Annotated in this window: 50 protein-coding genes, 2 tRNA genes and 3 pseudogenes (2 of these 55 only partly in view); 31 read left to right on the top strand and 24 right to left on the bottom strand. The window is 60.8% G+C overall.

Translation table 11 applies throughout. The features are described from left to right. The 4 genes from OKW40_RS12685 to OKW40_RS12670 form a co-directional block, all read right to left on the bottom strand. Nucleotides 1-212, bottom strand: the 5' portion of a protein-coding gene (locus OKW40_RS12685) for a GYD domain-containing protein (protein ID WP_018421572.1). The gene continues 82 nt to the left of window position 1, outside the view; only the first 212 of its 294 coding nucleotides appear in the window; it begins with the start codon at nt 210-212; its stop codon lies beyond the left edge, outside the window. A gap of 263 nt (nt 213-475) precedes the next feature. Then, nucleotides 476-949 carry a GNAT family acetyltransferase gene (locus OKW40_RS12680; RefSeq protein WP_429490026.1) on the bottom strand — a complete coding sequence of 158 codons (474 nt, stop codon included), beginning with the start codon at nt 947-949 and terminating at the stop codon, nt 476-478. A gap of 19 nt (nt 950-968) precedes the next feature. Further along, the gene (locus tag OKW40_RS12675; RefSeq protein WP_429490024.1) at nt 969-2,153 is read right to left on the bottom strand and encodes an acetylornithine transaminase; all 1,185 of its coding nucleotides are present in this window, start codon (nt 2,151-2,153) and stop codon (nt 969-971) included. 313 nt (nt 2,154-2,466) lie between these two features. Next, complete coding sequence (locus OKW40_RS12670) at nt 2,467-3,498, bottom strand: CDP-6-deoxy-delta-3,4-glucoseen reductase (protein WP_090801550.1); 1,032 nt, start codon at nt 3,496-3,498, stop codon at nt 2,467-2,469. 94 nt (nt 3,499-3,592) lie between these two features. On the opposite strand from OKW40_RS12670, the gene OKW40_RS12665 reads away from it, so the two are divergent. After that, nucleotides 3,593-4,624, top strand: coding sequence for an SDR family NAD(P)-dependent oxidoreductase (locus OKW40_RS12665; protein ID WP_429490022.1), 1,032 nt, complete (start codon nt 3,593-3,595; stop codon nt 4,622-4,624). A gap of 111 nt (nt 4,625-4,735) precedes the next feature. Here OKW40_RS12665 and OKW40_RS12660 read toward each other — a convergent pair whose 3' ends face one another. Both OKW40_RS12660 and OKW40_RS12655 read right to left on the bottom strand, forming a co-directional pair. After that, nucleotides 4,736-4,924: a hypothetical protein gene (locus tag OKW40_RS12660; RefSeq protein ID WP_090801547.1), complete on the bottom strand. Its 189-nt coding sequence runs from the start codon at nt 4,922-4,924 to the stop codon at nt 4,736-4,738. Nucleotides 4,925-5,091: 167 nt separating this feature from the next. Next, complete coding sequence (locus tag OKW40_RS12655; RefSeq protein ID WP_429490020.1) at nt 5,092-5,802, bottom strand: pseudouridine synthase; 711 nt, start codon at nt 5,800-5,802, stop codon at nt 5,092-5,094. Between the two features lie 94 nt (nt 5,803-5,896). Between OKW40_RS12655 and OKW40_RS12650 the strand changes: the two genes are divergently transcribed. The 9 genes from OKW40_RS12650 to OKW40_RS12610 all read left to right on the top strand — a co-directional run bounded on the left by OKW40_RS12650 (nt 5,897) and on the right by OKW40_RS12610 (nt 17,031). Beyond that, the gene (locus tag OKW40_RS12650) at nt 5,897-7,165 is read left to right on the top strand and encodes an MFS transporter (protein WP_429490018.1); all 1,269 of its coding nucleotides are present in this window, start codon (nt 5,897-5,899) and stop codon (nt 7,163-7,165) included. A 217-nt stretch (nt 7,166-7,382) separates the two neighbouring features. Beyond that, nucleotides 7,383-8,474 (top strand): MurR/RpiR family transcriptional regulator, encoded by a 1,092-nt coding sequence (locus OKW40_RS12645; RefSeq protein ID WP_429490017.1) that lies wholly within the window; start codon nt 7,383-7,385, stop codon nt 8,472-8,474. Then, the gene (locus OKW40_RS12640) at nt 8,471-9,460 is read left to right on the top strand and encodes an isoaspartyl peptidase/L-asparaginase family protein (protein WP_429490015.1); all 990 of its coding nucleotides are present in this window, start codon (nt 8,471-8,473) and stop codon (nt 9,458-9,460) included. Before OKW40_RS12645 ends, OKW40_RS12640 begins: the two co-directional genes overlap by 4 nt. A gap of 70 nt (nt 9,461-9,530) precedes the next feature. Beyond that, a complete protein-coding gene (locus OKW40_RS12635) occupies nt 9,531-11,453 on the top strand; it encodes a dipeptide ABC transporter ATP-binding protein (protein ID WP_429490013.1) in 1,923 nt (640 codons plus the stop codon). A 123-nt stretch (nt 11,454-11,576) separates the two neighbouring features. Further along, nucleotides 11,577-13,139, top strand: coding sequence for a glutathione ABC transporter substrate-binding protein GsiB (gsiB, locus tag OKW40_RS12630; RefSeq protein WP_090801538.1), 1,563 nt, complete (start codon nt 11,577-11,579; stop codon nt 13,137-13,139). Between the two features lie 116 nt (nt 13,140-13,255). Beyond that, nucleotides 13,256-14,176 (top strand): glutathione ABC transporter permease GsiC, encoded by a 921-nt coding sequence (gsiC, locus tag OKW40_RS12625; protein WP_090801536.1) that lies wholly within the window; start codon nt 13,256-13,258, stop codon nt 14,174-14,176. A gap of 7 nt (nt 14,177-14,183) precedes the next feature. Then, on the top strand, nt 14,184-15,089 hold the full coding sequence (gene gsiD / locus OKW40_RS12620) for a glutathione ABC transporter permease GsiD (RefSeq protein ID WP_429490012.1): 906 nt from the start codon (nt 14,184-14,186) through the stop codon (nt 15,087-15,089). Further along, complete coding sequence (locus OKW40_RS12615; RefSeq protein ID WP_429490010.1) at nt 15,086-16,201, top strand: P1 family peptidase; 1,116 nt, start codon at nt 15,086-15,088, stop codon at nt 16,199-16,201. The genes gsiD and OKW40_RS12615 overlap by 4 nt, the downstream gene beginning before the upstream one ends. Further along, on the top strand, nt 16,198-17,031 hold the full coding sequence (locus OKW40_RS12610) for a M55 family metallopeptidase (protein WP_429490008.1): 834 nt from the start codon (nt 16,198-16,200) through the stop codon (nt 17,029-17,031). The genes OKW40_RS12615 and OKW40_RS12610 overlap by 4 nt, the downstream gene beginning before the upstream one ends. 24 nt (nt 17,032-17,055) lie before the next feature. On the opposite strand, the gene OKW40_RS12605 is transcribed toward OKW40_RS12610, so the two are convergent. Then, nucleotides 17,056-17,949: an alpha/beta fold hydrolase gene (locus OKW40_RS12605; RefSeq protein ID WP_429490006.1), complete on the bottom strand. Its 894-nt coding sequence runs from the start codon at nt 17,947-17,949 to the stop codon at nt 17,056-17,058. Between the two features lie 178 nt (nt 17,950-18,127). On the opposite strand from OKW40_RS12605, the gene OKW40_RS12600 reads away from it, so the two are divergent. Continuing rightward, on the top strand, nt 18,128-18,325 hold the full coding sequence (locus OKW40_RS12600) for a hypothetical protein (protein ID WP_429490004.1): 198 nt from the start codon (nt 18,128-18,130) through the stop codon (nt 18,323-18,325). 296 nt (nt 18,326-18,621) lie between these two features. Further along, a complete protein-coding gene (locus OKW40_RS12595) occupies nt 18,622-19,887 on the top strand; it encodes a glycosyltransferase family 87 protein (RefSeq protein ID WP_429490003.1) in 1,266 nt (421 codons plus the stop codon). A gap of 476 nt (nt 19,888-20,363) precedes the next feature. Here the strand turns inward: OKW40_RS12595 and OKW40_RS12590 are convergent, their stop codons facing one another. After that, the gene (locus tag OKW40_RS12590) at nt 20,364-22,982 is read right to left on the bottom strand and encodes an AAA family ATPase (protein WP_429490001.1); all 2,619 of its coding nucleotides are present in this window, start codon (nt 22,980-22,982) and stop codon (nt 20,364-20,366) included. 523 nt (nt 22,983-23,505) lie between these two features. Between OKW40_RS12590 and OKW40_RS12585 the strand changes: the two genes are divergently transcribed. Together OKW40_RS12585 and catB are read left to right on the top strand one after the other, a co-directional pair. Continuing rightward, entirely contained in the window at nt 23,506-24,057 is a 552-nt protein-coding gene (locus OKW40_RS12585) for a GNAT family N-acetyltransferase (RefSeq protein WP_429489999.1), read from the top strand. A gap of 226 nt (nt 24,058-24,283) precedes the next feature. Further along, nucleotides 24,284-24,925 (top strand): type B chloramphenicol O-acetyltransferase, encoded by a 642-nt coding sequence (gene catB, locus OKW40_RS12580; protein ID WP_090801522.1) that lies wholly within the window; start codon nt 24,284-24,286, stop codon nt 24,923-24,925. A gap of 97 nt (nt 24,926-25,022) precedes the next feature. On the opposite strand, the gene OKW40_RS12575 is transcribed toward catB, so the two are convergent. Then, complete coding sequence (locus tag OKW40_RS12575; protein WP_429489997.1) at nt 25,023-25,556, bottom strand: GNAT family N-acetyltransferase; 534 nt, start codon at nt 25,554-25,556, stop codon at nt 25,023-25,025. A gap of 115 nt (nt 25,557-25,671) precedes the next feature. Further along, a pseudogene (locus OKW40_RS12570) lies at nt 25,672-26,070 on the bottom strand (tyrosine-type recombinase/integrase); the annotation flags it as partial. Nucleotides 26,071-26,380: 310 nt separating this feature from the next. Between OKW40_RS12570 and OKW40_RS12565 the strand changes: the two are divergent. Together OKW40_RS12565 and OKW40_RS12560 are read left to right on the top strand one after the other, a co-directional pair. Next, complete coding sequence (locus OKW40_RS12565; RefSeq protein WP_429489996.1) at nt 26,381-28,144, top strand: serine hydrolase; 1,764 nt, start codon at nt 26,381-26,383, stop codon at nt 28,142-28,144. Nucleotides 28,145-28,553: 409 nt separating this feature from the next. Beyond that, nucleotides 28,554-29,399 carry a hypothetical protein gene (locus OKW40_RS12560; protein WP_429489994.1) on the top strand — a complete coding sequence of 282 codons (846 nt, stop codon included), beginning with the start codon at nt 28,554-28,556 and terminating at the stop codon, nt 29,397-29,399. Between the two features lie 197 nt (nt 29,400-29,596). Here OKW40_RS12560 and OKW40_RS12555 read toward each other — a convergent pair whose 3' ends face one another. Continuing rightward, nucleotides 29,597-30,454 (bottom strand): PA4780 family RIO1-like protein kinase, encoded by an 858-nt coding sequence (locus OKW40_RS12555; protein ID WP_429491963.1) that lies wholly within the window; start codon nt 30,452-30,454, stop codon nt 29,597-29,599. Between the two features lie 632 nt (nt 30,455-31,086). On the opposite strand from OKW40_RS12555, the gene OKW40_RS12550 reads away from it, so the two are divergent. Together OKW40_RS12550 and OKW40_RS12545 are read left to right on the top strand one after the other, a co-directional pair. Beyond that, a complete protein-coding gene (locus tag OKW40_RS12550) occupies nt 31,087-31,863 on the top strand; it encodes a hypothetical protein (protein ID WP_429489992.1) in 777 nt (258 codons plus the stop codon). A gap of 9 nt (nt 31,864-31,872) precedes the next feature. Next, nucleotides 31,873-32,292 (top strand): DUF4279 domain-containing protein, encoded by a 420-nt coding sequence (locus tag OKW40_RS12545; RefSeq protein WP_429356023.1) that lies wholly within the window; start codon nt 31,873-31,875, stop codon nt 32,290-32,292. Between the two features lie 125 nt (nt 32,293-32,417). Here OKW40_RS12545 and OKW40_RS12540 read toward each other — a convergent pair whose 3' ends face one another. Then, nucleotides 32,418-33,578, bottom strand: a complete 1,161-nt coding sequence (locus tag OKW40_RS12540) for an IS30 family transposase (RefSeq protein WP_429488392.1) — start codon at nt 33,576-33,578, stop codon at nt 32,418-32,420. 267 nt (nt 33,579-33,845) lie between these two features. On the opposite strand from OKW40_RS12540, the gene OKW40_RS12535 reads away from it, so the two are divergent. After that, a complete protein-coding gene (locus OKW40_RS12535; protein WP_429489990.1) occupies nt 33,846-34,622 on the top strand; it encodes a hypothetical protein in 777 nt (258 codons plus the stop codon). A 10-nt stretch (nt 34,623-34,632) separates the two neighbouring features. Then, entirely contained in the window at nt 34,633-35,049 is a 417-nt protein-coding gene (locus tag OKW40_RS12530; RefSeq protein ID WP_429489989.1) for a DUF4279 domain-containing protein, read from the top strand. Between the two features lie 294 nt (nt 35,050-35,343). On the opposite strand, the pseudogene OKW40_RS12525 reads toward OKW40_RS12530, so the two are convergent. Together OKW40_RS12525 and OKW40_RS12520 are read right to left on the bottom strand one after the other, a co-directional pair. Further along, nucleotides 35,344-35,664: pseudogene (locus OKW40_RS12525) on the bottom strand (Arm DNA-binding domain-containing protein); the annotation flags it as partial. A gap of 201 nt (nt 35,665-35,865) precedes the next feature. Then, nucleotides 35,866-35,950, bottom strand: a tRNA-Leu gene (locus OKW40_RS12520). A gap of 204 nt (nt 35,951-36,154) precedes the next feature. On the opposite strand from OKW40_RS12520, the gene OKW40_RS12515 reads away from it, so the two are divergent. Beyond that, a complete protein-coding gene (locus tag OKW40_RS12515) occupies nt 36,155-37,297 on the top strand; it encodes an ISNCY family transposase (RefSeq protein ID WP_429335789.1) in 1,143 nt (380 codons plus the stop codon). A 173-nt stretch (nt 37,298-37,470) separates the two neighbouring features. Here OKW40_RS12515 and hemN read toward each other — a convergent pair whose 3' ends face one another. Further along, nucleotides 37,471-38,856 carry an oxygen-independent coproporphyrinogen III oxidase gene (gene hemN, locus OKW40_RS12510; RefSeq protein ID WP_429489986.1) on the bottom strand — a complete coding sequence of 462 codons (1,386 nt, stop codon included), beginning with the start codon at nt 38,854-38,856 and terminating at the stop codon, nt 37,471-37,473. Between the two features lie 178 nt (nt 38,857-39,034). On the opposite strand from hemN, the gene OKW40_RS12505 reads away from it, so the two are divergent. From OKW40_RS12505 to OKW40_RS12495, 3 genes are all read left to right on the top strand, one after another. Then, nucleotides 39,035-39,337 (top strand): YkgJ family cysteine cluster protein, encoded by a 303-nt coding sequence (locus tag OKW40_RS12505; RefSeq protein ID WP_429293770.1) that lies wholly within the window; start codon nt 39,035-39,037, stop codon nt 39,335-39,337. A gap of 84 nt (nt 39,338-39,421) precedes the next feature. Then, on the top strand, nt 39,422-40,015 hold the full coding sequence (locus tag OKW40_RS12500) for a DUF1439 domain-containing protein (RefSeq protein ID WP_184058121.1): 594 nt from the start codon (nt 39,422-39,424) through the stop codon (nt 40,013-40,015). 90 nt (nt 40,016-40,105) lie between these two features. Beyond that, nucleotides 40,106-40,942 (top strand): undecaprenyl-diphosphate phosphatase, encoded by an 837-nt coding sequence (locus tag OKW40_RS12495; RefSeq protein ID WP_184058119.1) that lies wholly within the window; start codon nt 40,106-40,108, stop codon nt 40,940-40,942. Nucleotides 40,943-41,013: 71 nt separating this feature from the next. On the opposite strand, the gene trmB is transcribed toward OKW40_RS12495, so the two are convergent. The 4 genes from trmB to OKW40_RS12475 form a co-directional block, all read right to left on the bottom strand. Next, nucleotides 41,014-41,820 (bottom strand): tRNA (guanosine(46)-N7)-methyltransferase TrmB, encoded by an 807-nt coding sequence (gene trmB / locus OKW40_RS12490; RefSeq protein WP_429489984.1) that lies wholly within the window; start codon nt 41,818-41,820, stop codon nt 41,014-41,016. Between the two features lie 126 nt (nt 41,821-41,946). Beyond that, nucleotides 41,947-42,020 (bottom strand) — tRNA-Gly (locus tag OKW40_RS12485). Nucleotides 42,021-42,290: 270 nt separating this feature from the next. Continuing rightward, nucleotides 42,291-42,905, bottom strand: a complete 615-nt coding sequence (locus OKW40_RS12480; RefSeq protein WP_429489983.1) for a hypothetical protein — start codon at nt 42,903-42,905, stop codon at nt 42,291-42,293. A gap of 34 nt (nt 42,906-42,939) precedes the next feature. Then, nucleotides 42,940-43,440, bottom strand: a complete 501-nt coding sequence (locus OKW40_RS12475; RefSeq protein ID WP_429489981.1) for a hypothetical protein — start codon at nt 43,438-43,440, stop codon at nt 42,940-42,942. Between the two features lie 477 nt (nt 43,441-43,917). On the opposite strand from OKW40_RS12475, the gene OKW40_RS12470 reads away from it, so the two are divergent. Then, complete coding sequence (locus OKW40_RS12470) at nt 43,918-44,871, top strand: endonuclease domain-containing protein (RefSeq protein ID WP_429489979.1); 954 nt, start codon at nt 43,918-43,920, stop codon at nt 44,869-44,871. A gap of 463 nt (nt 44,872-45,334) precedes the next feature. On the opposite strand, the gene OKW40_RS12465 is transcribed toward OKW40_RS12470, so the two are convergent. Further along, nucleotides 45,335-45,733 (bottom strand): helix-turn-helix domain-containing protein, encoded by a 399-nt coding sequence (locus OKW40_RS12465; RefSeq protein WP_429489977.1) that lies wholly within the window; start codon nt 45,731-45,733, stop codon nt 45,335-45,337. A 197-nt stretch (nt 45,734-45,930) separates the two neighbouring features. Between OKW40_RS12465 and OKW40_RS12460 the strand changes: the two genes are divergently transcribed. Further along, on the top strand, nt 45,931-46,410 hold the full coding sequence (locus OKW40_RS12460) for a MarR family transcriptional regulator (protein WP_429489975.1): 480 nt from the start codon (nt 45,931-45,933) through the stop codon (nt 46,408-46,410). Nucleotides 46,411-46,468: 58 nt separating this feature from the next. Continuing rightward, nucleotides 46,469-46,795, top strand: a complete 327-nt coding sequence (locus tag OKW40_RS12455) for a hypothetical protein (RefSeq protein WP_429489973.1) — start codon at nt 46,469-46,471, stop codon at nt 46,793-46,795. A 150-nt stretch (nt 46,796-46,945) separates the two neighbouring features. On the opposite strand, the gene OKW40_RS12450 is transcribed toward OKW40_RS12455, so the two are convergent. Further along, on the bottom strand, nt 46,946-48,094 hold the full coding sequence (locus OKW40_RS12450) for a tyrosine-type recombinase/integrase (RefSeq protein ID WP_429489971.1): 1,149 nt from the start codon (nt 48,092-48,094) through the stop codon (nt 46,946-46,948). A gap of 144 nt (nt 48,095-48,238) precedes the next feature. Continuing rightward, complete coding sequence (locus OKW40_RS12445) at nt 48,239-50,503, bottom strand: phage/plasmid primase, P4 family (protein WP_429489969.1); 2,265 nt, start codon at nt 50,501-50,503, stop codon at nt 48,239-48,241. Between the two features lie 430 nt (nt 50,504-50,933). Between OKW40_RS12445 and OKW40_RS12440 the strand changes: the two genes are divergently transcribed. From OKW40_RS12440 to OKW40_RS12430, 3 genes are all read left to right on the top strand, one after another. Further along, nucleotides 50,934-51,278 carry a hypothetical protein gene (locus OKW40_RS12440; protein WP_429489968.1) on the top strand — a complete coding sequence of 115 codons (345 nt, stop codon included), beginning with the start codon at nt 50,934-50,936 and terminating at the stop codon, nt 51,276-51,278. A 970-nt stretch (nt 51,279-52,248) separates the two neighbouring features. Then, complete coding sequence (locus OKW40_RS12435) at nt 52,249-52,563, top strand: hypothetical protein (RefSeq protein WP_429489966.1); 315 nt, start codon at nt 52,249-52,251, stop codon at nt 52,561-52,563. Nucleotides 52,564-52,741: 178 nt separating this feature from the next. Continuing rightward, nucleotides 52,742-53,902, top strand: coding sequence for an IS30 family transposase (locus OKW40_RS12430; protein WP_429488392.1), 1,161 nt, complete (start codon nt 52,742-52,744; stop codon nt 53,900-53,902). Between the two features lie 41 nt (nt 53,903-53,943). Here OKW40_RS12430 and OKW40_RS12425 read toward each other — a convergent pair. Then, nucleotides 53,944-54,914 (bottom strand): annotated as a pseudogene (locus OKW40_RS12425) (MFS transporter). Between the two features lie 15 nt (nt 54,915-54,929). Beyond that, a complete protein-coding gene (locus tag OKW40_RS12420) occupies nt 54,930-55,772 on the bottom strand; it encodes an NAD(P)H-dependent oxidoreductase (RefSeq protein ID WP_121320607.1) in 843 nt (280 codons plus the stop codon). Between the two features lie 164 nt (nt 55,773-55,936). On the opposite strand from OKW40_RS12420, the gene OKW40_RS12415 reads away from it, so the two are divergent. Beyond that, nucleotides 55,937-56,395 carry the 5' portion of a LysR family transcriptional regulator gene (locus OKW40_RS12415; protein ID WP_121320605.1) on the top strand. It continues 447 nt past the right edge of the window, so 459 of the gene's 906 nt are visible here — the first part of the coding sequence; it begins with the start codon at nt 55,937-55,939; the stop codon falls past the right edge of the window.

The raw sequence follows: 56,395 nt of genomic DNA, 5'->3' as shown, positions 1-56,395 counted from the left end.
CCGAGTGCGAAGCCGAAGGCGAGGAAGCTCTGCTCGTCTGCCGCTTCGACGACCGAGACAACGTCGTATGCCCCTAACGTCCAGTAGATCTGCTTCATCTCGCAGCCAAAAGATTTCGCCATTTCCGCCGCCTGCCCGGCTCGCTCTGCACTGTTCTTGATCGTGCGGATACCCTGATCCGTAAATTGCAGGAGCACCACATAAGTCGCCATGAAGATTCCCCTTAGGATTCCAACGCGTTGGGACTCAGACGCATGAGCCGCCCCCGGGGGGAAAGGGTCGCGATTCGCCGCAAACCTGTCTTTCCAGCGCCGGCGTCGTCTCGTGCGTAAACGATTTTAGGCAATCCGACTGCTCGCCATCTGCTATTTGTCCGAATCCGCCGATATGTGCGCTGCTTGCGGGAGAACCATTGAAAAAGCCGCATGCGTCAAGCAACGCATGCGGCTTTCTTTAATCAGGCGTACGACGCGAATCAACTGGCCGGGGCCGCGTCGGCGTATTGGCCGAGCCGCTTGCCGAGGCTGATCACCGCATCGGTGCGATACCCGAGCGCATCGTAGAACGCCCGTATTTCAGCCGTTGCCGACGACAGTACCTGCAGGTTCAGCTTCGGACAACCAAGCTTCGTCAACTCGCTCTCGACGTGCGCGACGAGCCGCGTGCCGATGCCATGACGTCGCAGCGGTGCGTCGACCGCGAGCGAATACAGCCAGCCGCGGTGTCCATCATAGCCGCCCATTACGGTGCCGACGATGCGTCCATCGAGCACCGCGACGAAGAACAGCTCCGGTTGCGTCGCGAGCTTGTTGGCGATCGACAGACGCGGGTCGCGCTGCGGTCGCGTCACGTCGCGATGCTCGGGAAACACGTCCTGCCATAGCGCAATCACGGCTTCGGTATCGGTCGCGTCGAAGCGGCGGATCGACAGCGTCGTGTTCGTCGTCATTGGTGCGCTCCGTGGTTGATTACAGCGAGTCGAGAACCGAGCGCAGCATCGCCAGCATCTGGTCGATTTCTGCGGTCGTCACGTTAAGCGCCGGCATGAAGCGCAGCAGGTTCGGACGCGCGGCGTTCAGCAGCACGCCGTCGGGTTGCATGTCGCGCGCCTTCTCGACAATCTGGTTGCCGATGTCCTTGCCGAGCAGCAGCGCGCGCAGCAGACCCTCGCCGCGCTCGCCCTTGAAGCCGCGCTCCTCGGACAGTTCGAGCAGCTTCGTGCGCAGATATTCGCCGCGCGAGCGCACGCCTTCGAGGAAGCCCGGCGCCGTCAGCTGCGAGATCACCGAGTAGCCGACCGCGGTCATCAGCGGATTGCCGTTGTAGGTGCCGCCCTGATCGCCCGCTTCGAACACGGCGATTTCCGCCTTCGACAGCAGCGCCGCGAGCGGCACGCCGCCGCCGATGCCTTTGCCGAGCGTCATGATGTCCGGCTCGATGCCCGACAGCTGATACGCGAACAGCGTGCCGGCGCGACCACAGCCGCTTTGCACTTCGTCGACGATCAGCAAGATGTTGTGTTGTTTCGTCAGCTCGCGCAGTTGCTGCATGAATTCGCGGGTTGCGGGGATCACGCCGCCTTCGCCCTGGATCGGCTCGAGCATCACCGCGACGGTCTTTGCGTTGATCAGCTTTTCCACCGACGCGATGTCGTTCAGGTCCGCCTTCGGGAAGCCCGGCACCTGGGGCGCGTAGATCGTGTCCCAGCCCGGCTTGCCGCTGGCCGACATCGTCGCGAGCGTGCGGCCGTGGAAGCTGTGGTCGAACGTGATGATCTCGAACGCGCTGTCCTTGAACTTCCTGCCCCACTTGCGCGCGAGCTTGATCGCGCCTTCGTTCGCCTCGGCGCCGCTATTCGCGAAGAACACCTTGTCGAAGCAACTGTGCTGCGTGAGCAGGCTCGCGAGCTTCGCCATCGGCTCGTTGTAGAACGCCGGCGACGGGTTGATCAGCAGCTTGGCCTGCTGGTTCAGCGCTTCGATCATGCCGTCGTTGCAGTGGCCGAGGCTATTGACCGCCCAGCCCTGAATGAAATCCAGGTAGCGCTTGCCGTTGTTGTCGTAAATCCACGAGCCTTTGCCGTGCGTGAAAACGATTTCAGGTCGGTTCGTGATGTACATCAGCGAATCGATTGGATACTCATTGAAATTCATGACGGCAGGCTCCAGGCAAAAGGGTAAGAGCGGGGTGAAGAAACGGTGACGGTTTGGCCAATAAAAACGGCGGCCGGAAAAACAGAAAAGCCACGGCATGCCGTGGCTTTCATGATTCGAACAGCTTGCGCCCAGGTTTTGTGTGGCGCGAGTCCGTGACGAAGCCAGCGGCGTCCCTAAGGGAGCGGCGAGCGGCGACGTCGGAATTCGGACTGGATGCGGTTCATGCGCGAAAGAATACGATAAGAAAAGCGCTGGTGTAAACCATGAATTTGCACTGGCGCTGCATCGGGGGGAATTTGCCGCCGTGCAATCAGACCGCGTTCGCGAGATCGGCCGCGCTGGTGAACGAGTCCGCGTAGAACTCGTCTTCCGGCAACTGGTGATGCTGCGTGAAGTCGCGCAGCGCCGATTCGACCATCACCGGCGCGCCGCATGCATATACCTGGTAGGCCGACAGATCGGGCAGATCCTCGATCACCGCCCGATGCACGAAGCCCGTGCGGCCCGTCCATGCGTCGCCCGCATCGGGCTCGGAGAGCACCGGCACGAACTTGAAGTTCGGAATCTCGCGCGCCCATTGCTCGGCGAGTTCGAGCAGATACAGGTCTTTCTTGCGGCGCGCGCCCCAGTAAAGCGTCATGGGGCGCGTCATGTTCTTGAACACCGCATGCTCGACGATCGCCTTCAGCGGCGCGAAGCCGGTGCCCGACGCGAGCAGCACGATCGGCTTGTCCGAGTCTTCGCGCAGGAAGAACGTGCCGAGCGGCGCTTCGAAGCGCAGGATGTCGCGCTCCTTCATCGTGTTGAACACATGGTCGGTGAACGCACCACCGGGCATGTGGCGGATGTGCAGCTCGACCGGGCCTTCGACGTGCGGCGCGCTCGCCATCGAATAGCTGCGGCGCTTGCCGTCCTTCAGGATGAATTCGAGGTACTGGCCGGCCAGATATTGCAGACGTTCGTTGGCGGGCAGTTGCAGCTTCACGACGATCACGTCGTCGGCCTTGCGCTCGATCGCGTTCACGCGGCACGGCAGCTTCTTGACCTGCACATCGCCGACGCCGGCCACTTCGCGGATGTCGACTTCGAGATCGGAGCACGCGCTCGCGCAGCACAGAAGCGCCATGCCGCGCGTCTTTTCGTCGTTCGACAGCGCCGACGACGAGTGCGCGCGCTGTTCGACCTCGCCGCTCACGACCGTGCCTTTGCACGAACCGCACGCGCCGTTCTTGCAGCCGTACGGCAGGCCGATGCCTTGACGCAGCGCTGCGGAGAGCACCGGTTCGTCCTGTTCTACCTGAAACTGCCGGCCGGTTTGCCGGAGCGTGACGTTAAATGCCATAAAGTGTTCGGAATCGAAAATTCGGAATCGTAATCGGACCCGCCGGATCAACCGCGCGGTACCTGTTGCGTGTGACCGCTACAATGCGCCCACCATGAAAGCGACACGAAACTTCCGCCGGCCGCGCGTGCTGATCGTAGGATGCGGCGACGTCGGCATGCGCTGCGTGCCCCTGTTGCGGCCGCGCGCGCGTATCTTCGCGTTGACGAGCCATGCCGCGCGCTGCGATGAGTTGCGCGCCGCGGGCGTGATGCCGCTCGTCGGCGATCTCGACGAGCGCGGCAGCCTCAAACGGCTCGCGCGCCTCGCGCCGACGGTGCTGCATCTCGCGCCGCCGCAGAAGTCCGGCGACGACGATCGACGCACTCGCGCGCTGCTTGCGACGTTAGGTGCCGCGGGCCGCATGAACGCTTGCGCGGCGAGGTCGTCCGTCGCGCCGATCGCGCGGTTGCGCCGTGCGCGCGCTTCAGGTCTGGACGCTGAAACACCCGATATTCTACCCGATGGGGTGCGCCGGACCGGCGCTTCGCGCGCACCGGTGCGCATCGTTTACGCGAGCACGACGGGCGTCTACGGCGATTGCGGCGGCGCGTGGATCGACGAAACGCGCGCGCCGCGGCCCGCGAATGCGCGCGCCAAACGTCGCGTGTCGGCCGAGCGGCAGTTGCGGCGCGCGACGGCGCGCGGCAGCGTCGCCACGAGCATCGCGCGGATCCCGGGCATCTATGCGCGCAACCGTCTGCCGCTCGCGCGGCTCGAAAGAGGCACGCCGGCGCTCGTCGACGCCGACGACGTCTACACGAATCACATCCACGCCGACGACCTCGCCGCGATCCTCGTGCGTCTCGCCACGCATGGCCGGCCCGCGCGCGCACTGCACGCGTCCGACGATTCGTCGCTGAAAATGGGGGAGTATTTCGACGCGGTCGCCGATGCGTTCGGGCTCGCGCGCCCGCCGCGCATCACGAGAGAGCAGGCGGAGCAGCAGATCGATCCGCTGCTGCTGTCGTTCATGCGCGAGTCGCGCCGGCTCGTGAACCGGCGTCTGAAGGAGGAATTGCGGGTACGTCTGCGCTATCCGAGCGTCGAGGATTTTTTGCGCGAGGCGAACGGGAAACGCGGCTAGGCCGGCAGCAGAAACAAAATACCGCCCTGCGAGGGCGGAGTTCCCCGCAAAGCGTTTCCGCCGCACCGCATCAATGCGCCGCGCAAAACGAGCCGCGCGGTCCAATCGGCATCAGGTCAGCGCAGGCAGCACTTCCAGCAACAGGAAGCACAGCATGCCGCCGATCAATGCGCCGATCAGATTCGGATGGTACTTGTGCCGCAGCCGCATGATGACCAGCAATCCGCCGACCAGCAGCAGCGCAAGGCAGATAAACGAGATCATCGCGTGCGAAAACGCCATCGTGCCGTCGATTTGCATGGCGCCCCTCCTTGAAACCTTTGTAGTCGTTTGTTTAGACGAGTATAGGGCGACATGTAAGCAACGGCATGCTGCAACGCAACGGCCTATGTTCGGTGCACCGCAATGCGCGCGGGCTTTCTCCGGCGCATCAAGGGCTTAGGCGGGCCCTCGTTGCGGCTAGTCGTTTACCCGGCCCGCAGCGCGGCAAGACCCGTTTCGTCGAGCCATTGCCATGCGCCGGGCGCGAGCGCCGCGGGAAGCGCGAGCCCACCGATCCGTTCGCGATGCAGCGCCTCGCAGCGGTTGCCCGAGGCCGCGATCATCCGCTTGACCTGGTGGTATTTGCCTTCGAGCACGGTGAGCGCGAGCGTGTGAGTGTCGCGCGCCTGGGCGTCGAGTGCGGCGCTCGCTTTCGTTTCGCCGTGCAGCAGCACGCCGTCGCGCAGCACGGCGAGCTGCGCGTCGTCGAGCGGATGGCGCGTGGTCGCGACGTAGAGCTTCGGCACCTTGCGTTTCGGCGACGTGAACTGATGCACGAACTTGCCGTCGTCGGAGAGCAGCAGGAGGCCCGTGGTGTCCTGATCGAGACGGCCGACGCACTGCACGCCGCGCTCGGCGAACTGCGGCGGCAGCAGGCTGAACACGCTCAGATGATGCTGCGGATCGCGCGAGCATTCGTAGCCGATGGGCTTGTTCAGCAGCAGATACGCATGCTCGCGATACGGCCATTCGACGCCGTCGACGCTAAAACGCAACGCGCCGCCATCAACAGCGAAATCGGCGTCGGCATCGGTGCAAATCGCACCGTCGACGCTGACGCGGCCGTCGCCGATCAGCGCACGGCATTGGCGGCGCGAACCGAAACCTTGAGTAAAGAGAATGCTTTCGAGATTCATGGCGAGCGAAGAATAACACCGCAAGAAGCGGAGCGCCCCGCAAGTCCCAAGCGCCGACGATGAATGCCTCACGTCAAACCTCGGGAGTGCATCGATGTCCGCCACGTCTTCCCCTTCGTCGTCTTCGCCGTCCGATGCGCAACGTCTGCCCCGCGCATTCCAGCGCCTCGCGTGGTCGAACCTGTGCGCGCAATCGGCGGAGCAGATCAGCCTCGCCGCCGCACCGCTCGTCGCGGTGTTCGCGCTCGGCGCCGACGCGCGCGATACCGGTCTGCTGCAAACCGCGCAGACGCTGCCGTTCCTGTTGCTGTCGATGCCGCTCGGCGTCTGGGCCGACCGCCGCTCGCGCCGCGTGCTGATGACGCTCGCCGAGAGCGTGCGGGTCTGCGCGATGCTGTGCGTGCTGCTGCTGGTGCTCACGCATGCGCTGAACCTGCCACTGCTCGCCGCGCTCGGCTTCGTCGCCGCGACGGGTACGGTCGCCTACAACGTTGCGGCGCCGTCGCTGGTGCCGTCGATCGTGCCGCGCGACGCCTATGCGAGCGCGAACGGCCGGCTCGAACTCGCGCGCAGCGTCGCGTATTCGGCGGGGCCGGCGCTGGGCGGCGTGCTGGTCGGCTGGATCGGCGCGGGCTGGGCGTATGGCGGCGCGGCGATGTTGTCGGCGTTCGCGGTCGCGTTGCTGGCGGGATTGCGCGAGCCGCCGCGCGCGGCCGCGCCGCGGCGGCACTTCATGCTGGAGCTGCGCGACGGCACGCGCTTCGTGCTGCGCGATCCGTTGCTGCTGCCGATGCTGCTGACCGCCGTGTTCTTCAATCTCGGCTTCTTCATCCTGCAGGCGGTCTATGTGCCTTACGCGGTGCATCGGCTGGGGCTCAATGCCTCGGCGGTCGGCGTGACGCTCGGCGCGTACGGGGTCGGCATGGTCTGCGGCGCGCTCGCCGCGCCCGCGGTCGCGCGGCGTCTCGCATTCGGCCGTCTGCTGATCGTCGGACCGTCGTGCGGGCTGCTCGCGTCGCTCGTGATGGTGGCGACGCTGATCGTCCCATCGTTCTGGCTCGCGCTCGCGAGCTTCTTCCTGCTCGGCGCGGGACCAATCCTGTGGGTCGTCGGCTCGACCACGCTGCGTCAGGCGATCACGCCCGAACGGATGATCGGCCGCGTGTCCGCGCTGATCAGCACCGCCACCTACGGCGCGCGGCCGGTGGGCGCGCTGCTCGGCGCCGCGCTCAGCGCGCGCTGGAGCATCGACGTGTGTCTGGTCGCGGCGTCGCTCGCGTTCGTCGTGCAGGCGCTGATCATCGTGATGTCGCCGGCGGCGCGGCTGCTGGGCATTCCCGAACAGAGCGCGGCGGCGTGCTGAGCGGCGGAGCGCGGCACGCGGTGAAGCCACCCGTCGCGCCGATGAAAATGGATTTTCATCGGGGGTGCGGCACGGCGTGGATGCTGAACTCCATTGTCTGAAGACCTTCGGTCGGTGAAAACCCTCGAAATAATGAAAATGAATTTTTTTCTGCGTGTGTTTCATGTAAATATAATTTCATCCAGTTCACATAGAACAACCGCGCCTGTCCGCCCGCATGATCCATCACCCGTCCGCCGTGTCGAACTCCGCCGAGCAGGCCATTGCCGCGCGCATCACCGCCGCGATGCCGACGCTCACGCCAATCCACCAGCGCATGGGCGAGTACGTGCTGGCCCATCTGTTCCGCGCGGCGACGATGCGTATCGACGAGCTCGCGAGCGTGGTCGGCGCGTCGGTCGCGAGCGCGAATCGCTTTGCGCGCGCGCTCGGCTTCGACGGTTATCCGCAGTTTCGCGAGGCGCTCGTGCGTGGCTTCGAGGCGACGCTCGCGCCGGTCGAGCGGCTGCGCAGCGCGCAGGAAACGCTCGCGGCCGGTGACGATCTGATCGACGCGTCGCTCGAGCAGGCCGCCAACAATCTGCACGCAACGCGTACGTCGATCGATCGCGCGACCGCCGACGCCGCCGTCGACGCGATCATCGCCGCGCGTCGCGTATTCGTGATCGGCTTCGGCGCCAGCGCGTTTCTCGCGAGCCTGATGGAGCACGGACTGCTGCCGTATCACGACAACGTGCATTCGCTGGCGCTGAGCGGCGGGCCGTCGCATGCGGCGCGGCACCTCGTGGGTTCGGGCCCGGGCGATCTCGTGATCGGCATCGCGTTTCCGCGCTATGTCGAGGACACGATCGAGCTCGCGCGCCGCGCCTCCGAACGCGGCGCGCGCGTGCTCGCGCTCACCGACGGTCCGCGCTCGCCGCTCGTGCGGTTCGCGGACCTGGCGCTGTATGTCCGCACCGACCGGCGTCTCGCGTCGAATGCCGATTCGGCCGTGCTCGCGGTCATCGAGGCGTTGTGCGACGCGGTCGCGTATCGCGCGCAACGCTCGGTCAAGGCGGCCGCCGAGGTCAGCGAGTTCGTGCTGCCGTGGCTGTTCGATCCGCAGTCGGGCGCGGCCGGCGCCGCGCAGGAGCCGGCGCGCGCCCTGAGCAAAGCCGCGCGCGCGAGGGCTGCAAGGCTAAAACACAGCGACGGCGCAAAGGCCGACAGTATCCAAGCCAGAAGCACGAAAGCCAGGGATGCCGAAGCAAAAGCCATCACAGCACCCCGCACTCCCCGAACCACCCGCACTCCACGATCCAAACGATGAACTCCAACGCAGTCATTGCCATTCACGGCGGGGCAGGGACGATCCTGCGCACGTCGATGTCGGCCAGCGCCGAAAGCGGATATCACGCGGCGCTCAACGCGGTGCTGAGCGCTGGCCAGCGCGTGCTCGCCGACGGCGGCAGCGCGCTCGACGCGGTCAGCGAAGCGGTGCGGCTGCTCGAAGACTGCGCGCTCTTCAATGCGGGCCACGGCGCGGTCTACACGGCGGCCGGCACGCACGAGCTCGACGCCGCGATCATGGACGGCCGCACGCTCGACGCGGGCGCGATCTGTTGCGTGACGCGCGTGCGCAATCCGATTCTTGCCGCGCGCCGCGTGCTCGAGCGCAGCGACCACGTGCTGTTCACCGGTGAAGGCGCGGAAGCGTTCGCGGCCGCGCAGGGGCTCGAGTTCGTCGACAACAGCTACTTCGATACCGACGCGCGCTATCGCCAATGGCAACTGGCCCGTGAGCAGCAGCGTCCGATGCTCGATCACGACGCCGCGACGCTCGCGTCCACGGCTTCGAGCAGCGACGACCCGACGCCGCACGAGCCGATCGATCCGAATCGCAAGTTCGGCACCGTCGGCGCAGTCGCGCTCGACCGCCACGGGCATCTCGCCGCGGCGACCTCGACGGGCGGCGTGACCAACAAGCAGGTGGGCCGCGTCGGCGATACGCCGCTGATCGGCGCGGGCTGCTACGCGGACGACGCGACCTGCGCGGTATCGACCACCGGCGCGGGCGAAATGTTCATGCGTATGGTCGCCGCCTACGACGTGGCCGCGCAGATGGCCTATCGCCAGGTGTCGCTCGAAGAAGCCGCGCACGAAGTCGTGATGAACCGCTTGCCGAAGATCGACGGACGCGGCGGCCTCGTCGCCGTCGACGCGCGGGGCAACGTCACGCTGCCGTTCAATACCGAGGGTATGTACCGCGGTTTCGCGCGGCTCGGCGAAGCGCCGGTGACGGCGATCTATCGCTAGCCGCTGGCGCGTGTCGCCACCTGCCTGAGACCCCGTTAGCCGTGTTCGAATTCAAAGCAAAGGAACCACCGTGCCGACTTCCTCGCACACCGCCAGCCCGCTTATCGAGACCCTGCCGCCGCAGCGCGTGCTCGCGGTCGACGATCTGACGGTCGCGTTCCGCCGCGGCGACTCGACCTTCAACGCGGTGCGCAATCTGTCGTTCACGGTCGAGCGCGGCGAGACGCTCGCGATCGTCGGCGAATCGGGCTCCGGCAAGTCGGTCACGTCGCTGGCGCTGATGCGGCTGATCGAGCATGGCGGCGGCCGTCTTGCCGGCGGCAGCATCGCATTCCGGGGGCGCGACGGCAGCGTGCTCGATCTCGCGAAGGCGTCGTCCGGCACGATGCGCACGGTGCGCGGCGCCGACATCGCGATGATCTTCCAGGAGCCGATGACCTCGCTCAATCCGGTCTTCACGGTCGGCGATCAGATCAGCGAGGCGATCGCGCTGCACCAGGGCAAGAGCCGCGAGGCCGCGCGCGCCGAAACCTTGCGTCTGCTCGAGATCGTGCGGATTCCCGAGGCAAGGCGCGTCGCGGCGCGTTACCCGCATCAGCTGTCGGGCGGCATGCGCCAGCGCGTGATGATTGCGATGGCGTTGTCGTGCAAGCCCGCGCTGCTGATCGCCGATGAACCGACCACCGCCCTCGACGTCACGATCCAGGCGCAGATCCTGCAACTGATTCGCGGCTTGCAGGACGAGATGAACATGGGCGTGATCTTCATCACGCACGACATGGGCGTGGTCGCCGAAGTGGCCGACCGCGTGCTCGTCATGTATCGCGGCGAGAAGGTCGAGGAGGGCGCGTCGGACACGCTGTTCGCCGCACCGTCGCATCCGTACACGAAGGCGCTGCTCGCGGCGGTGCCGCGGCTCGGCTCGATGCACGGCACCGATCAGCCCGCGCGCTTTCCGATCCTGAGCGTCGAGCAGGCCGGTGCGAACGGCGCCGATGCCGCGGTGCAGCCGGCGGCGGCTGTCGCCGAAGAAGCGCAGCCGCTGGTGCGCGACGACACGCCGCCGATCCTGCGCGTGCGCGATCTGGTCACGCGCTTTCCGGTCCGTAGCGGCCTGTTCGGCCGTATGACGGGCCGTGTGCATGCGGTCGAAAAAGTCAGCTTCGATCTGCGGCCCGGCGAAACGCTCGCGCTGGTCGGCGAGTCGGGCTGCGGCAAGTCGACCACGGGCCGCTCGCTGCTGAGGCTCGTCGAAAGTCAGAGTGGCTCGATCGAATTCGCTGGCAAGGAAATCAGCTCGCTGACCGGGCCCGCGTTGCAGGCGCTGCGCCGCGATATCCAGTTTATTTTCCAGGACCCGTTCGCGTCGTTGAATCCGCGCTTGACCGTCGGCTTCTCGATCATGGAGCCGCTGCTCGTGCATGGCGTCGCGCAGGGTGGACAAGCGCAGGCGCGCGTCGCGTGGCTGCTCGAGAAAGTCGGTTTGCCGGCCGAGGCCGCGCGCCGCTATCCGCATGAGTTTTCGGGCGGGCAGCGTCAGCGTATCGCGATTGCTCGCGCGCTCGCGCTGAATCCGAAGGTCGTGATCGCCGACGAATCGGTGTCCGCGCTCGACGTCTCCGTGCAGGCGCAGATCGTCAATCTGATGCTCGACCTGCAGCGCGAGCTCGGTGTCGCGTATCTGTTCATTTCGCACGACATGGCGGTGGTCGAGCGGGTCAGCCATCGCGTCGCGGTGATGTATCTCGGCCAGATCGTCGAGATCGGTCCGCGTCGCGCGGTGTTCGAGGCGCCGCAGCATCCGTACACGAAGAAGCTGATGAGCGCGGTGCCGGTCGCCGATCCCGCGCGCCGGCACGCGAAACGCATGCTCGCCGCCGACGATATTCCGAGCCCGATCCGCGCGCTGCACGACGAGCCGGTCGTCGCGCCGCTCGTCGCGGTGGGCCCGGATCATTTCGTCGCGCAGCATCGCGTCGGCGGCGCTTATTGAGCGAAGCGCCGCATCGCGTTAAAGCAAAAAGACCCGAAGCAAAACCCGCAGCACCCGCAGCCGAAGCACAAGCCAACCATAACGACCCTGTCACACCCTTAACTCGCAGCCTGGAGCAATCTCATGAACCTGCTGTTCCCGTCCTCTCCGTTTCGTTTGCGCGCGCTCGTCAGCGGCGGCGCGGTGGTGTTCGCGACGCTCGCGGGCAATCTGGCGCACGCCGAAACGACGGCCGTGATGGCCGTGGCGTCGACCTTCACGTCGCTCGATCCGTACGACGCGAACGACACGCTGTCGCAGGCGGTCGCGAAATCGTTCTATCAGGGGCTGTTCGGCTTCGACAAGGACATGAAGCTCGTCAACGTGCTCGCCGACAGCTATGAGGCGAGCCCCGACGCGCGCGTCTATACGATCAAGCTGCGCCATGGCGTGAAGTTCCAGGACGGCACCGACTTCAATGCGGCCGCCGTGAAGGCGAACTTCGACCGCGTGACCGATCCGGCCAACAAGCTGAAGCGCTACAACATGTTCAGCCGCATCGAGAAAACGGAAGTGGTCGATCCGTACACGGTGCGCGTCACGCTGAAAACGCCGTTCTCGGCGTTCATCAACGTGCTCGCGCATCCGTCGGCGGTGATGATCTCGCCGGATGCGCTGAAGAAGTACGGCAAGGACATCGCGTTTCATCCTGTTGGCACAGGCCCGTTCGAACTCGTGAAGTGGGACCCGGCCGGCGACCTGACCGTGAAGAAGTTCGCCGGCTACTGGAAGAAGGGTTATCCGAAGATCGATGCGATCGACTGGAAGCCGGTCGTCGACAACAACACGCGCGCCGCGCTGATCCGCACCGGCGAAGCGGACTTCGCGTTCCAGGTGCCGTTCGAGCAGGCCGCGCAACTGCAGTCGAGCCCGAAGGTCGATCTGATCGCGGCGCCGTCGATCATCGAGCGCTACATCAGCATGAACATGAACCAGAAGCCGTTCGACAACCCGAAGGTGCGTGAGGCGCTGAATTACGCGGTCAACAAGGAAGCGCTGACGAAGGTCGCGTTCGCCGGGTACGCGACGCCGGCCGACGGCGTCGTGCCGCAGGGCGTCGACTATGCGGTCAAGCTCGGACCCTGGCCGTACGATCCCGCGAAGGCGCGCGAACTGCTGAAGGAAGCGGGCTATCCGAACGGCTTCGAAACGACGCTGTGGTCCGCGTATAACTACTCGACCGCGCAGAAGGTGATCCAGTTCGTGCAGCAGCAACTCGCGCAGGTCGGCATCAAGGCCAGCGTCGAGGCGCTCGAAGCGGGTCAGCGCGTCGCCAAGGTCGAAAGCGCGCAGGATCCGGCGACCGCGCCGGTGCGGATGTACTACGCGGGCTGGTCGTCGTCGACCGGCGAGGCGGACTGGGCGATCAGCCCGCTGCTCGCGGGCTACTCGATTCCGCCGAAGATGGTCAACACGTCGTACTACAAGAACGACGCGGTCGACAACGATCTGAAGCAGGCGCTCGAAACGACCGACCGCACGCAGAAGGCCGCGCTCTACACCGACGCGCAGAAGCGCATCTGGGCCGACGCGCCGTGGATCTTCCTCGTCAAGGAGAAGGTCGTGTATGCGCGCAGCAAGCGTCTGTCGGGCGCTTACGTCGCGCCGGACGGCTCGTTCAACTTCGACGAGATCGCGATCAAGTGATGAGCTGACGAGGCGGCATGCGCAGGCGGCGGTTCACCCAGCCCGCCGCCGCGCCGCCGCCGCACACGAGTCCTCGTTGCCCGCCTGATTTGCCGCTCATTTGCCAGATTGGTCTCATGCTGAACTTCCTCGTCAAACGTCTGCTAGGCCTGCTGCCGACGCTCTTCATCGTCGCCGTGCTGGTGTTCCTGTTCGTGCATCTGCTGCCGGGCGATCCGGCGCGGCTCGCCGCCGGTCCCGAAGCGGACGAGGCGACCGTGGCCCTCGTGCGCTCCGACCTCGGGCTCGACAAGCCGCTGCCGCAGCAGTTCGTCCGTTTCTTCTGGCGGATGGCGCATGGCGACTTCGGCGTTTCGACGCGCAGCAAGCGGCCGGTGAGCCAGGAGATCGCGGAGCGCTTCTTCCCGACGTTGTGGCTGACGATCGCGAGCATGGTGTGGGCGGTCGTGATCGGCATGGCGATCGGCATCGCCTCGGCGGTGTGGCGCAACCGCTGGCCGGACCGCCTGGGCATGACGCTCGCGGTGTCGGGCATTTCGTTTCCGGCGTTCGCGCTCGGCATGCTGCTGATGCAGATTTTCTCGGTGCAACTCGGCTGGCTGCCGATCGTCGGCGACGGTTCGTGGCGCAGCTACGTGCTGCCGTCGCTGACGCTCGGCGCGGCGGTCGCGGCCGTGATGGCGCGCTTCACGCGGGCCTCGTTCGTCGAGGTGCTGCACGAGGACTTCGTGCGCACCGCGCGCGCGAAGGGCGTGCCCGAGCGGCTCGTGATCATCAAGCACTGCCTGCGCAACGCGCTGATTCCCGTCGTCACGATGATGGGGTTGCAGTTCGGCTTTCTGCTCGGCGGCTCGATCGTCGTCGAAGTGGTGTTCAACTGGCCGGGCCTCGGCCGATTGCTCGTCGATGCGGTGTCGATGCGCGACTATCCGATCATTCAGGCCGAGGTGCTGTTGTTCTCGCTCGAATTCATCATCATCAACCTGATCGTCGACGTGCTGTACGCGGTGATCAACCCGACCATCCGTTTCAAGTGAGGTCCGCATGAGCACCACTGCCACCGGGCCGAATGCGGCCACTCCCGCTGCCGTCGAACGCGCGATCCGCACACCGTGGAGCGAGTTCTGGCGCAAGTTTCGCAAGCAGCATGTCGCGCTGGCCGCCGGCGTGTTCGTGCTGCTGCTGATCGTGGTCGCGATCATCGCGCCGCATATCGTGCCGTACGACCCCGAGAACTTCTTCGACTACGACGCGCTGAACGCGGGGCCGTCGGCCGCGCACTGGTTCGGCGTCGATTCGCTGGGCCGCGATATCTTCAGCCGAATCCTCGTCGGCTCGCGTATTTCGCTCGAGGCAGGCTTTCTGTCCGTTGCGATCGGCGCGGTGATCGGCACGTTCTTCGGTCTGCTTGCCGGTTACTACGAGGGCTGGTGGGATCGCATCACGATGCGCGTGGCCGACGTGCTGTTCGCGTTCCCCGGCATTCTGCTCGCGATCGGCGTGGTCGCGATTCTCGGCAACGGCATGATCAACGTGATCTGCGCCGTGGCGATCTTCAGCATTCCGGCATTCGCGCGGCTCGTGCGCGGCAATACGCTGATGCTCAAGCAGCTCACCTATATCGAAGCGGCGCGCAGCATCGGCGCGTCGGACTGGACGATCATGGCGCGGCACATTCTGCCGGGCACGATTTCATCGGTCGTCGTGTACCTGACGATGCGCATCGGCACGTCGATCATCACGGCGGCGAGCCTATCGTTTCTCGGCTTGGGCGCGCAGCCGCCGACGCCCGAGTGGGGCGCGATGCTCAACGAAGCTCGCGCCGACATGGTGACCGCGCCGCATATCGCGCTGTTTCCGAGCCTCGCTATCTTCCTGACCGTGCTCGCGTTCAACCTGCTCGGCGACGGTCTGCGCGATGCGCTCGATCCGAAGCTGGATCGGCCATGAGCATGAGCAACCATCATTCGGCTGAGCGCACGCCGCATCTCGGCACGTTGCCGACCGGAGCGCTCGGCACGATCGCCGACGTGGACGGCGTCAGCGTCGGTCATTGCACGCTTGCCGAAGGCGCGCTGCAAACCGGCGTGACCGTGATCCGGCCGCATCGCGGCGATCCGTTCGTCGACAAGGTGCCGGCCGCCGCGTCGGTGATCAACGGCTTCGGCAAGAGCATCGGGCTCGTGCAGCTCGACGAACTCGGCACGCTGGAGACGCCGATCGCGCTGACCAACACCTTCGGCGTCGGTACGGTCGCGCAGGCGCAGATCCGCGCGGCGATTCGCGCGAATCCGCGCATCGGCCGCGAATGGTCGACGCTCAATCCGCTCGTGTTCGAATGCAACGACGGCTACCTGAACGACATTCAGGCGCTTGCCGTGACCGAACAGCATTTCACCGAAGCATTCGACGCGGCAAGCGCCGATGTCGCGAGCGGTGCCCTCGGCGCGGGGCGCGGCATGTCGTGTTTCGATCTGAAGGGCGGCATCGGCACTGCGTCGCGCGTGTCCAGTGCGGCGGGCCGCGACTACACCGTTGGCGCGCTCGTGCTTGCCAACTTCGGCCGTCTGCCGATGCTGACGATCGACGGCACGCCGCTCGGCCGCATTCTGGCCGAACGCGCGGCCGTCGCTGAGGCGGCGAATGCTGCCAGTGCCGCTGCTAATGCGACCCCCGAGCAACCCGAGCAAGGCTCGATCATCATGATCGTCGCGACCGATGCGCCGCTCGACGCGCGCCAGCTGAAACGCCTGTCGTTGCGCGCGGCGGCCGGTCTCGCGCGCACCGGCTCGGTGTACGGCCACGGCAGCGGCGATATCGCGCTGGCGTTTTCGACCGCGTACACGGTGCCGCACGGCGCGGACTTCGTCGCGCTGCCGCCGCTGGTCGCGGATCACTGTATGGACCCGCTGTTTCGCGCCTGCGCCGACAGCGTCGAGCAGGCGATCGTCGATGCATTGTGGAGCGCCGAGTCGATCACCGGTCGCGACGGTCATCGGCGGCTGTCGCTGCGCGACAGCGTGCCGGACCTTGCCCACCTGCTGAGGAATTCCGCGCGATGAAAGTCCTGATCTCCACCGACATCGAAGGCATCGCCGGCGTGTTCCATGCCGAGCAGACCCGCGCGGGCAACGGCGAATACGAAGCCGCGCGACGCTGGATGACGCTCGAAGCCAACGCGGCCGTCGAAGGCGCGTTCGCGGGCGGCGCGACCGACGTGTGGGTCAATGATTCGCACGGCGGCTTTCGCAACCTGCTGCCCGATCTGCTCGATCCGCGCGCCCAGCTCGTGCTCGGCAAGCCGCGCACGCTCGGCATGATGGCCGGGCTCGAATACGGTGCGGCGCTGGTCTTCATGATCGGCTATCACGCGAAGGCGCAAGCGCGCGGCATCCTCGCGCACACGATCAACAGCTTCGCGTTCGCGCGCGTGGCGTTCAACGGCGTGGAGCTGGGCGAAGCGGGGCTGTACGGTGCGCTCGCCGAAGAATATGGCGCGCGTGTGGTGCTTTTATCGGGTGACGACGTGTTCGCCGAGGAAACCGCGCCGCGTTTTCCCGGCGCGCGTTTCGTCGTCACGAAGACCGCGACCGGGCAAGCAAGCGGCGTCACGCAGTCGCCCGCGAGCGTGCGCGAGGCGCTGCGGGCCGCCGCGCGCGACGTGGTCCGTCAGCATGTCGAAGCGGGCCGCGCGCCTGCCGCGACGCGCGCGGAGCCGCGAACGATCGACTGCGAACTGCGCGTGCAAACGAGCGGGCTCGCCGATCTGTTCTGCCAATGGCCGACGCTCACGCGCGTGGACGGCGTGACGTTGCGCTTCAGTGCGGCGTCGGCCGAGCATGCGGTGCGGATGCTGAACTGTCTGTCGGCGATGTCGTTCATGCTGCGCTGAGCCGCGCGGCGTCGAGCCGCCGGCCTACTGCTGCTGCCGGCTCAACTCGCGCGCCGCGTGATCGATCGCCTCCGCCACCGCCCCGGCGTGCGACACCGGCGCGAGATGGCTCGACGCGACCGGCACCACCTTCGCGCCGATGCGCGCGGCGATCATTCTCTGCAGATCGGGCGACACCGCGTGGTCTTTCGTCGTCAGCACGTACCACGACGGTTTGTCCTTCCAGCCGACCTGATCGACCGGTTCGTCGAATGCGCTCGCGGCGATCGGCACCTGCGCGGCGGCGAGCACGCGTGCGACGGTCTCGGGCACGTCGGCGGCGAGATCGGCGTGATAGCGCGCGCGGTCGATCCACAAAAACCCGTTCGCGTCCTTGCTGATGCTCTGGCCGGCCGGCATCGGCCCGCCGGCCTTCATCACGTCCATCGCCGATTCGTGCAGTTGCGGCGCAAGCGCGGCGACATACACGAGCCCGGCGACGTTCGGCGCGTTCGCGGCGACCTCGGTGATCACGACGCCGCCCCACGAGTGCCCGACCAGCAGCACCGGACCGTTCTCGCGATCGAGCACGCGGCGGGTCGCGGCGACGTCGTCGGCGAGCGAGGTCAGCGGGTTCTGCACCGAGCTCACGTGATAACCCTTTTGCTGCAGCTTCGCGACCACGCCGTTCCAGCTCGATCCGTCGACGAACGCGCCATGCACGAGCACGATGTTGCGCACCGGGCCGCCGAGCGCGGCGGCAGGCGGCTTGCTGGCAGTAGCGGGGGCAGGCGCTGGCGCAGGCTGGCCGCTTGCCTGCGACGCGGCGTCATCGGCCGTTTGCTGGGCGGCGGGCACCGTCTGCGCGAGCGCGGACGTACTGACGCCCGCGAAACAGAGGCACAACACGGCGGCGCAAAGCAGACGTTTGGGCAACATATTGAAGCTCCGCGGCGTGAAAAGTGGACTTCGGCAACATACCCGGGCGCCATCCCCGTGACAATCACAATCCGCGCGCTTGAGTGCGGCGCAGAACGAAGCGGGCGGCTCCGAATGTCAGAGGAATATCGGTCGGGGTAGAGTTAAGGGTTTTGCCACCGGACCGTACGGTCCAGCCGTGCAATCTGCCACAGCGCTGCCTTCGACAGCGTTCTGCGCCCAGCGGCGACATGCGGCGAACACAGGGGCGCTGACGCCGGGCTGGTCGGTCTCGGTGTGGCTGGTGCCGGCATGGCTCGTACTGACGTGGGGCGGCTACATGATCAAGCGACGCCGCGAGGTTGCGCGCGCTGGCATGGGGGCCGCGAGCCGATAAGCGCCGATCGGCGCGACGCGTGGTGTTCCGCGGCGAACACGGCGATTCGCCGCCGACGAACGATCTTCGCGCGCCGAAGTTCCCGACATAGGTCGGTCTCGTGTGGGCGAGCGCACAGATCGATTTTTGCGAATCGGTAATCTCTGTCCGGTCGTCCGGCACGAAGCCGGCATGGCTGGCCATGCCGGCCATCCCCGGACCGTACCGGCGACATGGTCTGCTGGTACGCCCCCGCTAGCGCGGGTCTCAAGGGCGCAGCAACTCCCACGTTGATTGACGTACCGCGGAGAGACACCATGTTCAACGCAGGCGCCGTACGGACCAGGTCGAACTTCGGCGCGGGTGCCGCGCTCCTTTTGCTGATTGCGGCAGCCTGCCTCGCGCTGCGTATCCTGCACGTCGTCGCCAAGTTTCGTGGCAACGTCCCTGACGCCTTCGGCGATTTCAATTTCTACCTGTACGCCTTCAACGTCGTGCTGCATGACCCGGCGCGCCTGTACGACCACGACGCGCTCATCGCGTTTTTGCAGGGCATCGGCGCGCGCTCGACGGGCGACGACATCTTCTACGCCTACCCGCCGCAGTTCGCGCTGGTGTTTGCGCCGCTCGCGCTGCTGACGCCGCTCGCCGCGAAAATCGTCTGGGTGAGTGCGTCGATCGTGTTGTTCTCGGTGGCTTTGTATCTCGTCGTCACGATGGCGTACCGCGGCACGGAGCGCAGCGTGAACCTGCTGCTGGTGGCGGTCGCGCTGCTGAGCTTTCCGCTCGTCGAAGATACCTACGACGGCCAATCGAACGAACTGCTGTTCTTCCTGTTGGTTGCGACTTTCGCGCTGATCGAGCGTGGCAAAGGTTATGCCGCTGGACTCTTTCTTGGCTTTGCGATCGCGATCAAGCTCACGCCCCTGGCCGTCGCCGGCCTGCTGTTGCTGCGTCGCGAATGGCGGACGTTCGTGATGGCGAGCGTCGTTGCGATTGCGTTGACGTTGATCACCGGAGCGCGCCTCGGCTTCGATGCTTTGTGGCACTACTTCGTGTCGGACATGCCGCGTCTGAACGGCATGGCACTGGCGATGAGCGGTGGCGGCGCGCCGATGAACAATGCCGTGAGGGGCGCGCTGCAGACGCTATCGGCGACGGTCGGCATGCCGGTGTCCGGTACGTTGCTGTCGATTGCTTCGCATGCAGTGGTGCTGGCTGCTTGCCTGCTGTCCGCGTATCTGGTGTTTCGCCGCCATCGGGACAGCCGCATCGACTACGCGCTCGCTTCGATGACGATGCTCGTGGCTTATCCGATCCTCGAGCCGATCCACATGGTGCTGGCGTTGATCCCGTTGCTGATTTTGCTGGGGACCGCCTTCGAAGCGCGCGGCGGGCAGCTGTCGGCGCTTGGTCCGAGACTGGAAATGCTGCTGGCCGCGATCGTCGTAGTCTTGCTGTTCTTTGCGGCGCGATTCGTGTCCTACACGGTCGCGGCGCTGATCATTTACGGGCTCTGTGTCGCAAGGTACTTTCCACCGTCGGGAGTGAGGCGGCGAGGGCGTGCTTACCAGCCTGGATGAATGATCCCGGTGTGGCTAAAGGGTTTTTGACGGGAGATGCGACTGGCGATGTCTTCCGGACGATTGGGAATCGGGAAGATTGTTTGATGGCAGGGCCGGAATGAAAAAATTCCTGCTATCGCTTTGCTTGAGCGGGTTTGAGGAATTTTGCCGGTACGGATACCATCAAAAATACCACCGGGCGTGCGTATTTGCCGGAATGAGCGAGCGAAAGCTTATCGGCGAACCGGGCATATTACAGTCGGCTGAGTTCGACCCAACTCTGTCGTTCGACAATGGAACGCCCCGCAGTCTCTTCCCGAAGTACAGCGGTCATTCGGACGGCTGCTTCGTCGGCGGATGCCCGCCATCGCGTCCGTTCGAAGGTGCCAGCCGACTTAGGTCGGTCAGTGGCCGTTTAACCACTACGAACTGTGCCCCGGTTCAACTCCTAAGCGCGGGCCGTGCGCCGAATTTCTTATGTGCCCATTGAGGAATCAGCGCCCCTGCTGCAATTGAATTAAGCCAGCATCAAGCGCTGCGGTCGCACCGACAATTCGTCGTACGGCCGCTCGGTCGAACTCATTGTCACGTTGTGCATCGTGCGTCCCACTGTTGAGGTAACCCCATTCGATCGATCCACCGTTAATCCCCAAAAGGTCATCAAGCGCCGCGACCACTGCGGGTATCGCTGGATGCGGATTAGGGAGGCGCGCCAAAGCCCCACGCAACTTCATGCACTTGTTGTTGAGTTCCCACTTCGCTCTGGGCCCGGCGAGCTTGAGCTCCAGCCGGCTCCCCAACCGTGTCCACAGACGATCGGTCAGGCTTTCGATGGCAGGTCTCGAATGGCGCAGGGCGTCCCGTTTTTCGTCGGCGGCAAGGGAAGCTTGCGCAAGCAGGACGTAGTTCTTCGTGGGCGGGTCAGCGTCGACGCGCAGGTGGTGTTCGCCTTCATGAGGAAGAAACTTGTAGACCTTGATCATCTGCGCCCGCTGTGCGCCCAACTCCTGCTGGATACGGTGTAGAAACTCCTCCGCGTGCGAAGTCAGAATAACTTGCTTGCCGTCAAGCAGATTGTCTTCAAAGAAGGTTCGCCAGATTCCATTTCGGTGTTCGTCGTCGATGGCGTTCACTACGTCATCGAAGATCACCACTGGGCAACTTTGCTCGATGTTCTTCGCAAGCAATATTGCCAATCCCAAGCATTTGATATGCCCCTCGCTGAGGATGACCAGCGCGTCATAACGAACCCCAGGCTCGGCTGCGAACTCGATCTCGATCTTGCCGTTCTCCGCGAGCGGAAGCCACAGGGCATGAAGCAGATCGGCCGGTGGATCATCCCGATTGAACGAGTTGTACAGATCCCGAGCTCGCTGCCCTAGCCCCTGCAGCAGGAGCGCTGGCAATCCGTCTAGATACTGCTTTAGGGCCGCAAGGAACCCGTCGTAACTGTCCTTGATCACACGGTGATGGGCAATCACATTGGCCTCAGCGGCCACTTCGGCCACCAGTTCGCGATTCGCCACTTCGAACTGCGCGACTTCGCCTTGCGCTTGAAGCACGGCTTCCAGGCTGGTCGCGCGAATGGTTCTGCAGCGCTCTATGTCGGAACGGTATCCGTCGAGACGGTCACGCTCTTGGGCCAGTTCATGGCGTTGAGCCAGAACTCGTTGATTTTCAGCATCCCGATGCTCAATGGAGGCGACCAGGCCGAGCAAGGTCCGCCAGCCTTGTTGATTGTTTTCCACCCACGGCTGGAGCCACTGTCCAGCTGACACGGGCGGCAGCACTGGCAAATTGGCAGCTCTGAGTTCTTCGGGACTAACGACCGCGACTGCGCGAATGGCCCCAGACATGGACATGAGCAGATTTTGAAGTGCGCCGTTCAGCGCTTGGCTATGCTGTTCTTCCTGACGCTGGATGGCCGCGAGCTCGGCGAGCTGCTGCAGGCCGGCCCGAGCCCGGTCGAACGGGTTCTGGGCAACCTGACCGAGATCGGTTCCGCACGCAGGGCACGACGTCGCACCGTTACTCAACTGCAGCACAGCGTTATAAAGCTGCGTATACGAGACATCCCCGGCGCGAGCGGCCAATTGATCTCTCGCGTTTCGCAGAAGCGCATCGATGCGATATGTCTCTGCAAGCAGGGCGGCCAGATTTGCCTGGGTAATGCCATGGATCTGTGGCGGCGCCGCGTTGAGCAATCCTTGAACATAAGGCAACTGTCCCTGCGTCTGGGCGTTTCCGAACAACCAGTCGCAGACTTCGGCGAACGATTTGCCCGTCCATATACGTTCAGCCAGTGCCAATTCGTCGCGGTCCAGTTGCGCAAGCTTTTCTGGGTTCGCCCTGATGAGCTGCTCAGATGCGGCCAACTGGGTACGGCGTCCTGCTAGCATCAAACCCTTCAGGCCAGACAGGTTGAGGTTCTCGTCAAGGTCTGGATTGAAGCCTCTGACGAACTCGCTGAATTGATCCACCCCGAACAGGGTGGCAATCAGTTGGCGCTGGTCACCCGGAGTTCGTGCGGCTATTCGAGCAAAGTCGTCGAGACGGTTCTTTTCGATGAAACAGAATCGGTACGCATCTTCGTTGGACGCCACCACGGCCAGGTCCGCTTCGCCCGCTCGAGATGTCAGGACCGGTATTGCATGCCGGCGAAGTCGTGCGTTGTTGCAGTAGACGCGATGATCCACGCGCTTGATCTTTGCCTCGCTGATAAAGCCCAGCATCGCCGTTTCCAGCGCCTCGCAAAAGCTGCTCTTTCCCGTGCCGTTGGCGCCATAGACCAGCGTTATGTCTCGGCTGAGGTCGAAGGTTTCCTCGCGCATGAAGCCGCGAAACGGTCCCACGCGAAGTTCATGCAGACGTCCCATGAGTTGCTCGTGCGCATCAGGCAACGCCTCCGGCTGGATCTCGGCCGCAGTCGTAAGCAGATGGTTGACGGCGATGGGTGCCAGCCGCACTGAGCGGGCGCGTCGTGTTGCGCCCACTTCCGCAAGATGGTCGAGGTTGGCGAGCACTAGATTCGCCATTCGCCGCACATTTTCCGATGCTGGCGATATTGCCAGCGATGCGAGAAACCTCTGATACTCAGCCAGAATGGAGGCCATACACGGTCCTTAACGAATTCTTATGTCCGTAGATTTACATATATATGGTGTAAATCCGCCTTGACCGACTCTTTGGAAGAGTGAGTAGATTCCGCGGTCGCCTGAGCATCTGTACACGGACGAGGGCAATAATGAATTTACCATTGCGAGTCGGCGTTGCGGCCTCAATCGGCAGGCCCGAATTAAAAATCGGCCATTCGTTGAATTGCTCGCGAACGACTTTGGCCGACGACTCGGCGTTCACCCTTGCGAGTTGAATGGCCGCTTACAAACTGGAACCGACGTCTGAACGTCGCGACAACTGAGGCGGAGAATGGCTGCTCATGGCCGAACCTTGCCAATCGTTGTGCGATCGACAAGTGTCGTGTCATGACCGGCAGCACGCGACCCGTAAGCGACAGAGGTAAATCGCGAAAGTGGCCGCACAAAGGCTGGGCTGCCACGCGGTTCGATGCGTGCGGTTGTTGGCTCTCGGCCCACATGCTCTAATGGGGTCATCTATTTCCGGTGCCCTGCCCCCGTCATGCCATTATTCGAGCCCGTCACGCTGACTACCCCACGCCTCGTTCTGCGGCCGCTTCGTCATGAAGACGCGCAACCACTGTTCGCGATCTGGTCGGACGCGGATGCGATGCGCTATTTTTCGTTTCCGGCGATGACTTCCCTGGATCAGGCAACGGATCGAGTCGCACGTAAATTGAATACGTCAGCTGGCGGCCAGGACTTCATCTGTGCAGTCGAGTTGCAGACAACCGGCGAAGTGCTCGGTGATTGCGCTCTCTTTCATGCAGACGAGCAATGCCGACGCGCGGAGATAGGCTTTGGTCTGCAACGCAAGCATTGGGGAAACGGATATATGAGTGAGGCGGTTTCCGCGCTGATCGAGCACGCGTTCGGCACGCTGAATTTACGCCGGATTGAGGCGGATATCGACCCACGAAATGTAGCCTCGGCGCTTCTTCTCGAACGGCTCGGATTTGTCCGCGAAGGGTTGTTGCGTGATCGCTGGATAGTTGGCGATGAGGTGTCGGATAGCGCGCTGTACGGGCTGCTCGAACGTGATCGTCGGGCGTAGATGGCCACTGGCTGACGCCAGGATGTGAACTTGACGCTGCGGCGTGAGCGACCGGAATTCTCTCTGATTGTCGCGAATTTACGCGGCAGCGTCGACTGATCGGAGTTGGCTGAAACCGGCGAAACTGGTCCCGACCGTCATTGACGAAAGATTCTGCCGCACGGCTCAGGTTTGCCGCTGCGTGCTCGAACGATAAACGCACCCCAGACTACAGCGTGGTCCCTTTATGAAGAATTACTTCGACAGCCCCTTCAAGGGGAAGCCGCTTTCAGAGCAGGTAACCAATCCCAACATCATCGTGGGGCGTTACAGCTACTACTCTGGCTACTATCACGGACACTCCTTTGATGACTGTGCACGCTACCTGTTGCCAGACCGCACAGGTGTCGACCGGCTGATCATCGGTAGCTTCTGCTCTATCGGAAGTGGTGCGACGTTCATGATGGCGGGCAACCAGGGGCACCGGAACGATTGGGTAACCACATTTCCCTTCTTCTACATGACGGAAGAACCGGCGTTTGCTGACGCCTGCGATGCATTCGAACCCGCCGGCGATACGGTTGTCGGGAATGACGTCTGGATCGGTTCCGAAGCGATGATCATGCCAGGTGTTCACATCGGTCACGGTGCCGTGATCGGGAGTTGCGCCGTTGTCACGAAGGACGTTGAACCCTATACGATCATCGGCGGGAATCCGGCAAAGCCGATCCGAAAGCGCTTTTCGGACGATGAGATCGGGATGCTCCTCGAGATGAACTGGTGGGACTGGCCGCTGGACGAGATCGGCAAGTCGATGAAGTTGCTCTGTGCCACGGATATCGCAGCATTGTATGAACGCTGGAGCAGCTCATCGTTATCGGGTCGCTAACACTCGCGTCGACCGACACGCACGCAGTTGACGATCTGGGCGTTGACCTTGACTGACCGATCTTGCCCGACGGAAGCCAGCCCACAGGCAGAATCGCCTATACCTCGCTTGCGACTGGCTGGCGAGGAATTCTGTAAACCACAGACTTGTACTTTGGCGTCGCGCGGCTTTCCACAATGACGCCGCCTAGCGATTCGGCGATGCGCCGGCTGGGACGGTTCTCTTCGGCAACCGGATAGGTAAAGCTTTCACAACCAATGGTTCGCGTGGCCCAGTGCGCAACAAGGGTCACAGCTTCACAGCCAAACCCATTTCGATGACGATCTTCACGAATCCAGATACCGAGTTCCGGGCTCTCGGTGCGTGCGCGGTGAAGCCCGGCTAACCCAAGGAAACTCCCGTCGGCGCGTTGACGTATCGCGAACACATAGTCTGACCCATCGTCAATCGACGGTACCCAGGACCGCCAAACACCATCAAAATCCTGCCGGGATGCTGGCGGCTCCCACGCCATGTGACGGGTGAGCGAAGGGGTGATGAACGAGAACGCAGCATCCGCGTCGTTGGCCGAGAACGGTTTGATCAAGAGCCGGGTTGATTCAATTTGGATTTCTGTCGGCCGCAGCATCATCTCAAGTCTTCCGTCGAGGTTTGTCTATATTCACCGATTGTCGACGAATCAGAAACGTGTGTCGAATGTCTCATCCTGACCGGACAGCGTCCGATTGCTGTCCGGCGATCACCACTCAGACTTCCGTCTGTTCGGCCATCTCAAGCGCGTCGTCAACGTCGATGCCAAGATATCTGACGGTACTTTCAAGCTTCGTATGACCAAGCAAAAGCTGTACGGCTCTGAGATTCTTCGTACGGCGATAGATCAGCGAGACCTTCGTCCGACGCATCGTGTGCGTGCCATAGGAGGAGTCGTCGAGCCCGATCGATTTTATCCAGCGATGGACGATCCGTGCGTACTGACGGGTCGAAAGATGGGGCGACGCGTGTATTCGCCCCGGGACCAGGAAATCTGAAGGACACAGAGCTGCTGCCTTGATCCAGCTTTCCACGCTATCCCACGTTTGCTCGGTGATCTCGAATTGCACCGGCCGCTGCGTTTTGTGCCAACCTCGATGGGCGATACCCGACCCGCAAGGGTCGTTCAATTTTCTCCATAACGGCCGTTCGTTCAGGAACGCAGTCGTGGCATTAGCGTTCACTAATCGAATGCTTTTTTATTGTTCCCTGTAGAATTTCTTGCGGTTTTTGACTTGCTCCAGTCTTCACTGCTTTACATCAAAAAACCATACCGTTCAAGACAGGGTGAGTGCCTCCAAAGAGGCTTCCTGAGTATCCTTTGGCAAATGAGCGCGACGGATTTTGCTCTGTATTCAGCGATCGGGCAAGAGCATGAGAGTAACCTCTCTCTCGACAATTGACCTTCGAATCAAAGGACGGTAGATGCTAAGCGATCTGGGCGATTTCGACGATTACATAAAAGCACAGGTGCATGAATGGAATGCGCCCGGCATAGGCGTCAGTATTGTAAAAGACGAAAAAGTCATCTTCACGAGAGGCTACGGTTATCGCGACTATGCAAACAGACTGCCGTTTTTATCGTCAACTTTGTTTCCTATCGCGTCGAACACCAAGTTATTTACGGCCATTGCCGCCGGCATTTTGGTCGAAAATGGCGCGCTGACCTTCGATCAGCCGATCCGCGATGTTGTCCCGAGTTTGCGCTTTTACGACAAGTCGCTCGATGCCGCGGTGACACTACGCGATATGCTCGGCCATCGTACCGGCGTGCCCCGGTACGACATGATCCTGCATAGAGCCGAGTTCTCAAAGAAGGAACTATTCGACCGGATCCGATTCATGAAGCCTATCGCTCCATTTCGATCGAAGCTTATCTACAACAATATGATGTACGAGGCTGTGGGCCACATCATCGAGTTGCTAAGCGGCAAGTCGTGGGATCAATTCGTCCGCGACGAGGTTCTGAGCCCTGTGGGTATGCCCCAGACTGCTTTCACCATTGCCGACATGCTGGCTCATCCGAATCACGCGGTACCGTTCACGGAGAGGCGCGATAGTGAGGCGCTCTGGCAGACACCGTATCCGGAGTTGAACTGGTCGAGTCCAGCGGGGAGCATCGTCTCTAGCCTCGATGATATGAGTCGCTGGCTGGCCGTGTTGATGAACAACGGGGTGATGGCTGGAAAGAAGGTGATTCCGGAGCAGATACTGCAGGCTACTTTGGCGCCTGGGCTCGCATTTCCGGACCCGCTGGGCGACGTCCTTGGTTTTGAGCCGGAGATTAATTCAATCTATGGGATGGGCCGGCAAACCTCTTCGTATCGGGGACATCTGCTTGCGAGTCATGGCGGCGATCTCCGCGCCTTCCATTCGCAGGTCTCGTATTTGCCGCGCGAGAAATTGGGCGTAGTCGTGTTCGTGATCGGGGACCACTGCTCGATGCTGCGAAATGCCGTCGGCTACAACGTCTACGACCGCCTGCTGGGACTGGGTGAGTCGGGTTCGATGGACGCATTGCGCGAGTTCAATTTGAAAGCAAAGCAGAACATGCGCGAGTCGCGCGAACGGGTAAGGCCAAGCGCAATTCCAGACACGCGGCCCTCACACGATCTCGCAGACTACGTCGGTCGCTACGAGCATCCTGCCTACGGGCAACTACATATCTCACTCAACGATTTCCAGCTTCAGTTTCGTTTCCGTCAAACGAAGCTGCCATTGCATCATTACCACTACGACCGGTTCGATACCGACGATGACGAGGCCGAAGGCGCGTGGTCCATGTCGTTTCTGACCAGTCCACTCGGCGATATCGACCGCGTCAGTTTGTGGCTCGACGCGACGGATGCCGTGTTCGTCCGGATTTCGGACGCGCCTGCGCCAGGTGTGCTCAAGCAGCTTACCGGCACGTACCAGGCTGCTTTCGGCGCCAAGTGCGCGGTCAAGCTGCGGCGCGACAACCAGCTCATGCTGCACTTTCCAGAGGCTCCTGCGGAAGTTTTAACTCCGCTCAAGGGTCTTCAGTTTCGCAACCCGAAATGGCCACAAAGGACATTCGAGTTCGTGATGGAAAACGGGCGCGTGGCCGCATTGAGGCACTGGAACTCGGTCGCCGAGTTCGTTTTGACTCGGGTCGAGAATGCTGATTCCGCCGATACGATGGAGCATGAAGAGCCGATCGCCGATTAAACCGGGCGGCCCATCATCATCGACAGGAACTGTATTGGGGAATGCACTGGCGGGTGAGATCGGGAGGGCGCGTTCGAGCTGACTTCCGCTTAAGGCATCCGGCTCATGTCGACCCACAAGGGAAGGTCGCGTTGATTGGACCCAGACACCCAACCAGATGCATCACGCAGAACCCTGCCGCCTGTCCGACCAGTCATAAATGCCTGGTCAACGATTCGTAACGTTCGCCGCCAGAGTGATGGAGCCCACACGATGACAATAGCTGCAAGCCCGATTGATCCGATCGCCGCTATTCTTGACGCTTTCAAATCCCACAATGTCGTCGCGCTTTGCGACGGCGGGCCACGGCTGTGAGCAAGCATATGCTTTTCGGGTTTCGCTGATCCGGGACCCCCGATTTGCTTACATCGTGAACGACATCGTAGTTGAAAGTGGCAATTCTCTTTATCAGGAGATGATGGACCGGTTCGTTGCGGGGGATGACGTACCCGAAAATCAACTCCGCCAAGCTTGGCAAAACACTACGCAGCCCCACGATGTGTGGGATCGTCCTGTCTTTGAAGGGCTTTTTCGTGAAGTCCGCGATGTGAATGCCTCGCTCCCTAAAGACCGTCAGATTCGCATCTTGTTAGGCGATCCGCCGATAGATTGGTCGAAAATCAATAGCGCCGACGATCTCGATAAGGCTTGGAAAGCCATGGGCGACCGCAACACCTGTGCGGTTGAAATTATCCAACGTGAAGTGCTGGCCAGGCAGCGCCGCGCCTTGGTTGTCTATGGCGGCATGCACCTTTTGCGCAAGAACCTGTACTGGCAATTGAAATTCCCAGAGAAGGCAGAGCAACGATTCGACCCGTTGCCGAATACCATCGTTTCGTTGCTGGAAAGCCAAGGCGTCAAAGTCTATTCTGTTTGGACCCCGGTGTTTGGTGATCCGGCGACTTTACAGTCCGACGTCAGCTCCTGGCTGACGCCAAGTCTTGCGCTCATTCTCGGCACTCCGCTCGGAGAGGCGAGCTTTCGATCGTATTACCCGCACGCCATGTTCACTAGGCACGACGACGTCATGGTGGAGATATATGTCGATCCTGTCCGCTCTCCTGTGATGCAGGAGCAGTTCGACGCCATCCTTTATCTTGGGCCGCCTTCCGAGTTAACCTGGAGTGAACTCTCCCCCGCGCTGTCCTCTGATCCGGCATACATCAAAATGCGGTCAGACAGGCTCGCATGGGCCCGCATTGGCGACGGTCGCTAACGCGCCGATGGCTGTTTAATTAGATTCGGGACGAATCATGGACGGATTTGCGGTGGCGCGGCAACCGAACGCGACGCTCGGTCCGGCGACGGAAACTGGCCGAACTCGACTATTCTGACGGTGCGCAACCGGTTCCCGGTGCAACATTCGTCGAAGACCTTGTTTCGGGGCACCTTTCGGGGTACATCGAGCACGGGTTATCCGTTCACGCTCAGTTCCTGCTGTCGCCGCACTCGCGCGTCTTCGTCAAGACGTGTCTCTTCGAGTTCCTGCAGCACGCTATCGAGGTCGACTGGTCGCGTGTCGAGCTCGATGCGGCCGGTCAATTTGACATCGACTTTCAGCTCGCCTGCTTCGAACAGCGCCCAGATCTCCGTTCCGTAATCCGCGCCGAGAATTTGCGGTGCAAACCGTCCGAAGTACGCAGCGAGGTTGTCGACGTCACGCTTGAGCATCGAGGCGGCTTCGTTGTTGGCGGCGGCGTCGATGGCCTGAGGCAGATCGATGATCACCGGTCCATCAGCCGCCAGCAGGATGTTGTATTCGGACAGGTCGCCGTGAATCACACCCGCGCAGAGCATGCGGACAACCTGGTTGAGCAGCAGGGCGTGCAGTTCAAGGGCGCGCGCTTCAGTCAGATGGACGTCGTTGAGGCGTGGCGCGACGTCACCCGTTGCGTCGACCACCAGTTCCATCAGTAACACCCCATCGGTACAGATATAGGGTTGCGGCACTCGCACGCCCCCGTCGGCAAGTCGGAACAGTGCGTCGACTTCGGCGTTTTGCCACAACTCCTCCTGCATCTGGCGCCCATAGCGAGTACCTTTTTCCATCGCACGCGCCTGCCGGCTGTTCTTGACCTTGCGGCCGTCCCGATACGATGCGGCTTGCCGGAAACTGCGCTGCTTCGCGTCCTTGTAGACCTTTGCACACCGCATCGAGTCGCCGCTGCGCACGACGTAGACGGTTGCTTCCTTGCCGCTCATCAACTGGCCGATCACTTCGTCGATGAGTCCTTCGTCAAGAAGCGGTGCAAGCCGTTTGGGTATTTTCATACGACCGACCAGTGCGGCTCGTGGCGCGTGCGTTCGAAATGCGTGGAAGGCGAATGGGTCGCTGAGGTGTGCGGAATCGGCGAACCGATGAATCGCGTGGGCGGTTCCGCTCGTCGGGTTGCTGCATGGGGAGTGGAGGGAGTCATGCCGGATTATAAAGGGAGCGAGGGGGAGGCGACTCAAATCAAATTTCCTGGCGACTGCGCAGATGCATTGTCGCCGCTCCTGGCCGCTGGCTACTTGCCACGACGGGCAGCGCCCGACCCACAACGGGCATTCGACTTTTTCCAAAGCGGCAACGGTTGCGCAGGTGTCGATTTTTGGTCTCTTCGAGGATGCGCTCGCGGACGTACGCGCCGTATTGGCGCGAACAGCGGCTTCGGGCGAATAGATCTGCTGCGCGAGTGCCGCCAACGGTTGGAAAGGTCATAGACCAGCGGTACGGTCGCTGCCCGCGAGCGTCCGCGCTACGGGCGCGAAAAACCGCAATGTTCCTGCGGGCGCGTTTTTCCGTTTCATCGAGAGCCGTGGAGATTTTGGGCTGTCGCCCATGTACGGACTGCCTGTCGCACGGTAATTATCTGACTGCTGTCAACCCCGGCAGCGACTTCAGATAGACCATCGACACACCTATGTCCCTGTCCGTATTTGAAATGCACTCCGTGGAGCTGTTCTGCCAGCGGCCACCGGGTGCCTGTTATGTCATCTGCGACGAATGGCACTATAAAGCGTGCCTCGGCAAGGCCGCAGACCTTCAGAGGGCCAGTGCGGAGACCCGGGAATTTCTTGACATTGCCCAACTGAATCACAGGAAGTGGGAGGAGGACCGGAAACTGGTCAGGAATCTCATTGGCGGTCACTGGCTGTTTTTTCATGATGTACGGGACCGGAACCCTGACACCGATGGCTGGTGGGTCATCCTTGCGCTTCTCGAAGAGGTGCGCCGCGGTGCCCTGCTTGCCATTAAAGGCCCTCGCGATAGCCTGTTTCCGTCACCCTGCAGCAGCACGCCGTTGAGGGATATCGCAGCGAGGGCCGGTAATCGCCCGGACGGCGAACCTGTGCTGTCTGTCCAGTATGATCCGGCCACCTTGCAAACCCGGCTGAACGCTGCGCGCGCAGCCAGGGCTGGCGATAGAGGCGCATCAACGCTGCTCGGCGACGCGCAGCCGTTTGAGTATGTGCCTGATGCGTTGAGCGGCGATGTCGTTGAACTCGCCGCGAGCACCAATAACCCACGCTATGCCGCCAAGATGCTTGGATACGATCAAAACACGTTCAGCGACATGCTTCACGCTATGAAGCAGTACAACAAATTGCGCGGCGACAACAACGTAATCTGGCATGACGATGGAGACGTGGAATTTCACGGCGTGATTATCGACAACATGCACAGTTGGGCACCCTAAAGGAATGTTATGGTAACGACCCATCAACTTGCACATGCTTCTTTCAATATCTACCAGGACGTGGAGCGGCCCGAATTCTGGACAAACTATTTTGGCGTTGAACCGGACATGCAGAGTGTTCGGGGGCAATTCCGCACTACACCATCTGGGCGCACTAGCAAGTACCCCGCTCGAATTGGTGTATGGAGTGTGGATAGCAAGGGGCATGTTCAGAGTAATATTCTTGCGCCTCACCTTCGCTATCTTGTCGAACGCTTGGCATTGCCCCGATCAGACCTGCCCGAATTGCTCAAGCGCACTGGCGCACAGATGCGTTTCTTCTGTTATTGGGACAACGAGAGCGGCGACCGCGTGCCTGATGTGCCCGACGATATTCGCACCATGATGGAAGCCATGGGCGGCACGATTGAGATTGATGAATATCGATAGAGCCTCGCTCGAATGCTCTTCGAGGATGCGCTCGCGGACGTACGCGCCGTATTGGCGCGAACAGCGGCTTCGGGCGAATAGATCTGCTGCGCGAGTCCCGCCAACGGCTGGAAAGGTCGGCGGATTCAACCGGTGGATGCAATAGTTTGCTGGAATCGTTCGGCGGGCGTCTCGTAGTCCAGTGTCTTTCTTGGACGCTCGTTCAGTCGTCTTGCCACAGCGTTGAGTTTGGCCTGCGAATACACTGACAGATCGGTACCTTTCGGGAAGTACTGCCTCAATAGTCCATTCGTGTTCTCATTCGACCCACGCTGCCAGGGATGTTGCGGGTCGCAGAAGTAGACGGCAATGTCGGTGGCGACGGTGAAGCGCTTGTGCCCGGCCATCTCCGTCCCCCGATCCCAGGTGAGCGACTTGTAGAGTTCCTGCGGTAACTTGCTGGCATGTTTGATGAGCGCATTGATGACCGTTTCGCTGTCCTTGCTGGCTATCTTCACCAGCATGACATAGCGTGTCTGGCGCTCGACGAGCGTCGCAATCTGGCTGCTGCCGCTACCGCACAGCAGATCACCTTCCCAGTGGCCCGGTACCGCGCGGTCTTCAACGCTAGCCGGGCGTTCGCTGATCGATACGGTGTCACGAATCCTGCCGTGATCCTCCGTCTTTAGCGTGTGATGGCGCGAACGGCGCATGGCCCGGGTGCGCCGCAGGTGCTCCAGCAACTCCTTCTTCAGGGCTCCACGGGCCTGTATGAAGAGAGAACGATAGATTGTCTCGTGGGACACGTGGTAGTCCTCGTTGTCTGGGTACGCGCGTCTGAGCCATCCGGCGATCTGCTGCGGTGACCACTGCAGTTGTAGCTTGGCTGCCACGATGTGCGCCAACATCCGGTGCTCAACCAGTTTACAGGCTTTGGGTCGCTGCGCGCGATCCCACGCGAGCTGATCGGCGTGGCTTGCCCGATAGCCGTCCGGGCCGCTGTTACGTTTGATCTCACGACAGATGGTGGAGGGAGCTCGCGAAAGTCGCATGGCGATTGACTGGATCGAATCGTCGGCCGCAAGTGCCCGTGAGATCTCTTCGCGCTCCTCCAGCGTCAATGCCAATCCCGATCGATGCCTTTGTGGTGGCTGGATTCCACCTGTCTCAGCCAGAATCCCCTGTACAGACGAGTGGTTCCGGTCAAAAAGCTGGGCGATCTTCTGGAGAGACTCTCCCTTCCGCCAACGTTCCCACATCAGCGCTTTCTGCTTCTCGCTGTAGTAAATCCGGCGTCGCTGTTTCATCTGCAACACTCCCACTGCTTGCGCAGTCTTCAGTGTGTTGCATCCACCGGTTGAATCCGCCTCATAGACCAGCGGTACGGTCGCTGCCCGCGAGCGTCCGCGCTACGGGCGCGAAAAACCGCAATGTTCCTGCGGGCGCTTTTTTCCGTTTCATCGAGAGCCGTGGAGATTTTGGGCTGTAGCCCATGTACGGACTGCCTGTCGCACGGTAATTATCTGACTGCTGTCAACCCCGGCAGCGACTTCAGATAGACCAGCGACACACCTATGTCCCTGTCCGTATTTGAAATGCACTCCGTGGAGCTGTTCTGCCAGCGGCCACCGGGTGCCTGTTATGTCATCTGCGACGAATGGCACTATAAAGCGTGCCTCGGCAAGGCCGCAGACCTTCAGAGGGCCAGTGCGGAGACGCGGGAATTTCTTGCTATCGCCGCACTGAATCGCAGGAAGTGGGAGGAGGACCGGAAGCTGGTCAGGAATCTCATTGGCCGCAGCTGGCTGTTTTTTCATAGGGTCCGGGACCGCGATCCTGACGCCGATGGCTGGTGGGTCATCGTTGCGCTTCTCGAAGAGGTTCGCCGGGGCAAACTGCTTGCCGTTAAAGGTCCGCGTCACGGCCTGTTTCCGTCACCGTACAGCAGCACGCCGTTAATGAATCCCGTAGCGAAGGCCGGCAGTCAGCCGAACGGCGAACCCATTCTGTCTGTGCAGTACGATCCGGCCACCTGGCAAACCCAACTGAACGCTGCCCGCGCAGCCAGAGCTAGCGATAGAGGCGCATCAACGCTGCTCGGCGACGCGCAGCCGTTTGAGTATGTGCCTGACGCGTTGAGCGGCGATGTCGTTGAACTCGCCGCGAGCACGAACAACCCAAACTACGCGGCGAAGATGCTGGGGTATGACCGCAAGACGTTTGGGGCTATCTTGCACAGGTTCAAGCCAGGCAATCGTTTGGGGCCAGCCGATAACGTCATCTGGCATGACAACGGCGACGTGTACTTTAATGGTAACCACATCGGAAATTTTCATGACTGGGCAAACTGAGGCCGCTCCAATGGCAGATCACCAACTTGCGCACGCGACCTTTTACATATCCGGCGACTCATTGGAGCCAGCCTTTTGGACGGCGTATTTCGACATCAAGCCGGATACAGCGATTACCAAGGGACAGCCGTTCACCACACCGTCTGGGCGACCGAGCAGCGCGCCGGGCCGCGTTGGCCTTTGGGGCGTGCGCAGTGAGGGCGCAGTTCGTAGCGATTCACTTGAGCCGCATTTGCGTTACCTGATTGGGCGCCTGAATCTGCCGAGAGCGGAACTTGGCCAACTGCTCGCAGACAAGGGACTTCGGATGCGCTTCTTCTGTTACTGGGACAACGAGAGCGGCGACCGCGTGCCTGATGTGCCCGACGATATTCGCACCATGATGGAAGCCATGGGCGGCACGGTTGAGATTGATGAATATCGATAGAGCCTCGCTCGAATGCACAAGCCGATCCTCGCGAGTCGGCTTTTTTGTGCGAGCTTGTAAGGCACAGCGCGAGTGTTATGGGCCGCACTTCTGAATTAATCCTCTATGCCGCAAACATACACGGCCCACGCTTCCATCATCGGGCGGCGCTGTTCCAAATGGTTGTCCCGCTGAGGTAGTAAGGCGACCGTCCCGCCTTTGATCGGAATGACTTCGGCGCCGGCCTTGATCCGGTCAAGGTAATCGGCCCAGCGATATCGACCCGCTTTCAACGGACTGACCGCGCTCTTCCATCCAGGCGAGCGCAACGGCTTCGAATGAATTGGCAGCAGCAAGGCGGGCGGCGCGTTTCCCGGCCTTTTTAGCTTCCTCCGGATCAATGTTTGCTGCCAGTTTTTCGCGGACGTAGTCCCGACGCTTGCGGGCATCGGCAAGCGGCACGTCTGGATAGACGCCAAGTGCGAGGCTCTTTTCCTTTCCGGCGAAACGGTACTTGAAAATCCATCGCTTGCTGCCCGTTGGCGTGACAAGCAGCAGCAGGCCGCCACCGTCGTACAGCTTCTGCTGTTTTTCACCCGGCTTCGTGTTACGGATCGTGGCATCCGTCAGCGCCATGTTTGCGTCTCCGGTTGTCGCGCCGCTGCTGGGGGCGTTTTCCATCCGACGGGCGCTTGAATCGTGGCAACCCCCCAAATGACCCCTTGGTGGGGGTTGTAATTGCTGGTGAACCCTTGGAGACTGCAGCAAACAAAAGCCCCGCTCAGCGCTAGCTGTCGGGGCTTCGTGGTGAACCGTTGAAACCGGTTGATGAGTGTTTGGTGCCCAGGGCCGGAATCGAACCGGCACGCCTTGCGGCGGGGGATTTTGAGTCCCCTGCGTCTACCAATTTCACCACCTGGGCAGATACTGCAGCGCGCGCATCGGGAGTTCAGCGCGCGAGGAAGACGCAGATTATGGCCGAAAATCGGTAGACGGGCAAGTCGATTGCCTTCACTGTTAGGAGCAAATCAATTGTCCGGTTCTGTAGCACGTAATGTGTCCGGTTTTTGGGTGCGGTATGGAACCACCCGTAAGCCGGGCACGCTGGTTACAGGAAACCCGGAAGATGAGATTCGAAGAGGTGTACACGGACTGGCAGGATCGGCGACTTACGCAGGCGGAAGCGGCGCGCCTGCTGGGGGTTTGCGAGCGCACGCTGCGGCGACAGATTGATCGCTACGAGGCGGACGGACTGCAGGGGCTGATCGACAAACGGCTTGACCAGATATCGCATCGTCGGGCGCCCGTCGATGAGGTAGTCAAGCTCGTGGAGCTCTACCGGCGCGATTACCCCGGCTGGAACGTTCGACATTTCCATGGCTGGTACCGGCGTGAGCATGGCGGCCAGCGCAGCTACACGTGGGTCAAGAACCAGTTGCAGCAGGCCGGTGAAGTCAAGCGGGCCAAGGCGCGTGGCAAGCACCGCAAGAAGCGCGAGCGAGCGCCGCTGGCGGGCATGCTGATACATCAGGATGCGAGCCGTCACGAGTGGGTTAGCGGGCACGACTGGGATCTGGTGGTGACAATGGACGATGCGACGGGCGAACACCTGTCGATGTTCTTCTGCGACGAGGAAGGCACGGCGTCGAGTTTCCACGGCGTGGGCCAGACAATCGCGCAGCACGGCCTGTTCTGTGCGCTGTACACCGATCGCGGCAGCCACTATTTCCATACGCCTGAAGCTGGCGGCAAGGTCGACCGAAACAACCCGACGCAGTTCGGCCGGGCGCTGGCGCAGCTGGGCATCGAGCACATCGCGGCGTACTCACCCGAGGCGCGCGGGCGTTCGGAGCGGGCCTTCGGCACGCACCAGGAGCGGCTGCCACGCGAGCTCGCCAAAGCCGGCATCACCAGCATGCAGCAGGCCAATGTGTATCTGGAACAGGTCTATCTTCCCCGCCACAACGCCGAGTTCGCGGTATCTGCAGCCGAGTCAGGCAGCGCCTTCGTGCCGTACATCGGCAATGGCCTGGCCGACATCCTGTGCGAGCACCACGAGCGCACCGTGAACAACGACAACTGTGTGAGCTTCGAGGGGCTGCCACTGCAGATCCCGGCCGGTGGTTCGAGGCCCCATTACGTCAAGCGGCGGGTGCGTGTGCATCGCTACGTGGACGGCTCGCTTGCCGTGTTTTACGGTCCGCGCTGTCTGGGACGTTATGATGCCGCGGGCACACTGCAGGTTGACCCGGTTCAGCAGGCCGCCTGAGGGTTCGCCAGACGGCCGCGTGGGCGGCAAACCGGCTTCGGGCTATGCCCTGCGCCGCTTTGCCGCCCACGCAGGAAAGCGGACAAATCATTTGCTATAAAACCGGACAGTTCTATTTGCTCCCAACAGTCGATTGCCTTCACCCGCCACAGCGCGTTCGCGGCGAGCAGTGCTCAGACCGTGCGCGAGAATCGTGTGAGCGTCTGCTCGCCCAGATAGCGGTCAAATACCATCGCGAGATTGCGCACGAGCATGCGGCCGGCCATTCGCACTTCGAGCTTGCGTGCGCCGAGCGAGATCAGCCCGTCGTCCTCGAATGAACGCAGACGCGCGAGTTCCGGCGCGAACGTGTCGGCGAAGTGGATGCCGTACGCCGCTTCGAATTCGTCGAAGCGCAGTTCGAGGTTGCACATCAGCTGCGTGATCACGTCGCGCCGCAGACGGTCGTCGGCGGACAGGCGGATGCCGCGCGCGATCGCGAGCCGGCCCGCATCGATCGAGTCGGTGTAAGCGGGCCGCTCTCGCGCGTTCTGCGCGTACACGTCGCCGACCTTGCCGATCGACGAGGCGCCAAAACCGATCAGATCGCACTCGGCCCGCGTGCTATAGCCCTGGAAATTGCGATGCAGCGTGCGCTGCGCCTGCGCGCGAGCGAGCTCGTCGGTGGGCAGCGCGAAGTGATCCATGCCGATGTACACATAGCCCGCTTCAGTCAGCCGTTCGACGATCCGTTGCAGCAGAGCCAGCCGCTCCTCGCTCGACGGCAGCGTCGCGGGATCCATCTGGCGCTGCATCTTGAAGAGCTGCGGCATGTGCGCATACGCGAACACCGACAGCCGGTCCGGCGCCAGTTCGAGCATCGTGTCGAGCGTGCGGCTGAAGCTCACGACGGTTTGATGCGGCAGCCCGTAAATCAGATCGACGCCGATCGAATGAAAACCGTACGCGCGCGCCGCCTGCATCACCGATGCGGTCATCTCGAACGGCTGGATGCGATTGATCGCCTGCTGCACGCGCGGATCGAAGTCCTGCACGCCCAGGCTCAGCCGGTTGAAGCCGAGGCGGCGCAGAAGCGCGACCGTGTCGGGCGACGCCTCGCGCGGATCGACCTCGATCGAATATTCGGCTCGATCGTCGGGCAGAAGTTTGAAGTGCTCGCGCGTCGCGGCCATCAGCTCGGCCATCTCGTCATGCGACAAAAACGTCGGCGTGCCGCCGCCCCAATGCAATTGCGAGACGGGCCGCTGCGTATCGAAACACGCGGCCTGCAAACCGATTTCGCGTTTGAGCCGCTCAAGGTACGGGCGCGCATGCGCGCGATTTTTCGTCACGACCTTGTTGCAGCCGCAGTAGAAGCACACGGTGTCGCAAAACGGAATGTGGAAGTACAGAGACAGATCGGTCGACGCGGCACCCGGGTCGGCGGCGGCGCGGTGATAGTCGGCGGTGTCGAACGATTCGCGGAACTGCGGCGCGGTCGGATAGGACGTATACCGGGGACCGTTCGCGCTGTAGCGCGCGAGCAGGTCGGGGCGGAACAGGGTGTCGGTTTGGGACATGAGCGGTGTCGGACGGTGGGCGGCTCTCGCCGCGTGCCGCGTGTCATGGTCAGTCAGCAGCTTCGAGCTTACGTGCGTGCCCGCGGCACCCGATTGTGTAAAAAGGTCGCACAGACAGGCAGTGGCACAATGCGGGTCTGGCAACACGTTGCCAAGGTTTGAGTTCAGGAAAGATGACGTGGATCAAAGGTTGAACAGTGCATGGGTGGACGCTCACGCGTGCCGTCCCGATTGCGGCGCGTGCTGTATCGCGCCGTCGATTTCGAGCCCGATTCCAGGCATGCCGAACGGCAAGCCGGCGGGCGTGCGCTGCGTGCAACTCGGTGACGATCTGCGCTGCGCGATCTTCGGCCGGCCGGAGCGGCCCGCATGCTGCTCGGGTCTGCAGCCGCAACTCGAGATGTGCGGCGCGAATCGCGGCGAAGCGCTCGCGTGGCTCACGCAACTCGAGGCGCAAACACAACCGGCATCCCATCCATGACGCGCGGCATGCGGTAAACGCCGTCGCTGACCACACCCGTCAACGCAAGCCGATGTCCGCAAGGGCTTCCACAGGAGATTTCGCATGACTCGACCCGCAGCGCCGGCCCGGCGCCGCTTTCTGCGCGCTGCGCTGACCGGCTGCAGCGCGCTTGGCATCACTGTGTCGCTCGCGGCTTGCGCGAGCCCGACGTTTCCGTTCATGCCGTCGCACTACACGTTCTCGCAGAAGCAGGTGCAGGAGGCCGTGCAGCGCAAGTTCCCGTATCAGCGCACGGTGTCGCAGGTGTTCGATGTCGCGCTGAGCAATCCGGTGGTGGGCATGCTGCCCGATGCGAACCGCGTGCAGGTGAAGCTCGACGCGCGTTTCGCGAGTCCGTTCCTGCAGCAGCCGGTCGATGGCGTGTTCACGCTGTCGAGTGAACTTGCATACGACGCGGCGAGCCGTTCGGTGATCCTCAAGTCGCCGAGTGTCGACAACGTCAGCGTGAGCGGCGAGGCGCAGATGTACACGCAGCAGATCAACGCGGCCGCGGCGCTGCTCGCGACCCAATTGCTGACCAACTATCCGATCTACACGTTCAAGCCCGAGCAACTGCAATTTGCCGGCGTCAACTACGAACCCGGTACAATCACGATCCTTACAAACGGCATACGCGTGCAGATCGTCGAAAGATGACTGGCATGCGCGGCCACGTGGGCCGCGCATGCCAGTCATGACCGTGCGGGCCCATTTCGTTGCGACAACCTACCGCGATAAGGGGCACGGATGGACTGGCTACTGGCTTGCAAGGCGCTGATTCTCGGCGTGGTCGAGGGTTTGACGGAGTTCTTGCCGGTGTCGAGCACCGGGCATCTGATTGTCGTCGGCAGTCTGCTGGATTTCTCCGACGAGCACGCGAAGACCTTCGATGTCGTGATCCAGCTCGGCGCGATTCTCGCCGTGTGCTGGGAGTTTCGCCGGCGCATCGGCAACGTGATCGTGGGGCTGCCGAGCCGGCCCGAGGCACGCCGCTTCGCGCTGAACGTGATCATTGCGACGATTCCGGCAGTCGTGCTCGGCCTGCTGTTCGAGAAGTCGATCAAGGAGGCGCTGTTTTCACCGGTGCCGGTCGCGTTTGCGCTGGTCGCGGGCGGCGTCGTGATCCTGTGGGCGGAGGCGCGTCAGCGCGCGCGCGGCGACGCGGCGGTGCGGGTGCGCAGCATCGACGATCTGAGCCCGCTCGATGCGTTGAAAGTCGGCCTCGCACAGTGCTTCGCGCTGATTCCGGGGACCTCGCGCTCGGGCTCGACGATCATCGGCGGCATGCTGTTCGGCATCGAGCGCCGCGCCGCGACCGAGTTTTCATTCTTTCTCGCGATTCCGATCATCTTCGGCGCGACGGCCTATGAGCTGTACAAGGACTGGCACCTGCTCACCACCGACGCGCTCGGCAGCTTCGCGCTCGGCTTCGCGGCCGCGTTCGTCAGTGCGTTCGTCTGCATCCGCTGGCTGCTGCGCTATGTCGCGTCGCACGACTTCACGGTGTTCGCGTGGTATCGGATCGGCTTTGGCCTGCTGATCCTGCTGATCGGTTATAGCGGCGGGTTGAGCTGGGCCGATTGAGATTTGCCGTGCAATGAAAAAAGGTCCGCGTATGTGCGGACCTTTTTTCGTTGGCTTGTCGTCTCGTCGCGTTACGCGGCGCCGCGCTTGCGGAACACGAGGTCCCACACGCCGTGGCCGAGCCGCAGGCCACGTCGTTCGAACTTCGTCACCGGACGATAGTCGGGCCGCGGCGCGTAGGTGTCGGCGGTGTTTTCGAGCAGCGGATCGGCGCCGAGCACTTCGAGCATCTGTTCGGCGTAGTTCTGCCAGTCGGTCGCGCAATGCAGATACGCATCCGGCTTCAGACGCGACACGAGCAGTGCGACGAACTTCGGCTGGATCAGCCGGCGCTTGTGATGGCGCGCCTTGTGCCACGGGTCGGGGAAAAAGATGTGCACGCCGTCGAGGCTGTCGGGCGCGATCATGTGCTCGAGCACTTCGACCGCGTCGTGCTGGATGATGCGGATGTTCGTCAGCGACTGCTCGCCGATCAGCTTCAGCAACGCGCCGACGCCGGGCTCGTGGACTTCGACACCCAGGAAGTCGTCGTCGGGACGGTGCGCGGCGATCTCCGCGGTGGTGGCGCCCATGCCGAAGCCGATCTCCAGCACGCGCGGCGCTTCGCGGCCGAACACGCCGGTCCAGTCGGGTGGTTGTGGTGCATAGGGCACGACGAAGCGCGGGCCGAACTCATCGAGCGCGCGGCGCTGGCCGGTCGACACGCGACCCGCGCGCGTGACGAAGCTGCGGATGCGGCGGTGATGAAGCGTGTCTGCCGGCGTTGCACCCGGCGTGCCGTCGACGTCGTTCGTCTCGTTGCCGGCGGGCTGGTCGGCTGCGCTCGTGGGGGGCGGGGCGTCGTCCGGGAGACCGGAGTCGTTTGGATCGTGGATCATCGTCGATGCTGCTGCAAGGGTGAGGGCTGCGCGGCTTGCGCGCTGTGCCGGGCCGTTGCCACTACAAAAAAGCCGCCTTCAGGGAGGCGGCTCTTGCTGGATTCCGCTGAACACTCAGCGGGAAAGTGGAGCGGGCGATGGGAATCGAACCCACGGCTCTAGCTTGGGAAGCTAGGGTATTGCCATTATACGACGCCCGCAGAGCGCACGATTTTACAGGGGTTTCAGCGATTTGGGGAATCGAATTCATGTGAAGTGGCGTGAAAAGTGTATGCACTTCGGAAATTCTTGCTGGCATCGCGAGCGGAGCCCTTGGCAGAAATCATAGACCAGCTAGGGCCTGTCGTTCGTCTGAACAGATATATCGACGATCAGACGTCACCTCTGCCCCCCGGAAACAGCCATCCGCATCGGGTTGCGATCGAACGATCGACCACTGCGGCCTTTCGACATGCGGGGGTGTGTAAATTTCAGCCTGTCGGCCAGACGTTTTTGAAGTCCATTTTTATCCGGATCGGGGTTTCGAAGTCCATGATCTTGCGTGCGCACTCGACTTTTCCCCACCAGCGATCCACAACGTATGCATTGATCGGGTCTCGATAGTGGTACAGATTGTTTCCGATTTTCTGGTCAGCGTTCGCTGGAGCCAAGACGCATATCAGCCCCAGACCGTAGATCGCGCTTTGGGGCAGCGTCATCGACTGGTTCTTGATGTCGATAGAGAACTGTTGATGACCGTCGGCAATCTGCACCGACACTCCGAAGCCATCGGGGAGTTCGTCACCGTGGGCGAGACTGCATCGAAACTTTTCGTAGACGATGTCCGCGAAGGTGATCCCGATATTACCTTTCGCATCTTTGAAGGGGAACACCGTTTCTTCCAGGTTGACCCCTCCGAACATCAGCTCGATTATGTCCAAATGTTCGTTGACGAATTTTCGATAACGCTCGCCAACCTTGCCGATACTGGGGTAGGTTTTCTTCGCGGTACCATCGATGGCTAGGCATGCGTGCAACATCGCTTGATCCAAGTCCTTTCGGTCGCTTGCATCAATGGAAAGCTTTATGTGATCTGCAATTTTCATGGCGTCAAGTTCCGTACCGTAGCTGGGGTGATAGCTATTGTTTTTGGCGGCTCGCTACGAGCATTGCCTGTGCTTGCGCAATTTGCTCCCGCGCCGCAGCATCTGCTGCAAGCTCGTCGCGGTACTTGTCAATCAAGGTGGAAAGTCTGTTCTTGATTTTATGAGCGAAGACTATCTCGAATTCCAAATGTTCGGCGGGCAGGGCAGAAAAGTCAGCGTCTTCGCTCCGAAGGGATGCCGCGATCGTGTCTATGTCTGCCAGATCGACATCTGCCATCCGATTCCACGCGGCCATCGCGCCGGACCCGCCAAGCCCCTTTGCAGCCAAGATGGCTCTGCGAGATTGAGCAGCAGTGTTCATCATGGCGCGCAACGTCGAAAGGGAGTTGTGGGCATCACCAAGCGCCTTTCGCAAGTCAAGCCTCAAGTCCAGCGCCTTGATCTGATTGCTGCGCCGATAGCCGATGAAGCCCATCACCGCGCCGAAAATTCCGGTCGCCATGCCCACATAGCCAGTCCAATCTGCGTCTGCCATTGGTCACTCGGTTCTGGTATTTTTCGTGTGGACATTCTGCCATCAGTGCGCAGGATCCCGATGATGAAAGAATTGGCGTCCCGCGCCATTATGTTTGCCTATAGCTGGCGCTTGGATTATCTGAACCCGATCGTCGGAGGCATTTTCGATGTCTGCGCGCCTCATCTGCTTGGCCCGTTGGACATTCGGAGAGTTGGTCGACCTCACCCCTAGTCGCCGGAGTTATCGGCTCCGATCGGCCAGAAGTCATCGGTCACCGGTGCTACTATTAGGTCATTGAAACCTCTGCTAAGGATTCACCAATCCTAACTTCGAATATTGACGTCACGAGACCGCGCAGGCGACAAGACGGCTATCGCTGGACGTGCATGCTTCAACTTTACGCGTCAACCGGCACGCCTACGTGCAAGCAACTATCCACGCAGTTTCGCGTTTGAGTTTAGGTGTCAAGTTCGTTCATATTCAATATCGACCACCATGAAATATCCCGGAAGACCAGAAAGCACAGCGCCGCACTGGTACAGAGATCGCGGACCTTCGCCCATCGAGGAAAGCTTTTCGAAAGAGCTTGCCGAGTTAGCAAACACGATCGAGCGAGAGCACTGGTTCGGTGATGCAGAAAAACACGGACGATATCGAGTTGATTTTATTCTCAAAGACGCTCGCCTCATCATTGAACTTGACGGTCACGAACATCACTCGACGAAAGATCAGCTGATGCGCGACGCAATTCGCCAACGATATCTCACCCGCGCAGGATACGATGTTATTAGATTCACTGGGCGCGAAGTGTTCCGTAATGCAGCGAGATGCGTTGCGGAGGTTCGGCAAATATACACGGAGCGGATGCAGCACGCCCCCGCGAAATACCGTGTGCTGTATGTCGACTACGTTTTTTTTGAACGTCAGCAAGCTTCTGCACTCGAATTTTATAGAAGCCTACACCCCAATAAATCATTACAGCCGGTATCACTCGATAAATTTATTCCCCATGCAATTGATTGGCTTGTCGAGAAGTCATTTATCACGGCTTTTGTGTTTCACCCGACGAGGTGCGAAGACGAACTTCGAAGCTTGAACAATTTTATTAAAGAGTATGATCGCGGCGAAGTCCGAATTAACACGCTCTCAACCGACCTCTATACTGCGGATTTGGGGGATCACATGCAGAGCTTCGCGCATTTATACGATGAGTTCTTCCTAATTGCTGATGATCCGATATACGCAGCTCCTTTTCTTTCCGTACTTCCCGAAAAGCCATTTCAAGAAAAGCTGGGAAAACATACATTCGAATACATCGGAAACGGGAAGCTTTTGCGCTTGGGGAACGACGAAACCAGCTACGTCGGAACCGATCTGGTTAAGGTCAAATGGCAAGACGTTTGGTACAGCTTAGGCACGGCGCTAGGGCTCGAGGTATATGAGCTTTAAGCAAACCTGACACAGTGACAGCCTCAGGATGGGCCGAGAGGAGCGACGTGTCGCGAGGCTCGATCTAAGTGTTTGGCTCAGACTGTGCAAGCGGCAACTGCACCTAGAAAGCGGTCTTTGCAGTTTCGCCAAGTCGAATGTCGGTTGAGGGTTGAATCGGGACGACTAGCCTGCCGAAGCACATAACCTTCGTCATGTTGCCCAATCAATGCTGTCGGCGGGATAGTCCGCGGCATGAACGATACCCAATGCCCCGGCGATCTCCCGCCGCTAACTGCCGGTCAGCTTCGCGATCTTGTCGCTGCACTCCGCGACGTTTTCGGGAGCAACCTTTCTCGGACACAGTTTGCGGACAGGCTACTGATGTTTCTTGAGGATGTGCCGGGATATGAATCTGGCGAGGCATCGTCATCGCTGCTCAAGTCGGCATGGGCCGAGTACGTTGATCCTCGGCCCTGACGGGTTATTCGCGGCGTGGCGTCCGAGCCGCGTGCTTTGCCTTCAGCATATCGGTGAACTGCTGCACGAAATCGACAACGAGCGTGCGTTCATCCGCATCCAAGCCGCTCAGGGCATTCGCCACATTAGCCAGTTGATCGTCAGGCCGCGTTGAACCACGTTGCAAAAGGTGATCAACCGAGCATTCCAGCGCATCGCTCAATTGTTGAAGGCGATGCAGCGTTGGTACCCGGGTTCCTCGCTCCCATCGACTGACTGCCTCTTGTTCCAGATCAATCATCTCGGCAAGCTTCGCCTGCGTCAGTCCGCGTGCGCGTCGTTGTTCGGCAATGGCGGTCCCGACGCGTGCGGCAAGCAATGCGTCTTGGGCTTCGTCGGTAGGCGGTGTAGGTCTGATCGGCATAGAACAGTATGGTGGTCTTCATTCCAGATTTGATGAACAACCATATTGGAATATCGTATTCCAATATGGTTGAATTAGCTTGAATTTTCCCGTATCGTGCTGGGGATGCCTGACCGGTCGGGGAAGTCACAGACACCGGCAGGCTAGGGGGCCACCATCAATCGGAGGCCTGTTAGTTCCAGAAGAATCAATGATCTATGACTACGACCGATTCACTCTCCCGATTTCATACCTTCATGGCTGTCTACGAAAGCTGCCGAGCATCTGCGCTTGGTAGCGCGTTGCAGATGACGCCGATGGCTGCGCGTGCGCTTGGCTTGATCTGCGCGTTTCCCGGAATGACCCTGCATGAATTGAGTTGCATCCTCGGAGGGAGTCAAGGTCAGGTCATCGGAGCCGCATTCGATCTGCATCACCTCGGGTATATTGAACGAATCGAAGAGCGAAATGACGAAGGGCGGCGGGTGCTTCAACCGATCAGGGAGCGTATGCTTGGATTCGACGGTTATCATCGTCTGGTCAACAACCTTGCGGCTGAGGCTGGGATTGCAGAACAATTGGAAGCAGTGCTTCCGAGATTTCAGGACGTGCTGCTAAAGGCTCTGGAGGAATTACAGGGCGACGCGCAGAGCGTTCAGTATCAGGCGCAGCGTCGGATCTTGGCGCGGGTCGCGTGATCAATGCCGGCGATCTTCGAACTCATCGATGTCACGATTTGCTGATCGAGATCTACATATGGAATTCGAGAAGTTGTTCGAAGAAAGGTTGTGGCCCGAGACGCCAGAGCGGCTTGGCGTCATGTCGGTCGATTCGCTCAACCGTAACTGGATATTTGTCGCCGCAGAGTGCGGCTATGTCATCGCGCTTGCGAGGGATGGCAAGGACGCATTGCTTGGGCGCATGTGTAAGCGCGATGATGGCAAGTTCTGCATTGAAATCGTTGTGCGCGGCCCAATCGAAAACAATACACTTGGCCGTTACCGGTTCTGGCACGTCGATTCAGCCGACATGCAGCGTCATGCTCAGAGACTCAACGACGTAATACGTGACCATCTCGCTTGATTTCGGATAGAGGGTTGATTCCCTCTTCCGGAGCGAGACCGGATACGCGCGGCATCAATTGCGCTGCGCGATCCCGGGTTTGTACGCCTTTAATAAGACATGGAAAGTGACCTATTTTTCAGGCGGGTTGAAGGCGCCAAGCCCCTGAGCTTACGCGGGGTCCAGTAGCAGCGAGTCGATGACTTTTACGGCCTTGCGACTTGCATCATTCGGGCTCAAATGAGCGTAGCGCTGAGTCATCTTCGGATCGCTGTGGCCGAGCAATACGGACACTTCATATAGGCTGACGCCTGCCTTGACCAGCTTGCTCGCGAACGTATGTCGAAACGTGTGGAGGGTCACGCGTCCTCCGCGCTCCTTGACCGCTGCCGGATCATTCAGCCCCGCGCGCTCGATGGCCTTCTTGATTGACTTCGTGCTGTAGCCGCGTTCGTTGCCCGTGCGATCTTCGAACACATATCGTTGACCCGGCCTGCGTTCCTCCCACCGGCGACGAAGGATCGCTTCGAGCCGGGAGGTCATGTACAGCACGTCCTCGTTTCGTACCTTGCTCCGGTACAGGTTGATTGTGCAGGCTTCAAGGCTGATCGCCGACCATGGAATGTTTGCGACCTCGGAGTATCGACATCCCGTATCCAGCAGGAAAACCGTGATGTCGTAGTTGTCCTGCACATTCCGCGTCATCTCAGGTGTTCGCGTTTCTAACGGCTTTAAACCGTTTCTAAGCCGCTCCGGCTCGAGTTCGAGCAATAACGCCGACTCCTCGCTGGAATCCAGATATCGAAGCCTATAAGAAGTCTTAAGCGCGGGAAATACGATTTCACGATTCACTTTGAAGCCGAGCTTCGTCATCTCGTTGATGGTTGCGCGCAGCAGGCCAATCTCGTGTTTGATCGTCGCAGGCCTATCGCCTTCGGCTTTGCGTTTCGCGACGAGGACTTCGAAGTCACGCGTCGTCAGTTCGTGCAGCAGTGTGTCCGGTGAAAATCCATAGCAGGGAAGCTTCGCCTTGGTCTTCGAATGAAGCTTGTACCCCATCGCTTTCCGGATGCCGGACCACATGCCGCTGTAGTAGGCGGTGCCCTTGCGGGACTCGACATACTGCTCCAGCGCATCCTTGACTGTGATTTCGGGCGAGTCGCCGAGGTATCGTTCGCTGTGCGCGCGGTTGCGGAATTCGCGTTCGACCTGCGCGGCCTTCGTCTTGTTCGGCGTGCCGGTCGAACCGAAGAATTTCTTGCCCTGAATCTGGAACTGGTAGTACCAGTTTTTGCTGTTGTTTCGACGGATTAACGTCATGAAGTTGCTCCTTACGGAATGTAATTGATGAGCAACACCATCCGGGCTGACGCGGAGTATGACAACAGCTTTCGCCCATGCCAGGGACGAAAAAACGGACCGTGCGCGAACACGGTCCGTTCGGGAAACACTGCTTACGAAGGCTTATATCGGAGACATATCGCCTTCGTTATCGTCTGGGTCGAAATCCTCGTCGACCATATTGGAGAGCAGCCTCTTCTGCCAGTCCTTCTTCCGCTGGTAGACCTCCGTCTCATTAAATTCGTAACCGATGTAGTCCTTCGTGTGTTCGTTGAATTGAAGATCAACTATCAGACACAAGCCCTTATAAGCGCGGTGGGGTTTCGAGAGGGGCTTATATCCCTTATCGGCCAGAATCATGCCGAACCGCTTGCCCGAATAGGCGAAGTTATGTTGCGCTTTGCTCCACGCATTGAAGAACTTGTAGGCATCGCCGAAATGGATCTCGCCGTCTGGATCGTCGCGCGTGAACTCCGACAACCAGCTTTCGACAACATCCATCTCTCCACGATACTCTGACACCTCGTTCGTGATGATCGCCGGTTCCTTGAGCTTGCAGCCGTTCTCGCGCCATTGCTGGCATCCTACGAGCGCCCAGTTCAGGATGCCCGGGAGTTCCTCGCGCAGCTTGCGTTCAAGGTCTGGGTCACGCTTCTCCGGCGGAATCGTCACCGTGAACGGGATCAACTTCATGCGGCGCCAGATGCCGTGGTCATTGCCCTTGATCGTCGGCTTGTAGTTGCCCGCGAGCCAGAGCTTGAACCGCGGCGTGAACGCGAACGCATTCTGGTAGAGCATGCGAGCGGTGATTTCTTCGCCACCCGTATACCATTTCACCGTCTTTTCGCTGAAATGGCGACCCTCTTCGACTTCGCTCATGGCGACGAGACGTTTTCCGGCAAGGCGAGCGACTTCACTACTTGCCGCGTTCTGGGACATGGCTTGCCCACCGTTCTTGTCGAGCAACATGTCGCCATTCGCCTGAGCTCCAAGATCCCCGAAGAGTGCCCGCAGTAAATTGAGAAAAGTCGATTTGCCGTTCGCACCACTGCCAAACGCGAAGAACAGGGCGTGCTCCGATGTTTGTGTAGTCAACGTATAACCAACAGCACGGCGCAGGTATTCCACGAGATCAGTGTTCCCGTTCATAATCTGCAACAGGAATTTTTCCCACCGAGGGCAGGTTGCAGCTGGATCGTAATCCACTCCCGCCGTTTGCGTAATGTGAAGAGCTGGGTCTATCGGCATGAACTTGCCCGTCTGCAAATCGATCAGCCCATTGCGCACTGGGAGCATCCATTCACCCTGATCGAGATCGCTTGCAGAAACTGCGATGCCGGGTTCCGACCGGAAAAGTTCCACGGCATATTTCAGGCCGGTGTTGCTCTCGGTATATTTCGCGTGCTCGAACATCTCCATGCGGTTGCCCGGCGACAGGCGAGACATTTCTTCGTAGATCAGCGGAAGAAGTTCACGGGCGAGACCAAGGACATGCAGTTCATCAATGCGCTGCCATACCCCCGAATCCTGTTTCTTCAACCACTGTTTGGTCTCGTACACGTAGCGGAGGATGGCGCGATACAGATCGGACAAACGCATGGCGTTTCCGAGGTCAGTGGTGTGTAAGGCGTTGGCGGCATTCTCCCTGTGCGACTTGATGACATTCATCGCAATCTGAGCAACTTCGGATTCGGAAAGGGGCGGGTTGCAGCAGGCGGTGTTGTATTCAAGCAGTTCTTCTTCCAGCCGTTCGTAGTCCAATCCGCTATTGAGCAGGGAAAATGCGTGAAGCATGACAGACTGGTTGCGGCTCCCAGCGGGGGCAATCGGGGTTTTGCGAGATTTCCGTTTGCGACGCATGGCACCTTGCTCGGCAAGTTCTTCCAGCAACCACACTGGAGCAGGTGCAACGGGCGTAGCCGGATCGACCCATTCATATGCGCCACCATTGATGGTCGATGGGGGGGCAACGCAATAGCCACCGTCCGCCCTGATGTCGATTCCCTCGCGGAAGTTCACTTTGCACGGAATTTTCATACCTTCGGGGTACGTCAGCAGGAAATGAGCGCCTCCCGATTGCGTCATGGCTGTTAAAGTCTCGGGCAGGCCACCGTGTATTTTCGCAAGTGCGACGATCGATTTCGCGCCGGACTTCTGGTTCTTCACGTCCATATCGAGCACAATCACGCGACCTGATGGAGCGCCAGTAGCGTAGGCAATGTTCGCATCGGGGTATTGCTCAGCCCATGCCCGATGCTGTTCAGGATCAAGACTCGCGTCCTTGAACCCATTCGGTGTGAGAGGGCGTTTTTCGTTCGGAACAATCGGAAAGCAAGCGAAGCCCTTTTCGGCAAGGGCAGAATATTTCTTGATTGGATCAGTCTTCATTTTGTAGTACGAAATTAAATACCGGGATGATTGTGGGCATACAATCATCCTGGTCAGGAGGTATCTCAGATTTTTGTGTTATTCACCCATGACCGGGCACGTCAACTCGTCGTCGCGGGGGAGGGGGCGTTAGACATACACCATCCCTTCCAAGTCTCCCCGTACAGTGCGCTCCGGCGGGAGAACGAGGGCGGTTGTTGTATGAAGGGCATTGCAGTCATCACAGACGAAGCCGCGCGGTTTTCCATCTACCCCAATAACGTGAGTGGGTTTGTGTTCGGTCGAGTGCTTGGGGCAGCGGACGTAATCTTCGATCTGGAGGCGAGAAAGCGGGCGCGGGGCATCATCCGCGTCAGCAGGCCAAACAGGGTTCTTCGGGGGCAGGGCGTTAATACAACAATCAGGCCCGCACCGTTGAAGGAAGCCTTCCTTGAGAAATACGTCGACGATAGATGCAACGCTGGTGAGGTTAGACATACAGGATGTCCTCCAGATGGTTTCCATCGAAGCACTCTGGCGGCAGGAGCCTGCTAGTCGCATAGACGGTGTTGCAGTCGTCGCATACGATGCCGCAGGCCTCACGGTCCACGCCGATTGTGCGAGCGTTGTTATGGGCGGGGACTTGCGGGCAGAGGACGAGGTCGCCAGTGCTATAGCAATAGACGGGAAGCGGACCATCGCGCAGATCGGAGGGCCATGTAGGATGTTCAGGACTCAGGTCAGCAACGATGTGATCGGGGACGAACTGCCGAACGTCGCCGTCGCAGAAGAATGAGTACGGATAGATGGGAGCAGCAGGATTTGCCATGTTGTAGCCTTTAACAGTTAGTTAATGGCCGATGGCGGGTGCGATAAGGTACAGTAGGACTTATGCAGTGGACGCCATCGACCAAAATCCGTTCGTGAGGAACGGGATGTTTGATCGAAGATGCGTCTCACTGCACCACCCAGATGACTGGGCTGAGGACCGCTCAAAATGCGCATCCCCTCGGGCTGGTCACACAACTACCTCCATTGCCCGGTGCTGGCGAGACCCCATCGATCTTTTACAGTCGATGGGTCTAGGTGCCAAGAACTCTTGATGTGCTGAACTGTACAGAAGCCGGACTGCGAAGACAAGGGGCGGTATACGTTGCGCGTTCGCAATCTGACCGGCCACGGCAGGAAGCTTTTTGGAATACGCGGGCAAGAAGGGGTGTTACAAATCTCAAGGTAGCGTTTGTCATTCGACAGCCATTGTGAGACGCATGGCGGGGCTATAAATTTGCCTCCGACTGCCCCGCACCCATGTCCCTGCCCCTCACTCCGCATGCGAGCTCAGCACGTCCTAAACAATTCAACGATTTCATCAAAATTCAGAAAGTTCTCTCTATCTCTCCTTCTATATAAAAACTTTCTAAAAACAAGAGAAATGGTTTAATCGTTTAAAAAAGCCGCTCCCTCCAGATGGATGTGAAGAAATTTCCTCCCCCACATGCAGGTGGCGGTCGGCGACGGCCAGAGCGCGGGGTTAGGCGGGGGTGTTCCTACGGCAGAATCTTAATAAGCTGATGATCAGGCTTGGAAATCCCCGTTAGATCAAGGGGATAGGATGCCGGTGCGTAAGGGTGACGTGAAAACTGTCACTGTTGCTCGCTGAATTTCGAAGTGGTCGCCGTCGTGATGGTCATGGTCACTTGCTTGCTGTTGCCTTGCAGGTCGATCTGTTGGACCTTGGACGCACTTTCAACGAATGGAGTGCGATCATGGTCGATCAGAAGCAAGGTGTGGCGAGCAAGGACGAGAAAGCAGGTAAGCCGGTTGCCGTTGACTCGAAGGCGGGTCCCGTTGCTCCGACCGGCAACGTGACGGCGAACGATACCGCAGCAAAGGCGGCACCAGCTACGCCGACGAAGATGGAACTGGCGACGGAAATCTACAAGCGGATGCGGACTGTGAAGGATGTCACGCGGAAGGACGTCATCGAGAAGTTCATCGCCGAGGTGAAGCTGACGAAAGCCGGCGCGAGCACTTACTACCAGATGATCAAGGACAAGCACGAGCCGATGGGGAAGAAGTGACTCGCTGCTGGACTGTATGGTTCTCTGAAGGGCTCCTGCGGGAGCCTTTCGTTTAGATGTCAGGGCAGTGAGGGTAATCACTTTGCTGATGGCAAGCGTGGAATGGCAGAGATCGACGGCGGATTCAACCGGTGGATGCAACACACTGAAGACTGCGCAAGCAGTGGGAGTGTTGCAGATGAAACAGCGACGCCGGATTTACTACAGCGAGAAGCAGAAAGCGCTGATGTGGGAACGTTGGCGGAAGGGAGAGTCTCTCCAGAAGATCGCCCAGCTTTTTGACCGGAACCACTCGTCTGTACAGGGGATTCTGGCTGAGACAGGTGGAATCCAGCCACCACAAAGGCATCGATCGGGATTGGCATTGACGCTGGAGGAGCGCGAAGAGATCTCACGGGCACTTGCGGCCGACGATTCGATCCAGTCAATCGCCATGCGACTTTCGCGAGCTCCCTCCACCATCTGTCGTGAGATCAAACGTAACAGCGGCCCGGACGGCTATCGGGCAAGCCACGCCGATCAGCTCGCGTGGGATCGCGCGCAGCGACCCAAAGCCTGTAAACTGGTTGAGCACCGGATGTTGGCGCACATCGTGGCAGCCAAGCTACAACTGCAGTGGTCACCGCAGCAGATCGCCGGATGGCTCAGACGCGCGTACCCAGACAACGAGGACTACCACGTGTCCCACGAGACAATCTATCGTTCTCTCTTCATACAGGCCCGTGGAGCCCTGAAGAAGGAGTTGCTGGAGCACCTGCGGCGCACCCGGGCCATGCGCCGTTCGCGCCATCACACGCTAAAGACGGAGGATCACGGCAGGATTCGTGACACCGTATCGATCAGCGAACGCCCGGCTAGCGTTGAAGACCGCGCGGTACCGGGCCACTGGGAAGGTGATCTGCTGTGCGGTAGCGGCAGCAGCCAGATTGCGACGCTCGTCGAGCGCCAGACACGCTATGTCATGCTGGTGAAGATAGCCAGCAAGGACAGCGAAACGGTCATCAATGCGCTCATCAAACATGCCAGCAAGTTACCGCAGGAACTCTACAAGTCGCTCACCTGGGATCGGGGGACGGAGATGGCCGGGCACAAGCGCTTCACCGTCGCCACCGACATTGCCGTCTACTTCTGCGACCCGCAACATCCCTGGCAGCGTGGGTCGAATGAGAACACGAATGGACTATTGAGGCAGTACTTCCCGAAAGGTACCGATCTGTCAGTGTATTCGCAGGCCAAACTCAACGCTGTGGCAAGACGACTGAACGAGCGTCCAAGAAAGACACTGGACTACGAGACGCCCGCCGAACGATTCCAGCAAACTATTGCATCCACCGGTTGAATCCGCCACCCAGAAGGGACAGTCGGGTTTCTCGACAACGGTCATACATTCGGTCTTGTGTCGTCCCAGCGGACCTCCGGCGATCTGGGGCTGCCCGTGTTGTAGCGGGATGTGGTCCACCAGCATGCGGCCGCTCCAAGCGATAGCCCGATTGCAAAGAGCGTAGCCATGAGTACCCCTTGCCCTGGTGCCCACGCCGTACTCATCAACGCGCCAAAGGCAGCCACCGCGAATGCCGAGCCGCTCTGCCTGCTTGCATTGAGCACGCCAGCCGCCACCCCAGCACGGCCTGTGTCGACAGCAGTCATCACTGCGGCCGTGACGGCTGGCGTTATCACACCCGAGCCAAAGCCAACCGCCGTCAGATACAACGCCACACGCCAGTAGGATGTGTCACTCGACAAGCCGAGCAATCCTGCAAAACCGAGCGCGTAAAGCACGAAGCCCCCGACAACGACATGGCGGGTACCGTAAGCGCGGCAAAGTCGGCCGGCTGCAAAACTACCGCCCGCCACCAGCACCAGCACAGTTGCACCGGCCTTCAATCCACCATCGACGACGAGAGCTCGCCAAGCCGTTAGCCCTGCCGTTGTCAGCGTCGCTGCTTTGGCATGAGTGTAACCCGTCGGTGCGTGTGTGAAGGCGTGTACTGGTGCCACGACCGCTTCGCGTGCGTAACCGTCGATACCGTCGCCCGGCGGCGTCGCGAAATCGGCGATCTGCGGCTCGCCATCAAGCCACGTCGGAGAGAAAGTCGACACGACATGGTCGCCGACTGAGAAAGCCTCTACGTCCGGCCCGACCGCCTCGACCACGCCTGCTCCGTCCGCCATGGGGATGCGTCCCGGAGAGGCTGGAAGCCGCCCCGTCACGACGCCCAGATCGTGATAATTGAGCGAGGTCGCATACAGGTGGACCCGGATTTCTCCCGGGCCGGTATGTCGGGATCGGGCAAGTCGACCATCGTGAGGGCTTCGAGGCCGACCTGACCGTTGGAGCGGAACGCGCGCATGATTGGCAATCCTGATCAGGCGCGGGCAAGCGCCGCGGGCTGTGATTCGGCTGAGTCCAGGTTCTCAACGGGATCGCCCTGTTGTGCCAGGTGGATGCGGAGGCCCGTTTCTCCGGAACCGAGACCGGGCTTGAGCACCTGCTGTCCATCATAGTGTCCGCCATTCTGAGTGCGATACGGGATTGGCGTGTCGGTGAAGAGATTCTCCATCCGGACCTTGAAGGCTGCCGCGACTTCCACCCAGCGCTCTTCAGACAGGCGGTCGCTCTGATAGATGGGGAAGGGCGGCATAACATTCATGCCCGGATAGAAAAGCTGTCCATGCTGGACGGGCCACAAGATCTCGTCGAGTCGGCCATTGACACCGCGCTCGCTATAGTGCGGCTCGCGGCCGCCCATGCTGACGACAACCATCGCCCGGCGACCGGCTAGCGTTCCTTCACCATACCGATCGCCCCAGCGCTCACCACCCTGCAGGCCGACGCCGTAAGCGAAGCCATGTGCATAGACACGCTCGACCCACCCCTTCAGGATCGCCGGCGTGCTGAACCACCACATCGGGAAGGTGAGGATGACCGCGTCGGCCCACAGCAGCTTCTGCTGCTCAGCCACGACATCGGCGGGTTGGGTGCCCGTGGCGAAGGCGTTGCCCGATTCCGATGCATAGCGTAGCCGATCGGCGTTCTTACGCTGCGGGAAGTCGGCTGCATCGGCGACGGCCTTCCAGTGCATGGCGTAAAGGTCAGATACTTGAACCTGATGGCCCTGTGCGGTCAGCGTTTCGACCGCGAGGTTCTTCAAAGAGCCGGTCAGCGACTGGGCCTCTGGATGGGCGTGGACGATAAGAACATTGCTCATGCGGTGATCCTGAATAAGAAAGGGAAGAGGCAGCTTTCGACCGTTCTCCTCAAAGCTAGACAGCCCAAAGGACTTTCACCGTTCATCTCGTTGGTGGTGAAGCATGCAGCGTAAATGGTGATCAGGTATATTTGAAATGAATTTCATAGATACCTGGTATTGCCATGGATAATTTGCGTAGTCTCGACCTGAACCTTCTGCGCACGCTCAATGTATTGCTGGAGGAGCACCACGTAAGTCGGGCGGCCGAGCGCCTCAATCTGTCGCAGCCGTCTGTCAGCGTCCACCTATCGAAGCTCAGAAGAGTCTTTAAGGATCCTCTGCTTTTACCCGGGCCTCGCGGTATGCGACCAACGGCAAGAGCCGACTCGCTGCGGGAGTCGCTTTCCGTGGCCCTAGCTGCCCTGAACGAAGTCATGTCGCCGTTACAGCCGTTTGACCCATACACCGCAGCCCTAACTTGGAATATTGCAGCGACGGATTACAGTGAAACGACAGTACTGCTACCCACGCTTCCAAGGCTGCGTGAATATGCGCCGAATTCTCGCGTTAGCGTTACGCAGATCGCCCCCCGTCTCATCGCGAGACAATGCGAAAAAGGTGAAGTTGATCTAGCATTCCAT

Origin of the sequence: Paraburkholderia sp. RAU6.4a (genome assembly GCF_050435625.1) — a bacterium.
GTDB lineage: Bacteria > Pseudomonadota > Gammaproteobacteria > Burkholderiales > Burkholderiaceae > Paraburkholderia > Paraburkholderia tuberum.
The sequence above is the reverse complement of the archived record's forward strand: the minus strand, read 5'-3'. Positions and strand labels throughout refer to the sequence as shown.

What these genes read in the sequence shown, in the direction of transcription:
- OKW40_RS12680 (WP_429490026.1), bottom strand. Translation starts at nt 949, where the DNA reads ATGACGACGAACACGACGCTGTCGATCCGCCGCTTCGACGCGACCGAT.
- OKW40_RS12675 (WP_429490024.1), bottom strand. Translation starts at nt 2,153, where the DNA reads ATGAATTTCAATGAGTATCCAATCGATTCGCTGATGTACATCACGAAC.
- OKW40_RS12670 (WP_090801550.1), bottom strand. Translation starts at nt 3,498, where the DNA reads ATGGCATTTAACGTCACGCTCCGGCAAACCGGCCGGCAGTTTCAGGTA.
- OKW40_RS12665 (WP_429490022.1), top strand. Translation starts at nt 3,593, where the DNA reads ATGAAAGCGACACGAAACTTCCGCCGGCCGCGCGTGCTGATCGTAGGA.
- OKW40_RS12660 (WP_090801547.1), bottom strand. Translation starts at nt 4,924, where the DNA reads ATGCAAATCGACGGCACGATGGCGTTTTCGCACGCGATGATCTCGTTT.
- OKW40_RS12655 (WP_429490020.1), bottom strand. Translation starts at nt 5,802, where the DNA reads ATGAATCTCGAAAGCATTCTCTTTACTCAAGGTTTCGGTTCGCGCCGC.
- OKW40_RS12650 (WP_429490018.1), top strand. Translation starts at nt 5,897, where the DNA reads ATGTCCGCCACGTCTTCCCCTTCGTCGTCTTCGCCGTCCGATGCGCAA.
- OKW40_RS12645 (WP_429490017.1), top strand. Translation starts at nt 7,383, where the DNA reads ATGATCCATCACCCGTCCGCCGTGTCGAACTCCGCCGAGCAGGCCATT.
- OKW40_RS12640 (WP_429490015.1), top strand. Translation starts at nt 8,471, where the DNA reads ATGAACTCCAACGCAGTCATTGCCATTCACGGCGGGGCAGGGACGATC.
- gsiB (WP_090801538.1), top strand. Translation starts at nt 11,577, where the DNA reads ATGAACCTGCTGTTCCCGTCCTCTCCGTTTCGTTTGCGCGCGCTCGTC.
- gsiC (WP_090801536.1), top strand. Translation starts at nt 13,256, where the DNA reads ATGCTGAACTTCCTCGTCAAACGTCTGCTAGGCCTGCTGCCGACGCTC.
- gsiD (WP_429490012.1), top strand. Translation starts at nt 14,184, where the DNA reads ATGAGCACCACTGCCACCGGGCCGAATGCGGCCACTCCCGCTGCCGTC.
- OKW40_RS12615 (WP_429490010.1), top strand. Translation starts at nt 15,086, where the DNA reads ATGAGCATGAGCAACCATCATTCGGCTGAGCGCACGCCGCATCTCGGC.
- OKW40_RS12610 (WP_429490008.1), top strand. Translation starts at nt 16,198, where the DNA reads ATGAAAGTCCTGATCTCCACCGACATCGAAGGCATCGCCGGCGTGTTC.
- OKW40_RS12605 (WP_429490006.1), bottom strand. Translation starts at nt 17,949, where the DNA reads ATGTTGCCCAAACGTCTGCTTTGCGCCGCCGTGTTGTGCCTCTGTTTC.
- OKW40_RS12595 (WP_429490003.1), top strand. Translation starts at nt 18,622, where the DNA reads ATGTTCAACGCAGGCGCCGTACGGACCAGGTCGAACTTCGGCGCGGGT.
- OKW40_RS12590 (WP_429490001.1), bottom strand. Translation starts at nt 22,982, where the DNA reads ATGGCCTCCATTCTGGCTGAGTATCAGAGGTTTCTCGCATCGCTGGCA.
- OKW40_RS12585 (WP_429489999.1), top strand. Translation starts at nt 23,506, where the DNA reads ATGCCATTATTCGAGCCCGTCACGCTGACTACCCCACGCCTCGTTCTG.
- catB (WP_090801522.1), top strand. Translation starts at nt 24,284, where the DNA reads ATGAAGAATTACTTCGACAGCCCCTTCAAGGGGAAGCCGCTTTCAGAG.
- OKW40_RS12575 (WP_429489997.1), bottom strand. Translation starts at nt 25,556, where the DNA reads ATGATGCTGCGGCCGACAGAAATCCAAATTGAATCAACCCGGCTCTTG.
- OKW40_RS12565 (WP_429489996.1), top strand. Translation starts at nt 26,381, where the DNA reads ATGCTAAGCGATCTGGGCGATTTCGACGATTACATAAAAGCACAGGTG.
- OKW40_RS12555 (WP_429491963.1), bottom strand. Translation starts at nt 30,454, where the DNA reads ATGAAAATACCCAAACGGCTTGCACCGCTTCTTGACGAAGGACTCATC.
- OKW40_RS12550 (WP_429489992.1), top strand. Translation starts at nt 31,087, where the DNA reads ATGTCCCTGTCCGTATTTGAAATGCACTCCGTGGAGCTGTTCTGCCAG.
- OKW40_RS12545 (WP_429356023.1), top strand. Translation starts at nt 31,873, where the DNA reads ATGGTAACGACCCATCAACTTGCACATGCTTCTTTCAATATCTACCAG.
- OKW40_RS12540 (WP_429488392.1), bottom strand. Translation starts at nt 33,578, where the DNA reads ATGAAACAGCGACGCCGGATTTACTACAGCGAGAAGCAGAAAGCGCTG.
- OKW40_RS12535 (WP_429489990.1), top strand. Translation starts at nt 33,846, where the DNA reads ATGTCCCTGTCCGTATTTGAAATGCACTCCGTGGAGCTGTTCTGCCAG.
- OKW40_RS12530 (WP_429489989.1), top strand. Translation starts at nt 34,633, where the DNA reads ATGGCAGATCACCAACTTGCGCACGCGACCTTTTACATATCCGGCGAC.
- OKW40_RS12515 (WP_429335789.1), top strand. Translation starts at nt 36,155, where the DNA reads ATGAGATTCGAAGAGGTGTACACGGACTGGCAGGATCGGCGACTTACG.
- hemN (WP_429489986.1), bottom strand. Translation starts at nt 38,856, where the DNA reads ATGTCCCAAACCGACACCCTGTTCCGCCCCGACCTGCTCGCGCGCTAC.
- OKW40_RS12500 (WP_184058121.1), top strand. Translation starts at nt 39,422, where the DNA reads ATGACTCGACCCGCAGCGCCGGCCCGGCGCCGCTTTCTGCGCGCTGCG.
- OKW40_RS12495 (WP_184058119.1), top strand. Translation starts at nt 40,106, where the DNA reads ATGGACTGGCTACTGGCTTGCAAGGCGCTGATTCTCGGCGTGGTCGAG.
- trmB (WP_429489984.1), bottom strand. Translation starts at nt 41,820, where the DNA reads ATGATCCACGATCCAAACGACTCCGGTCTCCCGGACGACGCCCCGCCC.
- OKW40_RS12480 (WP_429489983.1), bottom strand. Translation starts at nt 42,905, where the DNA reads ATGAAAATTGCAGATCACATAAAGCTTTCCATTGATGCAAGCGACCGA.
- OKW40_RS12475 (WP_429489981.1), bottom strand. Translation starts at nt 43,440, where the DNA reads ATGGCAGACGCAGATTGGACTGGCTATGTGGGCATGGCGACCGGAATT.
- OKW40_RS12470 (WP_429489979.1), top strand. Translation starts at nt 43,918, where the DNA reads ATGAAATATCCCGGAAGACCAGAAAGCACAGCGCCGCACTGGTACAGA.
- OKW40_RS12465 (WP_429489977.1), bottom strand. Translation starts at nt 45,733, where the DNA reads ATGCCGATCAGACCTACACCGCCTACCGACGAAGCCCAAGACGCATTG.
- OKW40_RS12460 (WP_429489975.1), top strand. Translation starts at nt 45,931, where the DNA reads ATGACTACGACCGATTCACTCTCCCGATTTCATACCTTCATGGCTGTC.
- OKW40_RS12455 (WP_429489973.1), top strand. Translation starts at nt 46,469, where the DNA reads ATGGAATTCGAGAAGTTGTTCGAAGAAAGGTTGTGGCCCGAGACGCCA.
- OKW40_RS12450 (WP_429489971.1), bottom strand. Translation starts at nt 48,094, where the DNA reads ATGACGTTAATCCGTCGAAACAACAGCAAAAACTGGTACTACCAGTTC.
- OKW40_RS12445 (WP_429489969.1), bottom strand. Translation starts at nt 50,503, where the DNA reads ATGAAGACTGATCCAATCAAGAAATATTCTGCCCTTGCCGAAAAGGGC.
- OKW40_RS12435 (WP_429489966.1), top strand. Translation starts at nt 52,249, where the DNA reads ATGGTCGATCAGAAGCAAGGTGTGGCGAGCAAGGACGAGAAAGCAGGT.
- OKW40_RS12430 (WP_429488392.1), top strand. Translation starts at nt 52,742, where the DNA reads ATGAAACAGCGACGCCGGATTTACTACAGCGAGAAGCAGAAAGCGCTG.
- OKW40_RS12420 (WP_121320607.1), bottom strand. Translation starts at nt 55,772, where the DNA reads ATGAGCAATGTTCTTATCGTCCACGCCCATCCAGAGGCCCAGTCGCTG.